Genomic DNA, 55,639 nt, shown 5'->3' with positions numbered 1-55,639 from the left:
GGTGCTGGACCTGCCGGCGATCGCCGGCGTCAAGCCGAAGACCGGCCTGAACATCATGCTGGTGACGGAATTCGCCCGCACCACCCAGGCCTTCGCGGTCGAGAGCGTCGAGGAAATCGTGCGCCTGGACTGGAACCAGGTGATGTCGGCCGAGCGCGCCGCCGGCAGCGGCATGGTCACCAGCATCGCCCGCCTGCCGGAAGAGAGCGGCCAGCCAGGGCGCCTGGCCCAGGTACTCGACGTCGAGACCATCCTGCGCAACATGAATCCCGATGCGGACCCGGAGATCAGCCGGCAGACGGTCGGCGCGCAGATCCGGATCAAGCCGGGCTCGGTAGTGCTGGCGGCCGACGATTCGGTGGTGGCGCGTGCGCTCATCGAACAGGGCCTGGAAGCAATGGGGCTGCCCTTCATCATGACCAAGAGCGGCAAGGAAGCCTGGGAACAGCTCAACAGCATCGCCGCCGGCGCCGAAACCGAAGGCTTGAGCGTACACGACAAGGTGGCCCTGGTGCTCACCGATCTCGAGATGCCGGAGATGGACGGCTTCACCCTGACCCGCAACATCAAGAGAACCGCGCGCTTTTCCAATCTGCCGGTGGTGATCCATTCCTCGCTGTCGGGCACCACCAATGAGGAGCACGTGAAAAACGTGCAGGCCGATGCCTACGTCGCCAAGTTCTCGGCCGAAGAACTGGCCAGCACGATCCGCCGCTTGCTGCGGCAGTGAGCCGGTTGACGTGGAGCCGGTGGGCAATTGCGCTGTCTCAAGCATGGCGGCGACCCGGTTGCCATGTCATCCGTGTCAACCGCACCCCGATGGCCATCGTTCCAATGTAACAATCGCTAACAAGATCGAGCGTGTGCATCCGGGCAATCGATATACTATTGGCAACAATCCGGTACGACATCGGGGGTACCGGCCAGGCAGGGCGAAAGCTCTGCCGACAGGACAAGCGGGTGGCAGCCTGAGGGCGCTTCCCGCGGAGAGCGAACCATGCCGCAACGACGAAGAGACGAAGATACTGCAGTAACTGCCGAGTACGCCTTCTTTCTGGCCGAGACCCGGGGCCTGCGCTTCGCCCTCGATTACCTGGACAACTGCCGTATCCCGCGCGACATCCTGCTGCGCGCCATCGAGCAGCCCGAACGGCGCCGCCGCACCGAACGGCGCCGCTACCCACGCAACGACTGAAGTTCCTCACCGCGCCTGATCACCAGGCGCGTCCCGCCGGCCGCCCACGGCGCCTGCTGCGCTGCGCCTGGGCTCGTCCGCCACCTATCCGACCACCGACGAGGTCGGTTCCAAGCCAGCGGAAACCGCCGGCTGGCGCTCCCAGGGCAGCGGGCTACAGCGTCTCCGCTTGCGTGGCGGGGCGCCAGCGCAGCTGCAGGCTGGCGGCGTCCTCGGTGTCGACGACGAAGCCCAGGGCCGCGTACAGCCGGCGCGCCCCGGCATTGTCCTTGCGCACCGCCAGCGTGAGCGCGCGTCCTTCTTGCGTGGCCTGGCGCTGCAGGCGCCGCAGTGCCTCGCCCGCCACGCCGCGGCCGCGTGCTTCGGGCAGCACGGCGATGTCGACCACGCGCAGGGCGTCCGCTACCTGCGCCGTCACCAGCCGGCCCACCGACGCGCCGCCCAGTTCCAGCACCTGGTACAGGGCCTCGGGATAGCTGTTGCGATAGCCGGCCACCTGCATCTGTTGCTGCATGGCGATCAAGCCGTCGATGTAGCGCGGATCGGCCAGCAGCCCCAGCAGGTCGGCGCGGGTGGAGCGGTACAGCGCGAACAGGAAAGCCTCGTCGGCCGGGCCGGCGGGACGAAGTTGCAGCGGGAGGGGAATGGCGGCGGTGTGCATGGCGGCAGAATCATGTGATTTCCTACAGGTATTGTCGCACACAGAATGGCGGCGATCGCGCCCACCGCGACGATCGCGCATGACTTCGGGCCTGCATCTGGCTATAATTTCGCCCTTCGCATCCAGGATTCCCGCCATGTCACTGCTCGACCACCAGCTTGAACTGCTGTCGCCCGCCAAAACCGCCGAGATCGGCCGCGAGGCCATCCTCCACGGCGCCGACGCGGTCTACATCGGCGGCCCGGCCTTCGGTGCGCGCCACAATGCCAGCAACCCGCTGGAGGACATCGCGGCCCTGGTCGAATTCGCCCACCGCTACCGCGCGCGCATCTTCGTGACCATGAACACCATCATGCACGACAGCGAACTCGAACTGGCGCGCCAGCAGATCTGGCAGTTGTACCAGGCCGGCGTGGACGCCCTGATCATCCAGGACATGGGGCTGCTCGAGATGGACCTGCCGCCGATCCAGCTGCACGCCTCCACCCAGTGCGACATCCGCACGGTGGAAAAGGCAAAATTCCTGGGCGAGGTCGGCTTCTCGCAGCTGGTGCTGGCGCGCGAACTCACCGTCGAGCAGATCCGTAGAATCAAGAGCGAAGTCGACACCCCGCTCGAATACTTCGTGCATGGCGCGCTGTGCGTGGCTTTCTCGGGCCAATGCTACATCTCGCACGCCGATACCGGCCGCAGCGCCAACCGCGGCGACTGCTCGCAGGCCTGCCGCCTGCCCTACACCCTGAGCGACGGCCAGGGGCGCGTGGTGGCCTACGAAAAGCACCTGCTGTCGATGAAGGACAACGACCAGAGCCGCAACCTGGAAGCGCTGGTCGATGCCGGCATCCGCTCGTTCAAGATCGAGGGCCGCTACAAGGACATGGGCTACGTGAAGAACATCACGGCCCACTACCGCCTGCTGCTCGACGAGCTGCTCGAGCGCCGTCCCGAATTCGCGCGCGCCTCCAGCGGCGCCACCCGGGTGCTGTTCACCCCGGACGTCGACAAGAACTTCCACCGCGGCCACACCGATTACTTCGCGCTCGGCCGCCAGGGCGACATCGGCGCCTTCGACTCCCCCAAGTACATCGGCGTCGAGCTGGGCACGGTCACCCGCATCGGCCCGGACTTCATCGAGCTGGCCACCAATGCGCCGATGGCGAATGGCGACGGCCTGAACTACATGAACAAGCGCGACACGGTCGGCCTCCAGGCCAACACCGCCGAGAAGCTGGGCGAGGATGCCGAGAGCCAGCGCTGGCGCGTGTTCCCCAACGAGGTGGTCAAGAGCCTGGCCGGCCTGAAGGTCGGCACCATCGTGCACCGCAACCGCGACCACCATTGGGAATCGGCGCTGAGCAAGAAGTCCTCGGAGCGCAAGGTGCGCGTCGACCTGACGCTGGCCGAACAGCCGGACGGCCTGGCGCTGGCCATCCGCGACGAGGACGGCATCGAGACCATCACTTCCGCCACGATCGCCCTGCAGCCGGCCCAGCAGGCGGCACAGGCCGAAGCCGCGCTGCGCACCAGCATCGCCAAGCTCGGCAACACCATGTTCGAGGCCGCCTCCAGCGAGCTGCAGCTGTCGCAGCCCTGGTTCGTGCCGGCCGCCGCCATCAATGCGCTGCGCCGCGATGCCGTCGCCGCCCACGAGGCCGCGCGCCTGGCGGCCTGGGATCGTCCGCAGCGCAAGGCGCCGAGCGAGCCGCCGGCGGTCTACCCGGAACAGCAGCTGAGCTACCTGGCCAACGTCTACAACGAGAAGGCGCGCGCCTTCTACCACAAGCACGGGGTGCAGCTGATCGACGCGGCCTACGAGTCCCATGAGGAGCCGGGCGAGGTGTCGCTGATGATCACCAAGCACTGCCTGCGCTTCTCCTTCAACCTGTGCCCGAAGCAGGCCAAGGGCGTGCAAGGGGTGCAGGGCCAGGTCAAGGCCGAGCCGATGACCCTGGTGAGCGGCAACGAGCGCTACACCCTGCGCTTCGACTGCAAGCCCTGCGAGATGCACGTGGTAGGCGCGATGAAAGACAATATCCTGAAACAGCCGCCGCCTTCGGCCGTGCCCTACAGCCCGCTGGTCTTCCACAAGCAGCGCCCGCGTGCCTAGCATTTGACCAGATGGTAAAAAAACGCCGCCCGGTTGCCCGAGGCGGCGTTTTTTCTTGGAAGTAGCAGGCGGATCAGTCGACCGTCGCGCCGCTTTCCTTCACGACCTTGGACCAGCGGGCATGCTCGGCCTGCACGAACTTGGCGAAATTCTCCGGGGTGTCGCCGACGAAGTCGGAGCCGGTATCGGCCAGCACCTTCTGGAAGTCCGGCGCCTTCATGACCTTGATGGCCTCGGCATTGATCTTGGCGACCACGTTCTTCGGTGTCTTGGCTGGCGCGAACATGCCATACCAGGCATAGGATTCGATCTGCGGCAGGCCGGCCTCGGCGAAGGTTGGCACGTCCGGCAGCAGCGGCGAGCGCTGGGCGCTCGAGATCGCGATCGCCTTGACCTTGCCGCTCTTAATGTGCGGCATGATGGCGATGGTGCTGTCGAACATCATCGGGATGTGGCCGCCCAGCAGGTCGGAGATCGCCGGCGCCGAACCCTTGTAGGGCACGTGGGTCATCTGCAGCTTGGTGACGCTGGCGAACAGTTCGCTGGTCAGGTGCTGCGGGGTACCGTTGCCCGAGGAGCCGTACGAGAACTGGCCCTTCTTCGACTGGATGTAGGCCATCAGTTCCTTCAGGTTCTTGGCCGGAACCGAGGGGTGGGCGACCAGCACCAGCGGCACCCGCAGCAGGTTGGTGACGGGCGCCAGGTCCTTGAGCGGATCGAAGCTCATGTTCTTGTACAAGCTCGGGTTGATCACGATCGGCGCGCTCGAGGTGATCAGGAGGGTCTGGCCGTCCGGCTTGGCGCGGGTCACCGCCGCGGTGCCGATGTTGCCGCCGCCGCCAGCGCGGTTGTCGATCACGAAGGACTGGCCCAGGTTCTGCGTCAGGCCCTTGGCCAGCGGACGCGCCGCGATGTCCGACGGACCGCCCGGCGGCCACGGCACCACCACCGTTACCGTCGAGCCTGGCCAGTTCTGCGCCAGCGCGCTCAAGGAAATCACCGATGCCGCGGCAGCGAATGCCACCTGTTTGGCGGTGCCGAAAAATAGTCGCATAGTCCCCATCCTCGTATTGATGAATTGGTATGAACCGACAGTGTAGCGTATCCGGGCCGCCGCAACACAGCGGGCGCGCGACCTACGGCGACGTATGCCTGTTCGATATCGTGGCAGATAGCCCGAACATTGGCGTCGATGCAACAATTCCGGCTTTTTCCACTGAAGAAATGTAGATTTATCATCGGAAATGCACTACCCTGTAGGATCAATCCTACTATCGCCCTTCATGGACCGCAGCTATCCCTCCGTTCGTCGTCTGGCATCACGAGCCAGCCTGCACAAGCGCCTCGTCGCAATGGGCGTCATCGCGCTGGTCGCCGGGGCCGCGCTGTGGTCCGCGCCCTGGGAGCCGGAGCGGCTTGCGGCTGCCCTGCCCGCCGTTGCGCCGCAGCCGGTGTTTGCCGTCGCCGATGGCCAGCCGGGCAAGCTGCGCCGCATCTATCCGTATTCCGTGGTGCCCGGCGGCGTGTCCGGCAAGGCCGAACTGACGCGGGTGATCCGCAGCGACCGCGTGGTCGCCATGCACTACGCCAGCTTCGACGTCGACCAGGCGCATCCGGTCGTGGTCGAGAAGCCGCGCGCGGTGCACGTCTCGTACCGCAAGGGCGGCAAGGTCTACTGGACCGCCCGCAAGGTGATGCTGGCCGAGGGCGAAACCCTGCTGAGCGATGGTCGCAGCGAAATGCGGGCGCGCTGCGCCAACCGCATCTCGGACGTCGCGCAATACCCGATCGAAGCGCACCAGCCGACGATGGAGGAGCTCGACAATCCGGTCGAGGTCGATGAAGGCGAGCGCTACGCACTGGGCCCGGACGGTGTGCCGGTCGCGCTGGTCAGCGCAGACGGAATTCCCCGCCACACCGGACAGGCCGGCGCGACAAACCGCGGCACGATCTTCGCCGTGCCCGGCGGCACCCGCGCGGACACCACCCTCGCGAACGGCAGCTACGCGGCGCCCCTGGAAGCGGCCGGCCTGTCGGCCATCACGGGCTTGTCGGGCGCGGCGGGAAGCGTGGGCAGCGTGGGCAGCCGGCCGCGGCCTGGCGCTACGCCTGTCGGCCCGCCAGGCCCCGCTCCTGCACCGGACGCCCCGCCGGGGACCGGCAGCAGCGCCGGTGCGGCCGGCGCGCCGCCCCCCTCCGGCGATGCGACGACGCCCGGTTCGCCCAGTTCGCCGAGTTTGCCCAGTTTGCCCGGTTCGCCCGGCGTCCCGGGCGGCACGCCCCAGCCCGATGGGTCCGGAACCCCATCCCTGCCGGCAATGCCGCCTGCGCCGCTTCCCGGCGCCGAACCGCCGGCCGGACCGGCCCCGGCCCCGGAGCCGGTCCCGGAGCTCCCCGGGTTCACGCCGAACCCGCTGCCGGGAGGCGAACAATCGGGTGGCGGCGGCGCCGAGCAGCCTGTTCCGGTGCCGCTGCCCGGCCCGGGCCTGCTGCCAGTGCCGGCCCCGGACCCGGCCCCCTTCCTCCCCAAGCCGGACCTGAATCCGACCCCGCCGCCCGGCACGACCGAAGCGCCCGCGCCGGAGACCGCGCAAGTGCCCGAGCCCGGCGGCGCCTGGCTGTTCGGCATCGCGATGGCGGCCCTGGCCGTCCTGCGCCGGCGCGGCGCACGGCCTCGTCGGGCAGCCTGACGGACTGCCAGGGTTTTTTCTGTTAGCCAGGAACCTGACCACTCGCTACCAGTCTTACTCATTATGAGTAAGCTCGTATCCATCACTCCGGCGGCAAAAGCCCTGGGCGTTTCGGCAACCACCCTGCGCCGCTGGGAAGCGTCGGGGAGGCTGGTCGGCAGCCGCAGCCACAGGAACCGCAAGCTGATCGACGGCGTGCGCCAAACCGTGCAGGAGGCGCAGTGCTAGCGGCGCACCGGATCCGGCTCGCCCCGAACAACGCGCAGACGACCCATCTGGCGCGCGCCGCCGGCACTGCCCGCTTCGCCTTCAACTGGGCGCTAACCGAGTGGCAGAAGCAGTACCTGGCGCGCCGGGACAATCCGGCGCTCCCGGCCCCTTCGCAGTTGTCTCTGCGGCGCCAGCTGAACGCCATCAAACGCGACCGGTTCCCCTGGATGCTCGAGGTGACCAAGAACGCGCCGCAAATGGCGATCATCCAGTTAGGCAAGGCCTTCGAGAATTTCTTTGCGAAGCGGGGCCGTTACCCGCAGTTGCGCCGCAAGGGCCGCGACGATCGCTTTACCTTGTCGAACGACCAGTTTGCCGTCGAGGGCCAACGCATCCGCATCTCGAAGCTGGGCTGGATCCGCATGCGCGAAACCTTGCGCTTCAGCGGGCGCATCGTGTCGGCCTGCATCGCGTGCCGCGCAGGTCACTGGTACGCCAGCATCACCGTCGACACCCTTGAAGATCGCGCCTTGCCGCCTGCCGAAAACCAAGGCGCGGTCGGGGTCGACCTGGGGATATCGACGCTGGCGACGCTATCGACCGGCGAGAAGTGGCCCGGGCCGAAGGCGCTGCGCACCCTGCTGGCGCGGCTGCGCCGCCTGTCGCGGGCGCTGTCCCGGAAAGTGAAGGGATCGAGCAACCGGCGCAAGGCCAGGAACAGGCTGGCGAGGCTGCATGTCCGGATCGCCAACGTCCGCGCCGACTCCTTGCACAAGCTCACCACCAGCATCACGCGCCGCTTCCATACCATCGGGATCGAGGACCTGAACGTGAAGGGCATGCTGGCCAACCGCCGCCTGGCGCGGGCGGTGGCCGACATGGGACTTTCCGAACTGCGCCGCCAGCTGGAATACAAGGCCGGCTGGCGCGGCGACCAGGTGCTGGCTGCGGACCGCTGGTACCCGAGCAGCAAGCTGTGCTCGTCCTGTGGACACCTGCTCGAAGCGCTCAGCCTGGGCATGCGCGACTGGACCTGTCCCGGCTGTGGTGCAAGACACGACCGCGACGTGAATGCCGCGGTCAACCTGCAACACATCGCGGCGAGTTCCGCCGCCACTGCCTGTGGAGGGGATGGCGCTGGTCCTGCGCGCAAGCGCGAGACGAAACCGGCCCCGGCGAAGCAGGAATCCAACGGCACGGCAGCTTTGGATAACAACGGCTAGCTTTGCTTAAGTTTGGAAGAACGGTGCTTCCCGCTCCGCCTCAGCCGAACAGCTTGTTCGCCGTCCGCGCGATCAGCTCGCCCTGGTGGCGGGCGCCGTCCAGTTCGTTCTGGCTCGGCTGGCGTTCGCCCTTGCCGCCGGCGATGGTGCTGGCCCCGTAGGGGCTGGCGCCGGTGATCTCGTCCAGGGTCATCTGGCCGGCAAAGCTGTACGGCAGGCCGACCACGATCATCCCGAAGTGCAGCAGGTTGGTGATGATCGAGAACTGGGTGGTTTCCTGGCCGCCGTGCTGGGTCGCGGTGGAGGTGAAGGCGCCGCCGACCTTGCCGTTGAGCGCGCCGCGCGCCCACAGGCCGCCGGTCTGGTCGAGGAAGGCCGCCATCTGGGACGGCATGCGCCCGTAGCGGGTGGGCGCGCCGATGATGATGGCGTCGTAGTCCGGCAGTTCGTCCACGGTGGCGATCGGCGCATCCTGATCCAGCTTGAAGTGGGCGTTGCGCGCGACCTCTTCGGGCACCGTCTCGGGCACCCGCTTCACGTCCACCGTCGCGCCCGCGGCGCGCGCACCTTCGGCCATCGCAGCGGCCATCTGCTCGATATGGCCATAGGTCGAGTAATACAGCACCAGGACTTTCGACATGCCTTCCTCCCTGTAGTAACGGTCAAAACCCTATTCTGCTGCGAAGCGCCAAACTGCGGCACGCGCCAGGATTCAGGCCGGGAGGAAGCGGGTGCGGCGGGTCAGATCCAGTAGATGAAAGCGGCCAAGCCGATCACCAGCGCCACGCGGGTGATGTTGTAGGCGGTCTTGTTCCAGGCCTTGAAGCGGCGCCGGTACTGGCCCATGTAATACGAGATGCGGAACAGCTTGCTCACCAGGCCGACCTGGTCGCCGGTCTCGTTGGGCGAGGCGGCGGCGGTCATCACGGTGCGGCCGAACCAGCGGTTGAAGGCGCCCATCCAGCGGTAGCGCATCGGGCGCTCGACGTCGCAGAACAGGATCACGCGGTCGCTCTCGCTGCCGTTGATCGCCCAGTGGATATAGGTTTCGTCGAAGACCACGCCCTGGCCGTCGCGCCAGCTGTGGCGTTCGCCGTCGACCTCGATGAAGCAGCGGTCGTCGTTCGGCGTGGCCAGCCCCAGGTGGTAGCGCATCGAGCCGGCAAAGGGATCGCGGTGCGGATTGAGCTTGCCGCCCGGCGGCAGCTCGGCGAACATCGCGGCCTTGACCGACGGGATCGACTGCAGCAGCGCATAGGTCTGCGGGCACAGGCGCTCGGCCGAAGGATGGCTGGCGTCGTACCACTTCAGGTAGAAGCGCTTCCAGCCGTTCTTGAAGAAGGAATTGAAGCCGGCGTCGTCGTTCTGCTCGGCCGCCTTGATCTTCTTGAGGGCCAGCAGGTTCTCGGCTTCGGCGCGGATGACCGGCCAGTTTTCCTGCAGGCGCGCCAGCTCCGGAAATTCGCTCACCGGAATGAAGGGCGTGCTCGGTACTCGCGAGAACTTGTGCATGAAGATGTTAATCGGCGCCATGAACGACGAGTGGTCGAACAGCTGGCGACGGAAAGGCAGGCGCACCCGTCCGCGGAAGTGGATATGCAGGATCGACAGAAAATAAAACCCGACCACTAACCACTTCATTGTGTCCTCCGTCCTTGCTGGCTTGCCCGATAAGGGACGCAGGATACCACAACGGCCCCGGGGCCGTCGAAGCCCGGGTCGTGATTCTGGGAAACTATGTTGCGCCGGCATTTCCTTGGCGGAGCGCCGGCGCTGGGCTTGCAGTGGGAGCCCCGGCGCATTGCCGGCCCCAGGCTATCCCGGTGGGAAACGTGTTAACTCAGTGCTGGACCGAGGTGATCGCATACCCCTTTTCGCTGATCTGGCTGGCCACGTTGTCGATGTCGTAGTCTTCCAGCTGGTCGGCGTCGTCCGCCACTTCGATGGCGCGCACTTCGATTTCCCAGTCGGTGTTGGTGGCTTCTTCAGGGATGTTGCGGGCTTCCGGCACTGCCAGGTAGGACAGCTTGCCGTCGCTTTCTGGTCTGCGGTAAATATCCAAGCGCATAGTCGTTTCCTCAAAGTCAAAAGCCCCGCCTTCCCGATGAAGGCGGGCAGCTCCACAGTAGAAGATCGAAACGCTGTCGTCTGTTAATTGACCCACACTCAGCCGGACACAATCAAGGTCCCGGCGAGGCCCCAAGGATGCGCGCCGGCAGCAGCATGATGGCGCGCAGCAGCTCGAACACGGCATCGACGCCGATACCGAGCAGCCGGAACGGCAGCAGGAGCAGCCAGACCAGGGGGTAAAGCACCAGGGCCAGCAGGGCAATGGGCCAGCACAGGAACAGCAGCAGCAACCATAGCAGGAAACCTAACATTGTTCTCGCTCCTTTGCGATTGACGGGCAGGAGAAGGGTAAGGCAAGGTGGTCGAAGCGACAATCCGTCTGCGACGGACGGGGAAAAAGGCGGGGTGGACGGGGAAAAAGCGTGGGTGGATGGGGTCGGATGTGGCTGCCCGAGCACATCCGATTGCACGTGCGGACCGGCGCAGCCGGCCAGCACGCCCAATCGGACTTCAGGCGTAGGCCAGTGCGCGCTCGCTCACGCGCTGGTTCACCAGCTGCGCCCGCAGCGACGCCTGCAGCGAGGGAATCGAGCCGCCGGCACGGTACTGGAAGGCCACGTGCACCAGGTCGCCTGCCTCCACCTTCAGCGGCTGGGCCAGCGGCAGGGTCATGTAGTGATTCAGCCAGTCGATCGTGTTCGACTCTTCCTGCACGATGGCCAGCACGTTCTTGGTGATGAAGCGCAAGGCGTTGAGCGTGCCGCTCTTTTCCATCAGGATCCCGCCCTCCCAGGCGAACACGTGGTCGACCGACTGGCTGAAGTCGATCAGGCTGTACACGGCCGGCTGGCCCAGCTCCACGGTACCCGGGTAGACCACGCCGGTCTCCTGGAACTGCACGATCGGCGCATGAAAGCCTTCGAAATCGTATTCCTGCTCGATCGGCTGGGCCGCCATGATCACCGCCTCCGGCAGGAACACCGGCAGCGGGCCGCCGAACTTGGCCAGGTAGCGGCGCTTGAAGGATTCGATCACCTCGACCTGCTTTTCGCGCAGCATGGCGACGTGGATCATCTCGCAGATGACGACGTCGACCGGCTCGGGCGGCAGGTATTCGAAGGCGTCGGCATGGATCACCTCGACCTTGTGGCCGTTCGGATTGATCGCCAGGAACTTGCGCGCCTCGCGCACCATGTCGGGATTGAACTCGACGCAGTACACCCGCGACGCCGCCTGGGCCGCAAAGAACGACAGGACGCCGGTGCCGCCGCCCAGCTCCAGCACCCTGGCGCCCGGCTTGACTGCGTAATGGATGGCGGACTTGAAGCTGTGCATCCGGTTCTGGTCCATCAGCATATTGTGATGGTAGTGCACTGGAATGAACTGCCCCAGGTAGCAGCTTTCGATTTCGCGTTCGTTCAGCATGGTTGGCCCCGTCTATCTTTCATGGTCGTTGTACCGTGAAAGCATTATGGCCAAGAACGCCTGCCGCCGATGCGCCGAACTGCGGGGTGTTTACCGTCTAGTTCTGGATGGAAATGCAAATTCCCCTGGAAAACTCTCAAGGCGTGAAAGCCGAGATCGCAGCCGCGATGTCGCTGCGCCCCGCCCGTTCGGCGATCTGGGCCGCGGTGAGGCCTTCGGTGTTCTTCAGGGCCGGCTTGGCGCCCTGCTCCAGCAGCAAGCGCACCATGCCGGCCTGGCCCTCGCGCGCCGCCATCATCAAGGGCGTGTAGGCGCCGCTCTGCTTGGGCGAAGCGGCATCCAGCCTGGCCTTGCGGGCGATCAGCAGGCGCGCGATGTCTTCGCTGCCGCCGGCCGCGGCATAGTGCAGCGGCGTCCAGCCGGCGCGATTCACCCGCGCGCCCCTGGCCAGCAGGGCCTCGGCGGCGCGCAGGTTGTTCTTGAAGGCGGCCATCATCAGGGCCGTGTTGCCGTTCATCGCCTGCGCTTCCAGGTCGATGCCGGGCTGGAGCAGCAGCGCGTCGAACACCCGCATCGCTCCTTCGCGCACGGCCAGCACCAGGGCCGGCTCGCCGCCGACCGGGTTGATCGCGTTCGGTCCGATCTGCTTGCCGGCCATCTCCTGGACGGTCGACACGTTATCGACCTGCACCGCCCGGAAGAAGGACGCGAGCTGGGCCGGCGTCGCGCCGGGCGCCTGCGCCGCGGCCATGTTGCCTTGCAGTGCTGCCGCCAGCAGGCAGCAGGCGAGGATGGCGCGGCGCGGGATGCTCATGGGTTCAGGCCTTTGCAGTCTGGAACAGCTTGAAGAAGTTCTCGCTGGTCTGCGCCGCGACCTCGCGCAGCGACACACCCTTGAGATTGGCGATGAACTCGCCCACGTGGGCCACGTAGCCCGGCTCGTTCATCTTGCCGCGGAAGGGCACCGGCGCCAGGTAGGGCGAATCGGTCTCGATCAGCATGCGCTCGAGCGGCACGGCCTTCGCCACTTCCTGCAACTCCTTGGCGCTCTTGAAGGTGACGATGCCGGAGAAGGAAATATAGAAGCCCTGCGCCATGGCGGCTTGCGCCACTTCCAGCGACTCGGTAAAGCAGTGCATCACGCCCGCCACCCCGCCCGCGTCCGTCCCCGCGCCCTCTTCCCGCATGATGCGGATGGTATCGAGGCTGGCGGCGCGGGTATGGATGATCAGGGGTTTACGGGTCTCGCGCGAGGCGCGGATGTGGGTGCGGAAGCGCTCGCGCTGCCACTCCAGGTCGCCCTCGAGGCGGTAGTAGTCGAGGCCGGTCTCGCCGATGGCGACGATCTTCGGGTGATCGGCCAGTTCGACCAGTTGCTGCACCGTGGGCTCGGGCGTGTCTTCGTAGTCGGGATGCACGCCCACCGAGGCAAAGATGTGCGGATGCTGTTCGGCCAGGGCCAGCACCTGCGGAAAGTCCGGCAGGTCGACCGAGACGCACAGCGCATGCGTCACCTTGTTCTCGGCCATCTTGGCCAGGATCTCGGGCATCCGGGCAGCCAGCTCCGGGAAGTTGATATGGCAGTGGGAATCGATAAACATGCCGGTATTGTAACCGGAGGGGCGTGGCGAGGCAGCGAGCCTGCCTTGCGCCACTGGGCGGTGCGGCGCGCAACGCGCCTTATGCCACCCGCTTGCCCAGGATGATCAAATCGCGCTCGATCCCGTCCAGGTTCGCCACCCGCGGGAAATGCGCCCACTTCTCGAAGCCATACTTGCCGAACAGCGCCAGGCTGGGCGCGTTGTGGCCGAAGATGAAGCCCAGCAGCGTGTGCACCTTCACCTGCGGCGCGTGGGCGATCGCCAGTTCCAGGCAATAGCGCCCGATACCCTGGCCGCGCGCGCTTTCCGCGATGTAGATCGACACCTCGGCGGTGCCCGAGTAGGCTGGGCGGCCGTAGAAATTCGAGTAGGACAGCCAGCCCAGCACTTCCGGCTGGGCCGCGGTATCGTCGGCGGCGTGGATCACCCACAGCGGGCGCCGCTCCGGCGTATGGTCGGCGAACCAGCCTTCGCGCGAGGCGACGGTGATGGGTTCGGTGTCGGCGGTGACTTCGCGCGAGGCGATGGTCGAATTGTAGATGTCGACGATGACGGGCAGATCGTCGCGCGTGGCCAGGCGGTGGACGTAGGACGGCATAAAGGTAGAAAGCCGGTCGATGGCCGGCAAGGATAAGAAAGTGAACTAGAGGGTATGCGTGGCGCGCGCCGAGCGCAGCGCGGCGCCGAGGATTTCTTCGATGCGCAGCTTGGCGCGCTGCCCGGCCTCGTCGGCCGGGAAATGCACGCCGATGCCCTGCGCCTTGTTGTTGTTTGCGCCCGCCGGGGTGATCCAGGCCACCTTGCCGGCGATCGGGTATTTGTTGGGATCGTCCATCAGCGACAGGATCAGGTAGATCTCGTCGCCGATCTTGTAGGCTTTGGTGGTCGGCACGAACATGCCGCCGTTCTTCAGGAAGGGCATGTAGGCCGCGTACAGCGCGGCCTTTTCCTTGATCGCCAGCGACAGCACGGACGGCCGCGGCGCCTGCGGGGCCTGCTGCTCTGCGGGGGTGGCGTTCATCGGTTTCCTTTCATGCGCAGCATGAAGTGTACTCAAGCAACATGTCTTCGACAAACAATTTTGCCGACAAGGGATGGTCGGCCACGGCGCGGCGCTCGGTGGCGGCCTTGACTGCCCGGTTCAACCTGGCGGCCGGCACCCGCGCCGCCAGGGCGGCGAGCTCCTTCTGGTAGCGCGGATAATAGCGCACCCGGCCAGACAATTTCATCGAAAACACGTCGTACAGCCAGCGCTGCTGCCAGGCGACCAGGGCCGGCAGCGCCGCCTTGGACAGCTTCTCGGCCGCGCGCAGGGCGCCGTCCACGGCCGGATTGGCCAGGAAGTGCAGCAGCGCTTCCAGGTCCTCGCGGCTGCCGGCTTCCGCCTCGGCCAGGGCCGCCAGCGGCGCGCCGCCCTGCTCGCGCAGCCAGCTGTCGGCGTCAGGCACGCCCTGCTGCTTGAGCCAGGCCAGCGCTTCGTCGTGGCCCGGCATCGGCAGCGCGAACTTGCGGCAGCGCGACAGGATCGTCGGCAGCAGGCGGTCCAGGCTGTTCGAGGCAAGCAGGAACACGGTCCCGGGCGGCGGCTCTTCCAGGGTCTTGAGCAGGGCGTTCGAGGCCGGCATGTTCAAGGCTTCGGCAGGATACAGCACCACCACCCGCAGGCCCTGGCGGTGGGTCGAGATGTTCATGAAGTCGCCGAGCGCCCGCACCTGCTCGATCTTGATCTCTTTCGACGGCGCCTTGCTCGACTTGGCCTTGCCGGCCGCCGCTGTGGACGATTCCGCACCGTCCTCGCCCTCGGCGGAAGGCTCGTCTTCCAGCGCTTCCGGGCGCACCCGGCGGTAGTCGGGGTGGTTGTGCTGGGCGAACCAGCCGCAGGAGGCGCAGGCCCCGCAGGCGTGGCCGTCGGGCCGCGCGTTCTCGCACAGCAGCGCCTGGGCGAAGGTTTCCATGAAGTCGGCCTTGCCGATGCCGGCCGGACCGTGGAACAGGATGGCGTGCGGCAGGCGCGCGCGCATCTGCTGCAGGCGTGTCCAGGCCGTTTGCTGCCAGGGGTACATCGTCACAACAATTTCTCCAACACTTCAGCCAGGCGCACCTGAATCTCGGCAATCGTCCGGGTCGAATCGACCACCACGACGCGCTCGGGGAATTGCGCCGCGCGGCGCAGGTACTCGGCGCGGCATTTCTCGAAAAAGTCCGCCTGCTCGCGCTCGAACTTGTCGAGCGTGCGGGTGGCGTCCAGGCGCTCGCGCGCCACCGCGAGCGGCACGTCGAACAGCAGGGTCAGGTCCGGCTGCAGGTCCGGATGCACCCAGTGCTCCAGCGCTTCGAGCTTGGCCCGGTCCAGGCCGCGCCCGCCGCTCTGGTAGGCGAAGCTGGCGTCGGTAAAGCGGTCGGACAGCACCCAGTCGCCCCTGGCCAGGGCCGGTTCGATCACTTGCGCCAGGTGCTCGCGGCGGCTGGCGAACATCAGTAGCGCCTCGGTTTCCAGGTGCATCTTCTCGTGCAGCAGCAGGTCGCGCAGCTTCTCGCCCAGCGGCGTGCCGCCCGGCTCGCGCGAGCACACCACGGTCTTGCCGCGCGCCGCCAGGAAATCGGCGACGAAGCCGATGTGGGTCGACTTGCCGGCGCCGTCGATGCCTTCGAAGGTAATGAACTTGCTTCTCACTGCAGTACCGCCTTGCGTCATTGGTTGATCCGCCGCTGGTACTGGTTGACCGCCCGGTTGTGGTCGTTCAGGTTGTCCGAGAACTGGCTGGTGCCGTCGCCGCGCGAGACGAAATACAGGGCCTCGGTCTTGGCCGGCGCCAGCGCGGCCGCCAGCGACTGCACGCCCGGCAGCGAGATCGGGGTCGGCGGCAGGCCGGCACGGGTATAGGTATTGTACGGGGTGTCGGTCTGCAGGTCCTTCTTGCGGATGTCGCCGACGAAGCGCTCGCCCATGCCATAGATCACCGCCGGGTCGGTCTGCAGCATCATGCCCACCTTCAGGCGGTTGACGAACACGCCGGCGATCATGTTGCGCTCGCTCTTCTGGCCGGTTTCCTTTTCGATGATCGAGGCCATGATCAGGGCCTCGTACGGGGTCTTGTACGGCAGGCTCGGGTCACGCGTCTCCCAGGCCGCCTTCAGGTGGTTCAGCATGGCCTGGTGCGCCTGCTTGTAGATCGCCAGTTCCGACGAACCCTTGGCGAACAGATAGGTATCCGGGAAGAACAGGCCTTCGGGCTTGGTGTACTCGCTCGAGATCTTCTTCATCAGCTCCTCGTCCGTCAGCTTCACGGTATCGTGGCGCAGGCGCTGGTGGGCGGCCAGGGCCGCGCGCATCTGCCGGAAGGTCCAGCCTTCGACGATGGTCACGGCTTCCTGGGCGAATTCGCCGCGCACCAGCTGGGTCAGCAGGCGGCGCGGCGAGGTATCCGGCTTGAGCTCGTAGCTGCCGGCCTTGATGCGGCCAGCCTCGCCGGTGACGCGCGCCAGGATATTGAACAGTTGCGGATTGACCGGCACCCCGGCCTTGGCCATCTGCTGGGCGGCGGCGCCGACGCCGCTGCCCGGGTTGATGGTGAACTCGATGACCTTGCCCTGCGTGTCGAGCGGGTTCTTGGCCCACCATGAAAAGCCGGCGACCGCGGCCACCGAGGCCATCACGCCGGTCACCAGGAGTTTTTTAATGAATGCCATAGGTTGTTGTGGTTGTCGCCGTGGCCTGGAAAGTGGATTGGACCGCCCTCGGCGCGATTTTGCCGACATCTTTATAATGAGCCCGTAATGATAAAGCTTATTTGCAAGTTCAATTGATAATACTAACTGGATTTATGCTCAACTGGACAGATACCCTTTCCGCGCTCGGCGCCCGCTTCCATATTGACGAAGCTTCGCAAGTGGAAGACTTCGGCCGCCCCCTGAGCGCCGCCGAACTGGCCGAGGGCTTCGTGGCCGCGGTCACCGATCTCGGCATCATCGCCGCCGAAGGCCCGGACGCCGCCAGTTTCCTGCACAATCAGCTGACCAACGACGTCGAGCACCTGGGCCGCCAGGAAGCGCGGCTGGCCGGCTACTGCACCCCGAAAGGCCGCCTGCAGGCGACTTTCCTGGTGTGGCGCAGCAGCCAGGCGGAACCCGACACCGTCTACCTGCAGCTGCCGCGCGCCATCCAGGCGCCGCTGCAGAAGCGCCTGACGATGTTCGTGCTGCGCGCCAAGGCCAAGCTGCGCGACGCCACCGCCGAGGCCCCGTTCGCGGCCGTGCTGGGCGTGGGCGGCGCCCGCGGCGAGGCCGCACTGCGCCGCCATGTCGCGGCGCTGCCGGAGGCGGTCGACGGCAAAGTCGACGGCGACTTCGGCACCGTGATCCGCCTGCACGATGCCTGCGGCGCGCCGCGCTACCTGTGGCTGACCACGGCCGAGACCGCAACCGCCGCCCTGCCCGGGCTGGCCGGCGAACTTGCCCTGGGCGGCAACCAGGCCTGGCAGCTGGCCGCGATCCACGCCGGCGTGCCGCAGATCGGCGCCGCCACCCAGGAACAGTTCGTGCCGCAGATGGTGAACCTGGAACTGCTGGGCGGCGTCAATTTCAAGAAGGGCTGCTACCCCGGCCAGGAAGTCGTGGCGCGCAGCCAGTACCTGGGCAAGCTCAAGCGCCGCACGGCGCTGGCCACGGTCGACAACCCGGCCGCCCGCGCCGGCGACGAGGTGTTTTCGATGGCCGATCCCGGCCAGCCCTGCGGCATGGTGGTGAATGCCGCCGCCAACGGACTGGGCGGCGCCGACCTGCTGGTCGAGATGAAGCTCGGCGCGCTCGGCGAAGACGTGCGCCACGGCGCGCCCGGCGGCCCGGCCCTGCGCTTCCAGCACATGCCCTACCACCTCGACGCACTCGACATCTGAGATGATCGACCTGTACGTCTATTACAAGGTGCGCGACGGCGACGCCGCCCAGCTGCTTCCCCGGGTGCGCGCCATGCAGGCGCAGCTGGGACTGCCCGCGCAGCTGAAGCGCCGCCCGGAAGCCCGCGACGGCCTGCAGACCTGGATGGAAGTCTATCCGTCCGTACCGGGCGGCTTCGCCGCCGTCGTCGAGCAGGCCGCGCTGGATGCCGGCCTGGCCACCCATATCGAGGGACCGCGCCGGTCCGAAGTGTTCACGGACTTGAGCCCATGTGTCTGATCGTTTTTGCCTGGCAGGTGCTGCCCGGCGTCCCCGTCATCGCCGCGGCCAACCGCGACGAATTCTACGACCGCCCGGCCACCCCGGCCGGCCCCTGGCCCGAGCACCCGCACGTGATCGCCGGACGCGATCTGCAGGGCGGCGGCAGCTGGATGGGCGTCACCACCGAGGGCGGCAACGGCCCGAAGTTCGCGGCCCTGACGAATATCCGCGGCCCCGCCGAGCGGCGCGAGAATGCCCCTTCGCGCGGCGAGCTGGTGGCCGGCTACCTCACCGGCAGCCTGTCGGCGGCCGACTATCTTGAACAGGTGGTCGCGCGCGGCGACGTCTACAACGGCTACAACCTGGTGCTGGGCGACCGCGACGCCCTGTACTGGTACTCGAACCGCGGACTCGAGGATCCGCGCAACGGCAAGCCGCTCGAACCGGGCCGCATCTACGGCATCTCGAACGGCCTGCTGGACGCCCCCTGGCCCAAGGTGCTGCGCACCAAGGCCCAGTTCGCGAGCCTGCTGTGCCAGGGCGCGCCGGAAGACGCCTACTTCGAGATGCTGGCCGACACCACCCGCGCACCCGACCTGCGCCTGCCGGAAACCGGCATGCCGATCGAGGTCGAGCGCATGCTGTCGCCGGTCTGCATCGAGATGGAAGGCTACGGCACCCGCACCTCGACGGTCGTCAAGCTGTACCGCGAGGCGCCGCCGGAACTGCACGAACGGGTGGTGCAGCCGCAGGCGTGAAGCGGCGCCATCCCTGCACAAGGGCCGAACAGCAGCGTATTTCGGCCTGACCTCCGGCGACCGATCGGTGTAAAATCCCTGCATAATTAACGTACGGCAATATTCCGCCTGCGCGGGGTGCGTCTTCGCCCGGGCGCAGCCGCAACGGCCACCCAGCGCCCATCATGCAGACCTTAACATCGATCGACATGTCTAGCTCCTACCAAGCCCTCATCGCCGCCCTCGACTCGGAAACATTCGATCCCGACGTGTTCCGCAAGGCCGGCGTCTTCGTGGTGCGCAACGCGATTCCGCAGCACGTCGTGCGGGCGTGGCGGGACGAATGGGAACGGTTCTACGATGCCGAACTGCGCGGCGGGCGCCAGGTGAACCGCGCCAACCCGGTGGCCCTGACCGAGATGCTGCCGCCGCTGTTGGCCCACATGTACCGCGAGCCGGCCTTCGCCGCCGTCCTGAAACAGGTGTTCGGCGAACACGTGGCGCTGTACAACCATCGCTTCGTCATCAAGGACGACTTCAGCACCGCCCCGGTGTTCCTGCACCAGGACAGCTGTTACCACCTCGGCAACCTGAACAAGTGCAGCATTTTCACGCCGCTGAGCGCCGCGAATGCCGCCAACGGCGCGCTGACCTTCCACGTGGGCTCGCACAAGCTCGGCGTGCTGGGCGACGCCGGGGAAATCAATCCGGACAGTTTCGACATCAAATGGCCGACCATCACGCCGGAACTGGCGCCGGGCGACTTCGTGCTGATGAACAGCTCGCTCTGGCACCAGTCGGGGCCGAATACCTCGGGCCTGCACCGCATCGTGGCCGATACCATCTTCCAGCCGGCGGACGACCCGACCGGCAAGGAACTCATCTGCGGCGAGTGGCAGACCGACGTGTTCTACTCCACCCAGAACCACATCCGCTACTTCGTCAACTCGCGCATCCACAAGCTGATCAAGTACGAACAAGAGCGCGCGGCACAGACGGCGGCGCCGGCCGGCGCCCAGCCGAATGCGCAATAAGCCAGGCCAGCACCGAGGAAACAGCATGTCATCGACTACCACGGGCGCCGTCGGCTGCCCGATCTGCGGCGCCGCCATGGCGCGCGCCACCAACCCGTTCTGCGACATGCAGGCGCAACTGCTGCATCCCGGCGCGAGCGTGCAGCAGCACGTCTGCCCGGCCTGCGGCCACGGCTGGCTGCAGCACGACGTGCCGCTGGCGCTGCTGTACAACTCGAACGTCGCACTGCCGACCGAGTACGTGAACGGCGACATGCGCTTCCCCTTCGTCGCCCGGCAACTCGACCTGTCCAGCATCAGCGGACAGGTGGTGGAATTCGGCGGCGGCCCCGGCGAGCTGGCCGAACAGGCGCGCCGGGCCACCGGCAAGGCGCGCGCGACGGTGGTCGATTTCGTCGACCGCGTCGCCGCCGCCTCGCTCGACTTCGTCGCCCTCGACTTCAATGCCGATGCGGCGCGCATCCCGGAACTGTTCGACGCGCGCGCGGACCGGAAGAACCTGTTCCTGCTCTCGCACGTGATCGAGCACCTGCTCGATCCGGCGGTGCTGCTGCGCGAACTCGGCAAGTTCCAGGACAGCGTCATCTTCATCGAGGTGCCCGACTTCGGCAGCAGGCATGCGCCGTCGACGCTGCGCTTCTCGCTGAACCACCTCGAGCACCTCCACTACTTCACCTCGCGCTCGCTCCTGAAGCTGCTGCAGGACGTCGGCTTCGAGATCCTGGCCTTCGAGACCCAGGCCGCGCCGAGCATGCCGGCGCTGCGCGCACTGTGCACCCCGCGGCCCGCGGGCCACAATGCGGTGCTCGACTACCGGGAACATTTTGCCGACGTCGTCGGCCGCCTGAAGCAGAAGATCCTCGACGCCGGACCCGAACGACAGGTCTGGGTCTGGGGCCTGTCGGCCTTCATGGCGCAGGCGCTGGCCGATCTCGGCGACGCGCGCGGCCGGGTGGCCGGCATCTTCGACACGCGCTTCCCGCAGCCCGACTTCATGGGTATACCGGTGCGCCGCGAGCCGGGCGCCGCCCCATCCGCGGACGGGGCTGCGCGCACGCTGGTCGTGTGCGGCTCCACCTATTCCGCAGTGCAGAAGGTGATCAAGGCCAAGGCCGAGCAATTGCTGCCCGGCGCCGAGTTCTTCGCCATCGCCGGCTGAACCGCCCCTTTGGTGGGGTAATGACATTTGCCCGCCATATCGGCGGCCTGGCGCGCCCTTATCGTTTCCTTATGGCCCCCCCCATAACGGAACAAGGCATGACTATCTCACTGAAGGCCCGGCCGTGGCCGCCCTGCTGGCAGCCGCCGCTTGCGCCCACGATCTCGGTGCGCTTCGCCAAGCCCAACACCAGTACGCTGAAGGCAGTGCGCTGGCCGATCCAGCTGCCTGTGCCGGCCAGCCCGAGCGGACTGTGAAACGGCGAGTACACCTTGAACAAGAGCATCATGACCCTGCAGGGGGCGCACAGGAACGGATCCCGGCCAGCGCCGGGACGACGGTTCAGCGCCTGCCCTTGACGCCCGCGCGCAGCATCTCGGTGATCTGCGGGGTCGCCGCATACGGATCGGCCGGCGGCCGCCCCTGTACAATCGCCGCGAAGCGTTCCTCGACCGTTCCCAGCATCTGCGGATGCGAATAGATGTAGAAGCGCCCGTCGCGGATGCCGTCGAAGGCGATGCGGGCCACGTCGGCGGCCGTCAGCTTGCCCGACTCGACCGCCTTCTCGGTCAGCATCTGCGCCGCCATCTGGCTGGGCGTACGGCGCTCGTGGCTGGCCAGTTCGTCCGGACGGTTGCGTTCGGAATGGGCGATCCCGGTCGGCACGAAATAGGGGCACAGCACCGAGGTCGCGATCGGCGCATCGACCAGCCCGAGGTCGTGGTGCAGGGTCTCGGTGAGCGCCACCACCGCGTGTTTCGAGACGTTGTAGACGCCCATCGCCGGCGGCGCCAGCAAGCCCGCCATCGAGGCGGTGTTGACGATGTGGCCCTGGAAGTCGGCGTCGCGCCGGGCGCAGTCGAGCATCACGCGGGTGAACACGCGCACGCCGTGGATCACGCCCCACAGGTTCACGCCCAGCACCCATTCCCAGTCCTGCTCCGAGTTCTCCCACACCAGGCCGCCGCTGCCGACGCCGGCATTGTTGAACACCAGGTGCACGGATCCGAAGCGCGCGATCGCGGCATCGGCCAGTTCCTGCACGTGCGCGCCCTTGCTGACGTCGCATACCATGGCCAGCACTTCGGCGCCCTGCGCCAGCAGTTCCTCGGCGGCGTGCTCGAGCGCCTTGGGCTGGATGTCGGCCAGCACCAGCTTCATGCCCAGGCTTGCCGCCGTGTTGGCGAACTCGCGCCCCAGGCCGCTGGCGGCGCCGGTGATGACGGCGACCTTGCCGCGAAAATCCTTCATGTTCTCCCCTTCCCCTTGCAGCGCGCGGGCCGCCCGGACCGCGCTTAAACTGCCGACACGCCGCCGTCGACCGCCAGCGTCTGCCCCGTGATGTGCTTGCCGGCATCGGAAGCGAACAGCACCACCGCACCCTTCAGGTCCTCGTCGTCGCCCAGGCGGTTCAGCGGCGCATCCTTGGCCAGGTTCTCGGCCCCGAACGCGGCCAGCACGCCCTTGGTCATCCTGGACGGGAAGAAGCCCGGCGCGATCGAGTTCACGGTAATACCATAGCGGCCCCATTCGCCGGCCAGCGCACGGGTGAAGTTCACCACCGCGCCCTTCGAGGTGTTGTAGGCGATGGTCTGCATGGTGCCGGGCGGATTGCCGGCCAGGCCGGCGATCGACGAGATGCTGATGATGCGCCCGTAGCGGCGCGGGATCATGGACAGTTTGGCGACCGCCTGGGTGACCAGGAAAATGCTGCGCACGTTCAGGTCCATCACCTTGTCCCAGGCCTCGAGCGGGTAGTCCTCGGCCGGCGCGCCCCAGCTGGCGCCGGCGTTGTTGACCAGGATGTCAACGTGGCCGAGGCGGGCGATCGCCTCCTGCACGAAGGCCTGCACCGCGCCCTCGTCGGCGAGGTCGGCGGCGATCGCGCTGGCGTCGATGCCGCGCTCCTGCAAATGCGCGACGGCGGCGTCGAGTTCGTCCTGCTTGCGGGCCGAGATCAGGACGCGCGCGCCCTGCTCGCCGAGGGCTTCGGCCATCTGCAGGCCGAGGCCGCGCGAGCCGCCGGTGACGATGGCGGTTTTATCCTTGAGGGAAAAGAGTTCCTGGGTGGTGCGCATGCCGTGCCTCCGTGATCAGATTTCGTAGTCCATGCACTGCCTGCCTTCGCGCACCGCCCCGATGAAGGGCACCACCGCCTTGTGGGTCGGGTGCTCGATGTAGGCCTGCAGCGCGGCGCGGTCCGCGAACTCGGAGTACAGCACCACGTCGTAGGTCGCCTCCAGGCCCGGCTGGGCCAGCATCACCTCGAACTTCAGCTGTCCCGGCACGATGGCCGCGCAGGCGTCCAGGCGGCGCTTCAACTCGCGCGCGTTGGCGAGCTTGTCGGCGCCCTCGGCCTGGTCCTTCAACTTCCACATCACGATATGCTTGATCATTCCTCAATCCTTTCAACGACGTCGAACGACTGCGGCGCCTGTCCCGGCGCGACCGCTGGCCCACCGCGCGCGCAGCCATTTGAGCATAGCACGATAAGTACGGTCGTTCGTAAATATTTAGACAAGTCGAATGGCGCGCCGCAGCATGCCGGCCCGGGAGCGTAAACATGCCCGAACCCGGATTATTGCCGCAATTGCACAGCTCATCTGTAAGTCTCGTGTAAGTTTCGAGTAATTATCGTGTAAGGAAACCGGAACACACTCCGCGACAGCTGACAAACAATCAGCAATTCCGGTCACATAAAACTATACGGAGACACACATGGCAATCACACCCGGCATGGCCGCCGGAGGGAGCGCTGCAGCCCCCTCCTCCGGACTCACCAAGGAAGAACGGAAAGTCATCTTCGCTTCTTCGCTCGGCACGGTATTCGAATGGTACGACTTCTACCTGTACGGATCGCTCGCCACCATCATCGCCAAGCAGTTCTTCATCGGCGACCCCACCACCACCTTCATCTTCGCCCTGATGGCCTTCGCGGCCGGCTTCATCGTGCGTCCCTTCGGCGCGCTGGTGTTCGGCCGCCTGGGCGACATGATCGGCCGCAAGTACACCTTCCTGGTGACCATCCTGATCATGGGCGCCTCGACCTTCCTGGTCGGCCTGCTGCCGAGCCACGCGACGATCGGGATCGCGGCGCCGATCATCCTGGTCAGCCTGCGCATCCTGCAGGGCCTGGCCCTGGGCGGCGAATACGGCGGCGCCGCCACCTACGTGGCCGAGCACGCGCCGCACGGCAAGCGCGGCCTGTTCACTTCCTACATCCAGACCACCGCCACCATCGGCCTGTTCCTGTCGCTGCTGGTCATCCTGGGCACCCGCACCGCCATGGGCGAGGAACAGTTTCAGGCCTGGGGCTGGCGTATTCCCTTCCTGGTCTCGGTGATCCTGCTGGGCGTGTCGGTCTGGATCCGGATGTCGATGGCCGAGTCGCCGGCCTTCGCCAAGATGAAGGCCGAAGGCAAGACCTCGAAGGCGCCGCTGTCGGAAGCCTTCCTGAAGCCGAAGAACGCCAAGGTCGCCTTCCTGGCGCTGGCCGGCCTGACCATGGGCCAGGCGGTGGTCTGGTACACCGGCCAGTTCTACGCCCTGTTCTTCCTGACCAAGACCCTGAAGATCGACGAGCCGACCGCGAACATCCTGATCATGATCGCCCTGGCCCTGGCCACGCCCTTCTTCATCATCTTCGGTTCGCTGTCCGACCGGATCGGCCGCAAGTGGATCATCCTGGGCGGCTGCATCCTGGCCGCGGCGACCTACTTCCCGATCTTCAAGGCGATCACCCACTACGGCAATCCGGCCCTCGAACGCGCCATCCAGAGCTCGCCGGTGGTGGTGGTGGCGGACCCGGCCACCTGCCACTTCCAGGTCGACCCGACCGGCACCAAGAAATTCCCGTCCTCCTGCGACATCGCCACCCGCATGCTGACCGCAGCCTCGGTGAGCTACACCATCCAGGAAGCCCCGGCCGGCACGGTGGCCGCGGTCAAGGTCGGCGACGCCACCTACCAGTCGTTCAACGCCACCATGACGCCGGATAACCTGAACTTCGACCCGGCGTCCAAGGCCCAGGAAGACGCGCTCAAGAAGCAGGTAACCGGCGCCCTGGCCAGCGCCGGCTATCCGGCCAAGGCCGACCCGGCCGCCATTAACAAGCCGATGCTGGTGCTGCTGCTGTTCGTCCTGGTGCTCTACGTGACCATGGTGTACGGCCCGATCGCGGCCATGCTGGTCGAGATGTTCCCGACCCGCATCCGCTACACCTCGATGTCCCTGCCCTACCACATCGGCAATGGCTGGTTCGGCGGCATGCTGCCGACCGTCACCTTCGCCCTGGTGGCCCTGAAAGGCGACATCTACTACGGCCTGTGGTATCCGATCGTCATCGCGCTGGCAACCGTCATCATCGGCGGCCTGTTCATCCGCGAGACCAAGGACACCAACATCTACGCGCACGACTGAGCACGGCTTGCGCCAATAAAAAATGCCGCTGGCGACAGCGGCATTTTTTTATGCGGTGAGAACGCTCAGGATGCGCGGCGCGGCGGCCGGGCGCCCGGCTTGTCCAGCAGGGGGTTGGTCGGCGCCATCAGGAGCAGCGCGCCCCAGGCCAGGAAGGACAGGCAGCGCCAGAAGCCGAGCAGGCAGAAGAAAAACAGCGTCCATTGCGCCCAGCCGGACGGAGAAGGAATACCGGCCATCTCGAGCACGAATCGCGCAGCGAATGCGCTGACGCCACTGACCGTGGCAACGAACCACCATTTGCTTTCCAGATTCGACATGCTCTCTCCCGTGCGCAAAAAAACGCCATCTTAGCAGCGCGCGAAGCCGGAAAACACGCGGAAACTCACCCGGCCGACGGGGCCCGGCGCGGCAATTCGATGCCGCCCAGCTTCCAGCCCCACAGTCCATGACGGTACAGGATGAAGGCGCCGCCGTCGCCGCCCTCCTTCGCCACCGCCACCCGGTCCCAGCTGCGGTACGACAGCGCGTAGCGCGGCTGTTCATCTGTGTCCGCCTGTTGCGCCGGCGGGGCCGATGGCCCATCCTGCCCGTCGCCGGAACCGCGCCGGACCCGCAGCTCGCCCGCTTCCAGCATGGCGCTGACGCCCGCGGGCGACACCACCGCGTCCACGATCGGATCGATCGCGGCCATCGCCATGGTCTGGCCGAAGGCGGCGAAGGGATTGTCGCGGGCGGCCCCGGCCAGGCCGCCGGCCCCGAGCTGCTCCATCAGCTGCAGCTTGACGCTGGCGCGCAGCGCAGGAAAATCGACCAGGCTGAAAATCTTCCCGGCGTCGCGCTCGGCCACCGCCGACTGCAACTGGTGCAGGCGCCAGTACGGGCTGGCGTAACCCGTCAGGGCGACGATGCCGACCACGGCTGCCCCAGCCAGCAGGATGCGGCGCGATTGCATGGCGCCGCTCACGCGTTGAAGCCCTTGCCCTCGGTGGCCAGGCGCTCCAGCAGCGTCGCCGGGGTCCAGGCCTCGCCGTGGCGGCCTTGCGCGAACTTGCGGATCGCCGCCAGCACGTTTTCCAGGCCGACCGCGTCCGCGTAGAACATCGGGCCGCCGCGGTGCAGCGGGAAGCCGTAGCCGGTCAGGTACACCATGTCGATGTCCGAAGCGCGCAGCGCGATGCCCTCGTCGAGGATCTTCGCACCTTCGTTCACCAGCGCGTACACCAGGCGCTCGACGATCTCGGCGTCGTCGATGGCGCGGCGCGCCAAGCCGATGTCCTGCGAATGGCGGACGATCATGTCCTGGACCAGCTGCGAGGGATGGGCCGTGCGGTCGCCCGGCTGGTAGTCGTACCAGCCGGCCCCGGTCTTCTGGCCGAAGCGGCCCTGTTCGCACAGCAGGTCGGCGGTCTTCGAGTAGGCGATGTGCGGCGACTCGACGGCGCGGCGCTTGCGGATGGCCCAGCCGATGTCGTTGCCGGCCAGGTCGCTCATGCGGAACGGGCCCATCGCGAAACCGAAGCGCTCGATCGCGCCGTCGACCTGCTCCGGCAGCGCGCCTTCGTCGAGCAGGAAGAAGGCCTGGCGCAGGTATTGTTCCAGCATGCGGTTGCCGATGAAACCGTCGCACACGCCCGACACCACGCCGGTCTTCCTGATCTTCTTGGACAGCGCCAGCGCGGTGGCCAGCACGTCCTTGCCGGTGTCCTTGCCGCGCACGATCTCCAGCAGCTTCATCACGTTGGCCGGGCTGAAGAAGTGCAGGCCGATCACGTCCTGCGGGCGCGCGGTGAAGGCGGCGATCCGGTCCAGGTTCAGGGTCGAGGTGTTGGAGGCCAGGATCGCGCCCGGCTTCACCACGCCGTCGAGCTGGCGGAACACCGCCTCCTTCACGCCCATGTCCTCGAACACGGCTTCGATCACGATGTCGGCGTCGGCAATGTCGGCATAGTCGAGCGTGCCCGTGATCAGCTGGATGCGCTGCGCGCACTTCTCGGCAGTCAGTTTGCCCTTCTTGACGCTGTTCTCGTAGTTCTTGCGGATCGTCGCCAGGCCCTTGTCCAGCGCTTCCTGCCTGGTTTCCAGGATCGTCACCGGCATGCCGGCGTTGGCGAAGTTCATGGCGATGCCGCCGCCCATCGTGCCGGCGCCCACCACGGCCGCGCGCTCGATCCGGCGCACCGGGGTGTCGGCGGGCACGTCCGGCACCTTGCCCGCCGCACGCTCGGCCATGAAGGCGTGGCGCAGCGCCTTCGATTCCGGCGTCTGCATCAGTTGCAGGAAGCACTCGCGCTCGAACTTCAGGCCGTCCTCGAAGGGCATGGTGGCCGCGGCGGCCACCGTCTCGACGCAGGCCAGCGGCGCCGGGAAGGGGCCGGCCGCAGCCTTGACCGACGCGCGCGCCGACGCGATGAAGGCTTGCGGGTCCGGATACTCGACCTGGCGGTCGCGCACCTTCGGCAGCGGACGCAGGTCGGCGACCTGATTGGCGAAGGCGATGGCGGCCGCAAGCAGCTCGGTGCCGGCCGGGAACACGGCGTCGAACAGCCCGGTGCCGGCCAGCTTCTCGGACGGCACCGGGGTGCCCGAGACCACCATGTTCAGGGCCATCTCGAGGCCGACCACGCGCGGCATGCGCTGGGTGCCGCCGGCGCCGGGCAGCAGGCCCAGCTTGACTTCCGGCAGCGCGATCTGGGCGCCCGGCAGCGCGACGCGGTAGTGGCAGCCCAGCGCCAGCTCCAGGCCGCCGCCCATGGCGACGCTGTGGATCGCCGCCACCACCGGCTTGCTGCAGTCTTCCACCACGCGGATCAGGCTGTGCAGGGTCGGTTCGGTGAGCGCCTTGGGCGAATTGAATTCGCGGATGTCGGCGCCGCCCGAGAAGGCCTTGCCGGCGCCGGTGAGGACGATGGCCTTGACCGCAGCGTCGCTTTCCGCACGGCGGATCGCGTCCACCGCGGCGCTGCGCGTGGCCAGCCCGAGGCCGTTGACCGGCGGGTTATTGAGGGTCACTACGGCAACGCTGCCCTGGACGGTGTAGTCGGCGCTCATGTCTCTTGCTTCTCCTTTGTTCGTCTCGTGAATGGCCGGGCCGCCGGCGCGGCGGATCCCATTCACTATACCTCAACTAAAAGAACGTTCGTATTATTTGCTGCCGGCGGCGGGTATGCCAGAATAGCGCTCCGTGCACTTACCCATTGCCGTCCATGGACAAACTCTTCGCCCAATTGCTGCGCCTTTACCTGATGCCGGACGCGGCGGCGCCCGCCGCGCTGGACGGGCAGCCGCCCGTCGCGCTGGTCTCGGGCGAAGGCCTGCGCCGCGCCATCGTCATCGATTTCCCCCGGCGCCGCGAAGCGGGGCCGGAACGGCACTGGCTTGACCTGTGCGCGGTCGCCAACACCTTGCAGGAACGCTTCGGCTTCCCGGCGCCGGCGGTCAGCATCACCGGCGACACCGGCTACCGGCTCTGGCTTTCGCTGGCCGAAGCGCTGCCGGAAGGCGACATCCGCCGTTTCCTGGCGATGCTGCGCGACGCCCATTTCCCGGAACTCGAGCTGCAGCCGAACGGGCAGGTGCAGCTGCCGCCCAGCCTGAATGCGCGGTCGGGAAAATGGGCGGCCTTCATCCACCCTGGCATGGGCGCCTCGTTTGCCGAAGAGGCCGGACTGGAGATGGCGCCGCCGGCTGCCGCCCAGCTGGCCTTCCTGGAAGGACTCGACAGCATCGGGAAGCAGCAGTTCATGGACGCGCTGGTGTCGCTGAAGCAGGCCGAGACGCCGGCTGCGCCCCCGCTCCAGCCCGCGCTGCCCGCGGCCGGCGCCACGGCGGCCCAGGAGGGCCTGCTGCTGCAAGACGCGACCCTGGAAGACATCGTGCGCCACCTGCACGCGCTGGGCATCGAGCCGACCTTCCGCCACGTGCTGCCGCGCCCCGCCTGATGCACGCCGGTGGCGTCCGGCAACAGGACGGCCGGCGCTTGCGCCAGCTTGTATGCTATGCCGCCAGGACACCGGAACCGGGGCGGCGCCCGCACCGCACAAGGAGGATGGACCCATGAAGACTGCCGTGTTCAGCGCACGCCGCTACGACAAGAGCATGCTGGCGCACGCCAACGCCGATGCCGGCCACGAACTGCGCTTTTTCGAGGATCGCCTGAGCCTGGCGACGGCCAGCCTGGCCGAAGGCTGCGAAGCCGTCTGCGTGTTCGTCAACGACAGCGTCGACGCCGAAGTGCTGGCCGCGCTGGCGCGCCAGGGTATCCGCCTGGTGGCCACCCGTTCCACCGGATACAACCAGATCGACGTGGCGGCCGCCGCCAGGCACGGGATTGCCGTGGTGCGGGTCACCGACTATTCGCCGTATTCGGTCGCCGAGTTCGCGGTGGGCCTGCTGCTGGCCGTCAACCGCAAGATCGCCCGCGCCAGCGCGCGCACCCGCGACGGCAACTTCGACCTGGAAGGCCTGATGGGCTTCGACCTGCACGGCAAGACCGTCGGCGTGATCGGCACCGGCAAGATCGGCGCCATCTTCGCGCGCATCATGGCCGGCTTCGGCTGCACCATGCTCGGCCACGACCCCTACCGCAACCCGGCCTTCGAAGAGGGCGGCGGCAGGTATGTCGCGGTCGACGAACTGCTGGCGCGCAGCGACGTGGTATCGCTGCACTGCCCGCTGACCGACGCCACCCGCTACATCATCAATGCCGGCAACCTGGCGCGCGCCAAGCGCGGGAGCATCCTGGTGAATACCAGCCGGGGCGGCCTGGTCGACACCGACGCCGCCATCGCGGCCCTCAAGAGCGGGAAATTGGGCGGCCTGGCGATCGACGTCTACGAGCAGGAAGCGAACCTGTTTTTCCAGGACCTGTCCTCGACCATCATCTGCGACGACGTGATCCAGCGCCTGGTCTCGTTCCCGAACGTGATCGTGACCGGCCACCAGGCCTTCTTCACCGTCGAGGCGATCGGGCAGATCATGCAGACCACGATCGACAGCCTGAGCGCCTTCGAGCGCGGCGAGCCGCTGCTCAACCGCGTGCCCGCCCCCTGAGGGCGGGACCACGCCGATTCACGCCGTCGGCAGGCGGTGCTCCTGGTAGAGCTCGCGCAGCCTGTTCTTCTGGACCTTGCCGGTGCCGCCCACCGGCAGCGCCTCGGCGAACACCACGTCGTCCGGGATCCACCACTTCGCGACCTTCCCCTCGAAGAAGTCCAGCAATTCCTCGCGCGTCAGCGCGGCGCCCGTGCGCCTGACCACCACCAGCAAGGGGCGTTCGTCCCACTTCGGGTGCGCCACGCCGATGCAGGCGGCCTGCAGCACGGCCGGGTGCGCCATGGCGATGTTCTCCAGGTCGATCGAGCCGATCCACTCGCCGCCCGACTTGATCACGTCCTTGCTGCGGTCGGTGATCTGCAGATAGCCGTCGGGGTCGATGGTGGCCACGTCGCCGGTCGGGAACCAGCCGTCGGCAAGCACCTCGCCGCCTTCGCCCCGGAAGTAGCCGGATACCACCCACGGCCCCTTCACCAGCAGGTGGCCGGCGCTCGCGCCGTCCCAGGGCAGCTCGGCCCCGTCGTCGTCGACGATCTTCAGGTCCACCCCGTAGATCGCATGCCCCTGCTTGCGCAGCACGGCGCGCTGTTCTTCCTTCGGCAGGGCCAGGTGCTTGGCCTGCAGGGTACAGGCGGTGCCGAGCGGCGACATCTCGGTCATGCCCCAGGCGTGCACCACCTCGACGCCCAGTTCGTCGATCAGGGTGTCCATCATGGCCGGCGGGCAGGCCGAGCCGCCGATGACGGTGCGACGGAAACGCGAGAAGCGCAGCCCGTTCTGCAGCACGTGATTGACCAGGCCCAGCCAGACCGTGGGCACGCCGGCCGAGAAGCTCACGCCCTCGAGCTCGAACAGTTCGTACAAGGACTTGCCGTCCAGCGCAGGCCCCGGAAACACCATCTTCGCGCCTGCCAGCGGCACCGAATACGGCAAGCCCCAGGCGTTCACGTGGAACATCGGCACCACCGGCAGCACGGTGTCGCGGCTGGACACGTTCAGGGCGTTCGGCATGGCCGAAGCATAGGCGTGCAGGACGGTCGAGCGGTGCGAGTACAGCACGCCCTTCGGGTTGCCGGTGGTGCCGGAGGTGTAGCACAGGCTGGCTGCCGAGCGTTCGTCGAACTGCGGCCAGGCGTAGTCGCCGGAAGCCGCGTCGACCAGGTCTTCGTAGCACAGCAGCAGCGGGATCCCGCTGTCCTGCGGCATGTTGGCGCGGTCGCACATCGCCACATAGCCCTTGACCGTCTTGCAGTGGCGCGCCATCTGCGCGATCGCGGGCAGGAAAGTCAGGTCGAAGAACAGGTATTGGCCCTCGGCATGGTTGATGATGTAGGCGATCTGCTCCGGATGCAGGCGCGGATTGATCGTGTGCAGCACCGCGCCCGAGCCGGACACCGCGTAATACAGTTCCATGTGGCGGTAGCCGTTCCAGGCCAGGGTCGCGACCCGGTCGCCCATGCCGACGCCAAGCCCCTGCAGCGCCTGGGCCATGCGGCGCGCGCGCGCCTCGCACTCGCGGTAGGTATAGCGGTGGATGTCGCCTTCGACGCGGCGCGAGACGATCTCGCCGGCGCCGTAGTGGCGCGCGGCGAAGGCGATGATGCTCGAGACCAGCAGCGGCTGGTCCATCATCTGCCCCATCAGGGGGCTGGCGGGAACGGTGTTCAATGCGGTGTTCAAAGCGGCGGTCATCGGTTCTCCTGGTGGCTGCTTGATGTCGAGTGTCGATGCTGCCTTGACCTTGCGTCAACGCAATTCGATTGCGCGGCGCAGCATGGCCACAGCAGCCGTGCCGATGGAATCGGCCCGGTACGGTAGAATCCTGCCAATGTCGGATGCATTACCGGCATCAGCGTGTTCGACCAACCACCGAAGGAGCTGCCATCACTGCCGACGAACTCCCCTTCAGCAACGCGTTCGCCGAGTTGCCGCCGGCTTTTTATACCCGACTCATGCCGACGCCCTTGCCGTCGCCCTATTTCATCGCTGCCAGCGCACCCGCGGCGGCGCTCGTAGGGCTCGACCCGCAGGCGCTGGCGCAGGAGGATTTCGTCGCCGTGTTAACCGGCAACAAGGTAGCGGTGCGTTCCCAGCCGCTGTCCGCCGTGTATTCGGGCCACCAGTTCGGCGTCTGGGCCGGCCAGCTCGGCGACGGGCGCGCCATCGTGCTGGGCGACCTGCCGGGCCCGGACGGCGCGATGGAAGTCCAGCTCAAGGGCGCCGGCCTGACGCCCTACTCGCGCATGGGCGACGGGCGCGCCGTGCTGCGCTCGTCGATCCGCGAGTTCCTGTGCTCCGAAGCCATGGCCGCGCTCGGGATACCGACGACGCGCGCCCTGATGCTCACCGGCTCGCACCAGCGGGTGGTGCGCGAGACCATCGAGACCGCCGCCGTGGTCACCCGCATGGCGCCGTCCTTCGTGCGTTTCGGCTCCTTCGAGCACTGGCACTACCGCAACAAGCAGGACGAACTCCGGACCCTGGCCGACTACGTCATCAAGAACTGGTATCCGGAATTTGCCGGCGCCGCCAATCCCTACAAGGCCTTGCTGGCCGAGGTCACGCGCCGCACGGCGGTCATGATCGCCCACTGGCAGGCGGTCGGCTTCATGCACGGCGTGATGAACACCGACAATATGTCGATCCTCGGCCTGACGCTCGACTACGGCCCCTTCGGCTTCATGGAAGCCTTCGACGCCAACCATATCTGCAACCATACCGACCAGGGCGGGCGCTATTCCTATGCCAACCAGGTGCCGGTGGGGCACTGGAACTGCTACGCGCTCGGCAACGCGCTGCTGCCACTGATCGGCACGCCCGAGGACGCCGAGGAAGCGCTGGACGCCTACCGCCCCGCCTTCGGCGCGAAGCTCGACGAACTGCTGCACGCCAAGCTCGGCCTGTTCGATGCGCGCGAGGAAGACAGCGCCCTGTTCGACGCCATGTTCCAGCTGCTGCAGGCCAACCACGCCGACTTCACGCTGTTTTTCCGCCGCCTGGGCGAACTGCGCCTGGACGGCGGCGCGCACGACGACGCGCCGCTGCGCGACCTGTTCCTCGACCGCGCGGCCTTCGACGCCTGGGCCGGCCAGTACCGGGCCCGCCTGCGCCTCGAGCACAGCCAGGACGCGCTGCGGCGCGCCGCCATGCACCGCGTTAACCCGAAATACGTGCTGCGCAACTACCTGGCCCAGAGCGCGATCGAACAGGCCCAGAACGGCGACTTCGGCGGCGTGCACAAGCTGCTCGCCGTCCTCGAACACCCCTTCGACGAGCAGCCCGAGAACGAGGCCTACGCGGCGCTGCCGCCCGACTGGGCAGCCCACCTCGAGGTAAGCTGCTCCTCCTGAAGCAGGCAAGACCAGTACCAACCCAGCGACAAGCAACAAGCGAGAACGACATGAACGACGAATCTTCCAAACGCGTGACCAAGAGCGACGCCGACTGGCGCGCCCAGCTCGACCCGATGCAGTACCAGGTGACCCGCCATGCCGCCACCGAGCGCGCCTTCACCGGCAAGTACTGGGACCACCACGAGCACGGCATCTACCGCTGCGTGTGCTGCGACACGCCGCTATTCGAATCCGACGCCAAGTTCGAGTCCGGCTGCGGCTGGCCGAGCTATTTCAAGGCGCTCGACCCCGCCAATGTCATCGAGAAGCAAGACCGCAGCCACGGCATGCTGCGCACCGAGATCATCTGCGCGGTATGCGACGCCCACCTCGGCCACGTGTTCCCGGACGGCCCGCCGCCGACCGGCCTGCGCTACTGCATCAACTCGGCCGCGCTGCGCTTCGAACCCGCCTGAGGACGCCGAGATGATCAAGTTTTTGTTCGACATGCTGCCGGTGATCCTGTTCTTCGGCATCTATAAATATGGCGAAAGCAACCAGGACTGGGCCCACGGCGTGGTCACCGACTACCTGGGCTTCCTGATCTCGGGCGGCGCGGTGCCGGCCTCGCAGTCGCCGATCCTGCTGGCGACCGCGGTCACGATCCTGGCCACGGTGCTGCAGATCGTCTACCTGCTGGCGCGCCGCAAGAAAGTCGACGGCATGCTGTGGCTGTCGCTGGGCGTGGTGGTGGTGGCCGGCGGCGCCACGATCTACTTCCACGACGACACCTTCATCAAGTGGAAGCCGACCATCCTGTACTGGGCCTTCGGCGCCGCCTTGCTGCTGGCGCAGCTGATCTACCGCAAGAACCTGATGCGCTCGGCGCTCGGCGGCGCGATGAGCCTGCCGGACGCGGTCTGGAACCGCGTCCTGTATGCCTGGATCGCCTTCTTCGCCGGCCTCGGCCTGCTGAACCTGTTGATGGCCTTCGTGGTCTTCCGCAACGATACCGGCGCCTGGGTCAGCTTCAAGCTGTTCGGCATCACCGGCATCCTGTTCGCCTTCATCATCGCCCAGTCGCTGTTCCTATCCAAACATATCCAGGAGGATGCAAAAAATGGAAGCTAACCGTACCGAACGCCTGCGCGCCCGCCTGCAGGCCGAATTGTCCCCCACCGTCCTGGAGATCAGCGACGATTCGCACCTGCACGCCGGCCATGCCGGCGCCGCGTCCGGCGGCAGCCACTACAGCGTCAAAATCGTGTCCGACAAGTTCCAGGGCCTCACGCTGGTCATGCGCCATCGTCTTGTGTATGATGCCGTTCACGAAATGATTAACAAGGCGGAAATCCATGCGCTGGCCATCACGGCGCTCGCACCCTCGGAACCGGCTTGAGCTCATCGTTTCAGCTTGATTTAAGAATCGTGGCAGACAATATGTAACGCGAAGTACCAGAACTTGAAGTACAAGAACTAATCAAATCAAATCTCGTCCAAGCACATCCCTTCCCACAGGAATTCCAGAAATGACTTTTAAGCCAGCACGCCTGCTGTTAGCGCTGATCGCCGTCGCCGCGGCACCTGCCTTCGCCCAGAACCTCGCCGTCGTGAACGGCAAAGCCATCCCGACGTCGCGCGTCGAGGAAGCCGTCAAGCAGCTGGTCGCGGCCGGCCAGGGCCAGGATTCGCCGCAGCTGCGCCTCGCGATCAAGGAAGAGATGATTGCCCGCGAAGTGCTGATGCAGGAAGCGATCAAGCAGGGCTACGACAAGAAGCCGGAAGTCAAGCAGGCGCTCGACAACGCCCGCCAGGCCATCGTCGTCAACCAGCTCGCGCGCGACTACATCGCCAAGAACCCGGTGACCGATGCCGAAGTCAAGGCCGAGTACGACAAGTTCAAGGCCCAGACCGGCGACAAGGAATACCACGTGCGCCACATCCTGCTGGACACCGAAGCCGACGCCAACGCCGTGATCGCCAAGATCAAGGGCGGCGCCAAGTTCGAAGAACTGGCCAAGCAGTCGAAGGACACCGGCACCGCCGGCAACGGCGGCGACCTGGACTGGGCTACCCCGTCCTCGTTCCCGCCTGAATTCGCCGCCGGCTTCACCGGCCTGCAGAAAGGCGCCGTCACCGACAAGCCGGTGAAGACCGCCAACGGCTACCACGTCATCAAGCTCGACGACACCCGCGCGGCCAAGCTGCCGTCGCTGGAAGAAGTCAAGCCGCAGATCCAGGACGCCCTGGCCCAGAAAAAGCTGTCGGACTACCGTGACCAAATGGTCAAAAAGGCAAAGGTGCAGTAAGATGTACACCCGCCGGTGCTGAGCCAGCACCGGTTCTTGCCGCCGCGCGGCGAACTTTTCGTGTTTAGATAGGACCTTAACAATGATTTTGAAGCAAGCCCGCCTGTCCTTGGCTATCGGTTTGGCCGTGACCGCGATGATCGCCGCGCCCGCCTTCGCGCAAAACGTCGCGACCGTCAATGGCAAGCCCATCCCGGCGGCAAAGCTCGACCAGCTGGTCAAGCAAGTGGTCGCACAAGGCCGCGCCACCGATTCGCCGCAGCTGCGCGAAGCGATCAAGAAAGACCTGATCGGCCGTGAAGTGCTGATCCAGGAAGCCGACAAGCAAGGCATCGGCGGCCGCGCCGAGGTCAAGGCAGCCATCGACAACGCCCGCCAGAGCATCATCATCAATGCGATGCTGGCCGACTACGTCAAGAAGAACCCGATCACCGACGCCCAGATCAAGGCCGAGTACGACAAGTACAAGGCGCAAGTGGGCGACAAGGAATACCACGCACGCCACATCCTGGTCCCGACCGAAGACGAAGCCAAGTCCCTGATCACCAAGCTGAAGGGCGGCGCCAAGTTCGAAGACCTGGCCAAGCAGCACTCGAAGGACGGATCGGCGGCCAACGGCGGCGACCTGGACTGGGCAAGCCCGGCCAACTACGTGCCTGAGTTCTCCAAAGCCATGGTCGCCCTGCAAAAAGGCGCCATCACCGACACCCCGGTCAAGAGCCAGTACGGCTACCACGTGATCAAGCTCGAAGACGTCCGCCCGGCCAAAGTCCCGGCCCTGGACGAAGTCAAGCAGCAGGTCGCGGAACAGCTGCAGCAGCGCCAGCTGGCGCAGTACCGCGAAAGCCTGGTCAAGAAGGCCAAGATCCAGTAATCAGCCCCTGGCTTGATGCCAAGAGCGCTCCCGAGGGAGCGCTTTTTTTATTGCCGCGTGTTCGCCCGCCGCTCGGGCTCAGTCTTCGACGCAGTGCTTCGGGGCGCCCGGATAGTCGCCGTTGTTGTACTCGTCGAGCACGCTTGCCCACGCGCGCTGCAGCTGGCAGGCGCCCTTGACGCACACGCCGGGCTTGGGCGTGTTGAACCAGATGTTGGCGGCCACGACCACCGAGCGCAGGCTGTTCGGGGCCGAGGCGCCGGCCGCGAGATTCAGCGCGGCGGCGATGTACTGGTGGGCGAGAATCAAGTAGGCATCGCCCTGCGGCGGACTATCGAGCACCTGCTGCCAGCTCAGGCCGCTGCCATAGAAAACCGCATGCCGGTCATACTTGGGCCAGACGACGTCCGGCTTGCTCCCCCAGTAGCCTTGGGTACGCACGCAGCCTTTCGGCGCGCAGCTGCAATCCGCCAACAGGGCGTCCGGCGTCCCGCCCTCGGCCGCAACCAGGCTGGCGCAGGCGCTCGCGGCCGCCTGGGACGCGTCGGCTTCCTGGGCCGACGCCGGGCCGGCGCCGAAGCCGAGCATGAATCCTGCGGCAAGAATGAATCGAAGAACGAACTGCAGCGAGCCGGTGCGCAAGCTCATGGCTTCCTCCGTGTGAGATGGGCGACGGACCAGTCCGTCGTGCTTCCATGATGCGCGGTCGGCCGAGCTGCGGTCTTGCGTGAACTCAGCCACGTAAGTTATTGATTCATAGCCACATTTTCCCGCGAGCATGCGCCGCTGCGTGATGCTCCTACGCGTCCCTGCTCGCCAGTCCTATTGCAGCGCGGTGTCAACTGACTACCATGACTACGGTGTCATCCATGCATAGGAGAAGACGATGGACAAGGATAAATCGAAGGCAGCGGGCGGCGGGAAGACCGGCGCGGATCAGGGCGGACTGTGGCGTTACGACGTGCCGCAACAGGAGCCGGGCGCCGGCGCGGTGCAGTCGAACGCGGGCCATTACACCGGTGGTGCGCATGGCGGCGACAGCCAGGAAGGCGACTTCCTGACATCGCCGCCGGAAGCGAACGCGATGCCGGCAGGCGCGCCGCAGACCAGCCGCGGCAGCGCCGGCATGCCGGGGGCGGATCCGCAAACCGCACCGGTGCCCGGGGCCGCGGCTGGTGGTGGCGCCGGCGGCGCCGGTGAGATCGCCAGCGGCGGCAGCATCGGCAGTGGTGGCGGGGGTGGCGGTGGCGGCGATGAGGCCGGCGCCGCCAGCGGCGCCGGCGGCGGCCAGCCGGCCCCGGTCGGCAACGGCACCAAGGACCAACCGGTCTGGGCCACCTGAACCGCAGCAGCCATGAAAAAAGCGCCTCCGGGGAGGCGCTTGGCGTCGCATCAAGCGTTCAAGCGACCCACTTGCGCGCGTTGCGGAACATGCGCATCCACGGCGACTCGTCCGGCCAGCCGTCCGGGGCCCACGAGTGCACGGCGGTGCGGAACACGCGCTCGGCGTGCGGCATCATCGCGGTGAAGCGGCCGTCCGCGGTGGTGACGGCGGTCAGGCCGCCCGGCGAACCGTTCGGATTGAACGGATAGGCTTCGGTGGCCTGGCCGCGGTTGTCGACGTAGCGCAGCGACTTGACGACGCTGTCGATGTCGCCGGTCAGCGAGAAGTCGGCGAAGCCTTCGCCGTGGGCGATCGCCAGCGGCGCCTGGGTGCCGGCCATGCCGTCGAAGAAGATCGACGGCGAGTCCAGCACCTCGACCATGCCGAAGCGCGCCTCGAACTGTTCCGACTTGTTGCGGGTGAACTTCGGCCACGCCTGCGCGCCTGGAATGATCGACTTCAGGTTGCTCAGCATCTGGCAGCCGTTGCACACCCCCAGGCCGAAGGTATCCTGGCGCGCAAAGAAAGCCGCGAACTGATCCGAGAGCTGCGGGTTGAACAGGATGGTCTTGGCCCAGCCCTCGCCCGCGCCCAGCACGTCGCCGTAGGAGAAGCCGCCGACGGCGATCACGCCGTGGAAGTCCGCCAGCCTGGCGCGGCCCGCGATCAGGTCGCTCATGTGCACGTCGACCGCGGCAAAGCCGGCCTGGTGCATCACCCAGGCGGTCTCGATGTGGGAGTTGACGCCCTGCTCGCGCAGGATCGCCACGCGCGGCCGCACGCCCGTCGCGATGAAGGGCGCGGCTACGTTGTCGCTCAGGTCGAAGGTGAGCTTGGGCGACAGGCCCGGGTCGGTTTCGTCGAGCAGGCGATCGTATTCCTGGTCGGCGCAGTCCGGGTTGTCGCGCAGGCGCGCGATGCGCCAGCTGGTTTCGCTCCACAGGCGGTGCAGGCTGCTGCGCTTCTCGCTGTAGATCAGCTTGGCGTCGCGGGTGAACTCGATCACGCCGCGGTCGTTCAGCTTGCCGATGATGTGGCTGCAGGCGCCCAGGCCCAGCTCGCGCAGCACCGCCATGACGGCTTGCTTGTCCTCGGCGCGCACCTGCAGCACGGCGCCCAGCTCTTCGCTGAACAACGCGCGCAGGGTCATCTCGTTGCGGCGCTCGCCCACTTGCGTGGCCCAGTTCTTGGCGTCGCCCCAATCGGAAGCGTGCTCGCCTTCCATGGTGAGGATGTCGAGGTTGACCGACACGCCGGCGCGGCCGGCGAAGGCCATTTCGGCCAGGGTCGCATACAGGCCGCCGTCCGAACGGTCGTGGTAGGCCAGCAGCTTGCCTTCCTTGTTCAGGCGCTGGATCGCCTCGAAAAAGGCTTTCAGGTCTTGCGGCGAATCGACGTCCGGCGCGCTGTCGCCGATCTGCTGGAACACCTGCGCCAGGATCGACGCACCGAGGCGGTTCTTGCCGCGGCCGAGGTCGACCAGCACCAGGGCGGTGTCGCCCAGATCCGTGCGCAGCTGCGGGGTCAGCGAACGGCGCACGTCCACCACCGGCGCGAAACTCGACACGATCAGCGAGACCGGCGAGATCACCGACTTGTTCTCGCCCGCGTCGTTCCAGGTGGTGCGCATCGACAGCGAATCCTTGCCGACCGGGATCGAGACGCCCAGCGCCGGGCACAGTTCCATGCCCACCGCCTTGACGGTGTCGAACAGCGCGGCGTCCTGGCCCGGCTGGCCGCAGGCCGCCATCCAGTTGGCCGACAGCTTGATGTCGCCGATGTCGTCGATGGCGGCGGCGGCGATGTTGGTGATCGCCTCGCCCACGGCCATGCGGCCCGAGGCGGCGGCGTCGATCACGGCCAGCGGGGTGCGCTCGCCCATTGCCATCGCTTCGCCGCGGAAGCCTTCATACGACATGGCGGTGACCGCGCAGTCGCTGACGGGCACCTGCCACGGACCGACCATCTGGTCGCGCACGGTCATGCCGCCCACGCTGCGGTCGCCGATGGTGATCAGGAAGGACTTGTCGGCCACGGTCGGATTCAGGAGCACGCGGCGTGCGGCCTCCGCCAGCTCGATGCCGGTCAGGTCGATGGCCGGGAAGTCGTACTGGACGTGCTCGACCTCGCGCAGCATCTTGGGCGGCTTGCCGAGCAGGACGTCCATCGGCATGTCGACCGGGTACTCGTTGGCCGACCCCGCCGCCTGCGGGTCGATCACGCGCAGCTGGCGCTCTTCGGTGGCGGTGCCGACCACGGCGTAGGGGCAGCGCTCGCGCTCGCACAGCGATGCAAATTTATCAAGGTCCATTGGCGCAATCGCCAACACATATCGCTCCTGCGACTCGTTAGACCAAATTTCCTTCGGCGCCATGCCGCTCTCTTCCAGCGGGACCTTGCGCAGGTCGAACAGCGCGCCGCGCTTGGCGTCGTTGACGATCTCCGGGAAGGCGTTCGACAGGCCGCCCGCGCCGACGTCGTGGATCGAGATGATCGGGTTGTCCGCGCCCATCTGCCAGCAGCCGTTGATGACTTCCTGGGCGCGGCGCTCCATTTCCGGGTTGCCGCGCTGGACCGAGTCGAAGTCCAGGTCGGCGGTGTTGGTGCCGGTGGCCATCGACGAAGCCGCCGAGCCGCCCATGCCGATGCGCATGCCCGGGCCGCCCAGCTGGATCAAGAGGCTGCCGACCGGGATCTCGTCCTTGTGGGTATGCCCTGCGGAGATGTTGCCGATGCCGCCGGCGATCATGATCGGCTTGTGGTAGCCGTAGACGTTGCCGGCCGCGCCCACGTTCTGCTCGTAGGTGCGGAAGTAGCCGCCCAGCACCGGGCGCCCGAATTCGTTGCTGAAGGCGGCGCCGCCGATCGGGCCGTCGATCATGATCTGCAGCGGCGTGGCGATGCGTTCCGGCTTGCCGTAGACGGCATCGCTGCGCGCCTCGCCGCCCTTGGTGACGTCGCTCGCGTTCTCCCACGGACGCTGGGCATCCGGCAGCAGCAGGTTCGACACCGTGAAGCCGGTCAGGCCGGCCTTCGGCTTGGCGCCGCGGCCGGTCGCGCCCTCGTCGCGGATCTCGCCGCCGGCGCCGGTCGAGGCGCCCGGGAACGGCGAAATCGCGGTCGGGTGGTTGTGGGTCTCGACCTTCATCAGGATGTGGGTCAGCTCGTCCGACGCAGCGTATTCCTGGCCCTGGCGCGGGAAGAAGCGGGTCACGCTGGCGCCCTCGATGATCGAGGAGTTGTCGCTGTAGGCGACCACGGTGCCGCGCGGGTTCAGCTGGTGGGTGTTCTTGATCATCCCGAACAGCGACTTGTCCTGCTTGACGCCGTCGATGATCCAGTCGGCGTTGAAGATCTTGTGGCGGCAGTGTTCCGAGTTGGCCTGCGCGAACATCATCAGCTCGACGTCGGTCGGATTGCGCTGCGCCTTGGTGAAGGCGTCGTGCAGGTAGTCGATCTCGTCGTCCGACATCGCCAGGCCCAGTTCCGTGTTGGCGCGCACCAGCGCCTCGCGCCCCTGCTTGACCACGTCGACGGTCTCGAGCGAGCGGCCTTCGAGTTCGGCGAACAGGCGCTGGGCCTCGTCGGCGTGGCGCAATACGGTTTCGGTCATGCGGTCGTGCAGCAGCGCGGCCACAAGCGCCACTTCGTTCTCTGCCAGCTTCTTCGGCGCCTTGAAGCCGGTGCCGAGAATGCCGCCCTTGAGGACCACGGTGTAGCCGACGCCGCGCTCGATGCGCTGCACGTGCGCCATGCCGCAGTTGTGTGCGATGTCGGTGGCCTTCGAGGCCCACGGCGAGATCGTGCCCAGGCGCGGGATGACGAAGAACTCCTCGGTCACGCCTTCGTACACCGTTTCAGGCGCAGGCTCGCCATAGGTGAGCATGGCGGACAGGCGCTCGGTGTCGTCGACGCTCAAGGCTGCACTGCTGTCGATGAAATGGTAGAAGCGGGCCTGAACTGCGGCAATCGATGGTGCGACGGCTTGGAGTTGCGACAGGAGGCGTTGGCTACGGAAGGCGGAGAGGGCGTTGGAACCCGGCAGAATCAACATGGCTGAGAAGTTGGTTGATGCAGCGTCGCTGCTTGGGTGGAAGATAGCCCGCCATTATACAGTGTTGCAATGCAGCGTTGCATTCCCGGCAGGGTTGACCTTGCGGAACGGACATTTCTTGATCCGGATGAAACTTATCGGTATTGTGAGGGCTACATAATGACAAGAGGTGCGCCGCGACGCGCACACCACGGGAATGGAAGCGAGATGCAAGAGAATGCGAACCTGACGGTCCTGATCGTCGACCCCAACCAGGGCATGCGCGCCAGCCTGCAGAACATGCTGAACCAGGCCGGCATCACCCGGGTGGAGTCGGCGATGAATGCCAGCACCGCGATCAAGCAGCTGGCCCGGCGCGGCTACGACATCATCCTCTGCGAATACGACCTGGGCGGCGCCGCGGGCGACGGCCAGGACGGCCAGCAGCTGCTGGAAGACCTGCGCCACCATCGCCTGATCACGGCCTCGACCATCTTCATCATGCTCACGTCCGAGGGCGTGTACGACAAGGTGGTCAGCGCCGCCGAACTGACCCCGACCGACTACGTGCTCAAGCCCTTCACGGTCGAGATGCTCAGCACCCGCATCAAGCGCGCGCTGGAGCGCCGCAGCGCCCTGCTCCCGGTCTGGCAACTGGCGGCGGCGGGCAAGCCCCGGGAGGCCATCCGTGCCTGCGCCGGCGCCGCCAGCGCCCACCCGCGCTATGCGCTGGACTTCCTGCGCCTGAAGGCGGAGCTGCACGTGGCGAACGGCGAAGCTGCCGAAGCCGGCGCGATCTACCGCCAGGTACTGGCCGAGCGTCCGCTGGGCTGGGCCGGGCTGGGCCTGGCGCGCACCATGCTCGCGCAAGGGGCCGTCGAGGACGCACGCGACACCCTGGCGGCGCTGGTGCAGGCCAATCCGCGCCTGATGGCGGCCTACGACCTGCTGGCGCGCTGCCACGAGCAGCTGGACGCGAAGGACGAGGCGCAGAAGGTGCTGGAAGAAGCCGTGACGATCTCGCCGCACATGGTGCGGCGCCTGCGCAAGCTGGGCGAGGTCGCCCTGGAGAACGGCGACGCCGAGGCGGCCGAGAAATCGTTCAAGCAGGTCGTCAGCAAGGCCCGCTATTCGGAATTCCGCAATCCCGAAGACCACGTCAACCTGGTCAAGGCCATGGTCTCGCGCGGCGACGTGGCGGGCGCCGGCGGCGTGATCCGCGACCTCGAGCGCTCGCTGCGCGGCAGCGCCAACGTCGATGCCTGCAAGGCCTATTCGAACGCCCTGCTACAGGAAAAGATGGGCAACCTGGGCGCTGCCGTGGCCGAACTCACGAACGCGGTCAGCGCGGCGCGCACCAGCAGCGGGTTGTCGCCGGCCATCAAGATCGGCCTGGCCCAGGCCTGCCTCGAGCACCGGATGGACGAGCAGGCCTCGAACGTCATGTTGAGCGTGATGGGCGACGCCGGCAACCAGGTGACGGTGGACCAGGCGATGAACGTGTTCGTACGCGCCGGCCGCCCCGACCTGGCCGACGGCATGGGCCAGCAGTTGCGTGCCCAGGCCCAGATCCTGCTGGGCGTGGCCGACGAGAAGCGCAACATGGGCGACGTGCGCGGCGCCGTCCAGACCTTGCTCGAAGCCCTGCACATGGCGCCGGGCAACCTGCAGGTGATGGTGGCCGTCGCTGGCGGCATCCTGCGCCAGGTGAACGAGCTCGGCTGGGACCATGCGCTCGGCGAAGTGGCGCACGAGCAGATCGAGCGGCTGCGCGCGATCGACCCGGGCCATCCGCGCCTGGCCGCCCTCGGCGACGAATTCCTGCAGGCCAAGCGCAAGTACGGTATCTCGACCTAGGCCGGGCCGGCCTCGGCGCGGCGGCCACCAGGACCAGGCGGGCGGAAGACGGGCGCGCTTCGCCTTCAAGGCGCCTCGTGAACAAGCGTCAGGGCGCGCCGTATCCGCCGCCGCCCGGCGTCTCGATCACGAACAGGTCGCCCGGCTCCATGCCCACCTTGCCGATGTGGCCCAGGGACTCCACCGTGCCGTCGGCGCGCAGCACGGTATTGCGTCCGCGCTGGCCCGGCGCGCCGCCCGCCATGCCGAAGGGCGCATGGATGCGGTTGTTCGACAGGATGGCCGCCGTCATCGGTTCCAGGAAGCGCAGCATCCGCACCCCGCCGTTGCCGCCGTGCCAGCGCCCCGCCCCGCCGGAGCCGTGGCGGATGGCGTAGCTCTCCAGCCGTACCGGGAAGCGGAACTCGAGGATTTCCGGATCGGTCAGGCGCGAGTTGGTCATGTTGGTCTGCACCACATCGGTACCGTCGAAGCCCTCCCCGGCCCCGGAGCCGCCCGAGATGGTCTCGTAGTACTGGTAGCGGGCATTGCCGAAGGTGAAGTTGTTCATCGTGCCCTGGCTGGCCGCCATCACGCCCAGCGCGCCGTACAAGGCATTGGTGATGCAGGTCGAGGTCTCGACATTGCCCGACACCACCGAGGCCGGATAATGCGGGTTGAGCATCGAGCCCGGCGGGATGATCACCTTCAAGGGCTTCAGGCAGCCGGCATTCAGCGGGATCTCGTCCTCCACCAGGGTGCGGAACACGTACAGCACCGCCGCCATGCACACGCTCGACGGCGCATTGAAGTTGTTCGGCAGCTGGTCCGAGGTGCCGCTGAAGTCGATCTCGGCGCTGCGGCTGGCGCGGTCGACCCGGATCGCCACCTCGATCCGCGCCCCGTTGTCGAGCTCATAGCTGTAGCGGCCGTCCTTCAGGGCCGAGATCACGCGCCGCACCGCTTCCTCGGCATTGTCCTGCACGTGACCCATGTAGGCGCGTACCACATCGAGGCCGAAGTGCGCGACCATCCGGTGCAGTTCCTCGACGCCCTTCTGGTTGGCCGCCACCTGGGCGCGCAGGTCGGCCATGTTCTGGTCCGGATTGCGCGCCGGGTAGCGCGCCCCGGTCAACAGTGCGCGCATCGCCTCCTCGCGCAGCACGCCGTCGCGCCCGTCGATCAGCTTGAAGTTGTCGATCAGGACGCCCTCCTGCTCGATGTGGTTCGAGTCCGGCGGCATCGAGCCCGGCGTGGTGCCGCCGATGTCCGCATGGTGGCCGCGCGAGCCGACGTAGAACAGGATCTCCGCGCCGGCTTCGTCGAACACCGGCGAAATCACGGTGACGTCGGGCAGGTGGGTGCCGCCGTTGTAAGGATCGTTCAGCACGTAGACGTCGCCGGCCTGCATGCGGCCGGCGTTCTTGCGCATCACGGTCTTGATGCTCTCGCCCATCGAGCCAAGGTGCACCGGCATGTGCGGGGCATTCGCCACCAGCTTGCCGTCGGCGTCGAAGATCGCGCAGCTGAAGTCGAGGCGCTCCTTGATGTTCACCGAATAAGCCGTGTTCTGCAGGCGCAGGCCCATCTGCTCGGCGATCGACATGAACAGGTTGTTGAAGATCTCGAGCATCACCGGGTCGGCCGTGGTGCCGATGGCGCGCCGCTCGGGCAGCGCCTCCACGCGCCGCAGGACCAGGTGATTGTGCGGCGTGACCTGGGCCTCCCAGCCCGGCTCCACCACCGTGGTCGCATTCGCCTCGGCGATGATGGCCGGCCCGCGCACGCGGTCGCCCGGCTTCACGCCGTCGCGCAGGAACACGCCGGTGTCGACCCAGGCGCCGCCGCTGAACATGCGCACCGTCTCGCCCGGGGTCGGCGCCGCGCCGCCAGATGCCGCCTGGGCCGCCTGGGCCGCCGCCTCCTCCGGTGCGTCCGAACGGCCGATGGCCTCCACCGACACCGCTTCCACCACCAGGCCGCGCGACGGCATCAGGAACGAATAGCGGCGCTTGTAGGCCTGCTCGAAGGCGGCCTGCATGTCCTCCACCTCGCCGAAGGGCACGACGATGGCCGAATCCGTGCCTTCGTAGCGCAGGTGCACGCGCTCGACCAGGACGATGCGTTCGGCGGCCACGCCCTGCCCCAGCAACTGGGCGCGCGCATCAAGGCCCAGCGCGGCCAGGCGCACGGCCAGCGCATCGCTGCCGGCCTCGTTCAGGCGCAGCTCGACCGCCTGCTCGCGCATCGCCGTCTGGTCCGCCAGGCCCATGCCATAGGCCGACAGCACCCCGGCCAGCGCATGGATGAACACCGTCTTCATGCCCAACGCGTCGGCCACCAGGCAGGCGTGCTGGCCGCCGGCGCCGCCGAAACTGGTGAGCGCATAGTCGGTGACGTCATGGCCGCGCTGCACCGAGATCTGCTTGATGGCGTTGGCCATGTTGCCGACCGCGATCTGGATGAAGCCTTCGGCCACCGCTTCGGGCGCCGGCCTGCTGCCGGTGGCTGCGCCGATCCGGTCCGCCATCGCGGCGAAGCCGGCGCGCACCGCTTCCAGGTCGAGCGGCTGGCCGCCGCTGGGCCCGAACAGCTGCGGAAAATGGCGCGGCTGAATCTTGCCGAGCATGACATTGCAGTCGGTGACCGCCAGCGGCCCGCCGCGCCGGTAACTGGCCGGGCCGGGATTGGCGCCGGCGCTGTCCGGCCCCACGCGGTAGCGGGCGCCGTCGAAGTGCAGGATCGAACCGCCGCCGGCAGCCACCGTGTGGATGCTCATCATCGGCGCGCGCATGCGCACGCCGGCCACCTGGGTCTCGAACACCCGCTCGAACTCTCCGGAAAAGTGCGACACGTCGGTGGAGGTGCCGCCCATGTCGAAGCCGATCACGCGCTCGAAGCCGGCCAGCCGGCTGGCGCGCACCATGCCGACGATGCCGCCGGCCGGCCCGGACAGGATGCTGTCCTTGCCCTGGAAGGCGCGCGCGTCGGTCAGGCCGCCGCTGGACTGCATGAACTGCAGGTTCACGCCTGGCAGCTCGCCCGCCACCTGGTCGACGTAGCGGCGCAGGATCGGCGACAGGTAGGCGTCGACCACGGTGGTGTCGCCGCGCGCCACCAGCTTCATGAGGGGGCTGACCTGGTGCGACACCGAGATGTGCGTGAAGCCGATCTCGCGCGCGATGCGCGCGGTCGCGGCCTCGTGCGCCGTGTAGCGGTAGCCGTGCATGAACACGATGGCCAGCGCGCGCAGGCCGCGCCCGTAGGCCGCCTGCAGGCCGGCCCGGGTGGCCGCTTCGTCCAGGGGCAGCACGATCTCGCCGTGCGCGCCCATGCGCTCGTCGACCTCGACCACCTCGGCATACAGCAGTTCCGGCAGCACGATGTGGCGGTCGAACAGGCGCGGACGGTTCTGGTAGGCGATGCGCAGCGCGTCGCGGAAGCCACGGGTGATCGCCAGCACGGTCGGCTCGCCCTTGCGCTCCAGCAGCGCATTGGTGGCGACCGTGGTGCCCATCTTGACCGCCTCGACCTGCGCCACCGGCAGCGGCGCGCCCGGGGCCACGCCGAGCAGGTGGCGGATGCCGGCCACGGCAGCGTCGCGGTACTGCTCCGGGTTCTCGGACAGCAGCTTGTGCGTCACCAGTTGCCCGTCGGGCCTGCGCGCCACGATGTCGGTGAAGGTGCCGCCTCGGTCGATCCAGAACTGCCAATCCATGTATGTGCTCCTGCCGCGTCGCTCAAAACGCTTATTGTAGTCCGGACGCGCGACCGTTTCGGCAAAATGGATGACAATACGGCCATGGAAAACGACCTCTACACCGTCGCGCAGCTGCGCGACATTGAACGCGCGGCCTATGCCGGACTGGAACCGGGAACACTGATGCGGCGCGCCGGCGAAGCCGCGGCGCAGTTCGCACTGGAACTGCTGGGCAACAGCCGCGACCTGCCGGTGCTGCTGCTCGCCGGCCCCGGCAACAACGGCGGCGATGCGCTGGAGACGGCCGCCATCCTGGCCGACGCCGGCATCGACGCCACCGTGCTCCACCTGCCCGGCCAGCACGAGACTTCCATGGAGGCCGCCAGCGCACACGAACGCGCGCGCGAAGGCACGGTCGGCTTCATCGACATGCTGCCGCCCGATGCCGAATGGGGGCTGGTGGTCGACGGCCTGTTCGGCATCGGGCTGGCGCGCCCGCTCGAGGGCGAATACCGCGCGCTGGTGGCCTCGCTCGGCACCCTGCGCTGCCCGGTGCTGGCGCTGGACGTGCCCAGCGGCCTGGATGCGGACACCGGCGCCGTGATCGGCCCCGACGGCATCGCGGTGCGCGCCACCCACACCATCACCTTCCTGGGCAACAAGCCGGGGCTGCACACCGGCGACGGACGCGACTACGCCGGCCAGGTGCGGGTGGCGACGCTAGACGTGGCGCTGGAATGCCTGCCCGCGCCGGCCGCGCGCCTCGGGTCGGCGGACGTGTTCGGCCGGCACCTGGCGCCACGCCGCCAGAACACCCACAAGGGCAGCTTCGGCGACGTGGCGGTGATCGGCGGCGCCCACGGCATGGCCGGCGCCCCGGTGCTGGCCGCGCGCGGCGCCCTGTATGCCGGCGCCGGCCGCAGCTTCGTGGCCATGCTCGACCCCGGTCCCGGCTACGACAGCGTGCAGCCCGAGATCATGTTCCGGCCTGCGGACGACTTCGCGTTCGAGCGGCGCACCCTGGTGATCGGCCCCGGCATGGGCGGCTCGGCCGGCGCCATGCGCCTGCTGGCCAAGGCGCTGGACAGCGACAGTCCGCTGGTGATCGACGCCGACGCCATCAACCTGATCGGCGCCAGCCCGGAGCTGCTGGGTCGCCTGGCCGGGCGCACTGCCCCGGCGGTGCTGACCCCGCATCCGCTCGAAGCCGCGCGCCTGCTGGGCATGACGGCGGCGGTGATCCAGGCCGACCGCCTGGAAGCGGCGCGCGAGATGGCGCTGCGCACCAGGGCGACCGTGATCCTGAAAGGCTCGGGCTCGGTGATCGCGCGGGCGGACGGCGCCATCCTGGTCAACCCGACCGGCAACGCCGGCCTGGCGACGGCCGGCAGCGGCGACGTGCTCGCGGGAATCTGCGGCGCGCTGCTGGCGCAGGGCTGGCCCGCATGGGAAGCGGCGGCCGGCGCGGTGTGGATCCACGGCGCCGCGGCCGACCTGCTGGTGGCGCACGGCGTCGGCCCGATCGGCCTGACCGCCGGCGAACTGCCGGCTGCGGCGCGCGCGGTGCTGAACCTGCTGGTTGCCGACGCTGGGTGACGGTAGGGTGGACGGCAGAGCCGTACCCCCTACGAACTCAGGCCAGGCGGCCGGCGGCGATGGTGATCGTCCGCCCGCAGCGTGCCGCCATGGCCGGGTCGTGCGTCACCAGCACCAGGGTCGAACCGCGCTCGCGGTTCAGTTCGAACATCAACTGGATGATCTGTTCGCCGGTGGCGGCATCCAGGCTGCCGGTCGGCTCGTCCGCGAACAGCAGCGGCGGCTCGGTGACGAAGGCGCGCGCCAGGGCGACGCGCTGCTGCTCGCCGCCCGACAGGTACTTGGGATAATGGCGCAGCCGGCTCGACAGGCCGACACGGCCCAGCATCGCCTCGGCCTTTGCCCGCGCATCCTTGTCGCCGCGCAGCTCCAGCGGCAGCATCACGTTTTCCAGCGCATTCAGGTGGGCCAGCAACTGGAAGGACTGGAACACGAAGCCCAGCTTGGCCTTGCGGAAGGCGGCGCGGCCGTCTTCGTCGAGCGCGAAGATATCGGTGCCGTCCAGCAGCACCTTCCCGCTGGAGGGGGTGTCGAGGCCGGCGAGCAGGCCGAGCAGTGTCGACTTGCCGGAGCCGGAAGCGCCGACGAGCGCGAGCGTCTCTGCCGGTTGCACGGTAAAATCGATGTCTTGCAGGATGGTGAGTTCGCCGCTGGCGTCCGCCACCCGCTTCGACAGGCCGCTGACGGCGATTGCCGCCGGCCTCAGGGTTTCATTGGCCAGACCGTTCTTGTACGCCTCGGGGTGATCACGCATGCTAGTTTTTCTTAAGAAGTTGTCTGTCGCTGCCTGCCTGACATTGGCAGCAGCGGCGAGCGCCTATTCTGCACCAAAAACCGTGCTGGTGGTGGGAGACAGCCTGTCTGCCGAATACGGCATCGCGCGCGGCGCCGGCTGGGTGTCCCTGCTCGAACAGAAGCTCAAGGCCGAAAAGATCGCCGCGAAGGTGGTCAATGCCAGCATCAGCGGCGAGACCACGATCGGCGGCCGCACCCGCATGCCGGCCCTGCTGGACCAGCACAAGCCCGACGTCGTGGTGCTCGAACTGGGCGCCAACGACGGCCTGCGCGGCCTGCCGGTGGCCTCGGCCGAGGGCAACCTGCGCGCCATGGTGAACATGGCGCAGCAAAAGCAGGCCAAGGTGGTGCTGGTCGGGATGCGCATGCCGCCCAACTACGGCCGCGCCTACACCGAGAGCTTCTTCAACATGTACAAGAAGCTGTCGCAAGAGACCAGGTCGCCATTGGTGCCCTTCATGCTGGAGGGCGTGGCCGACAAGCCGGCCCTGTTCCAGCAGGACCGCCTGCACCCCACCGCCGCCGCCCACCCCATCATCCTGAACAACATCTGGCCGCAATTCGCGCCCCTCGTGAAAAAACAATGAAATACCCTGCCGTCCTGAGCTTTGCCGACATCCTTCCGGAACTCGATTCCTTCGACACCATCATCGACGCGCGCAGCGAGTCCGAATACGCGCTCGACCGCATCCCCGGCGCCATCAACGCGCCGGTGCTGGACGACGCCCAGCGCGTGCGCGTCGGCACCCTGTACAAGCAGGTCGGCGCCTTCGAGGCAAAGAAGGTCGGCGCCCCGCTGGTGGCCGCCAACGTCGCGCGCCACATCGAGGCCCTGTGGGCCGACAAGCCGCGCGACTGGAAACCGCTGGTCTACTGCTGGCGCGGCGGCAACCGCAGCGGCGCGATGGCCCACATCCTGGCCAAGATCGGCTGGCCGGTGATCCAGCTCGACGGCGGCTACAAGGCCTACCGCGCGCATGTGGCGGCGGCGCTGGAGAACCCGCCCGAACTCGACTTCCGCGTCGTGTGCGGCACCACCGGCAGCGGCAAGAGCCGGCTGCTGGAGACCCTCGACCGCATCGGCGCCCAGGTGCTCGACCTGGAAAAGCTGGCCGCCCATCGCGGCTCGGTGCTCGGCCACCTGCCCGACGCGCCGCAGCCGACCCAGAAGATGTTCGAGAGCCAGATCTGGAACACGCTGCGCCATTTCGATCCATCCAGGCCGGTGTTCGTGGAATCCGAAAGCAAGAAGGTCGGCAACCTGCGGGTGCCGGATGCGGTGATGACGCGCATGCGCGCTTCGCCCTGCATCGCGCTCTCGCTGTCGCGCGAGAACCGCGTGCGGCTGCTGATGGAGGATTACGAACACTTCTGCAAGAACCCCGACGCCCTCACCGCCCAGCTCGATCATCTGGTGCAGCTGCACGGCCACGAGAAGATCAAGGCCTGGCACGACATGGCCAACAGCGGCGCGATGCCCGAACTGGTGGCCCAGCTGCTGCAGGAGCACTACGATCCGGCCTACCTGCGCTCGATCGACCGCAACTTCGCGCAGTTTCCAAAGGCGGCGTCGCTGGCGCTGCAGGATATTTCGGAAGCGGATTTCGTGGCGGCCGCGCGGCAGCTGCACGCGGCCTGAACGGCCAGCGCCTTCATCCAGGCTACAGGCAGCAGAGTCGTCGTCCCGGCGCAGGCCGGGATTCAATCTTGTCGCACACTGAACGCCGGCGCTCCTGGCGACCAGGAAACAGCTCAGCAGTTCAACCCTCATCCATCGTTGAAGATGACAGCGCCAAAGCAAAAAGGCCCGGCTACTCAGGTAGCCGGGCCTTTCTTACATCTGGGCGATCGGTCGTCGCTTACTCGCCGTCGTTCTTCACGCCCAGCTGCGAGGGCTGCACGTTGATCTTCGCCTTCGCCTTGGCCTTGAGCGCCTCGACGTAGTTGAACATCTCGGCCTGGCCGACCAGGCCAGAGATCTGCTGGGCTTCCTGCTTGCGGCGGTTGGCGTCCGGGGCGGCCGGTTGCGAGACCTTGCCGATGCGGTACACGCCATAGCCCTGGCCCGGGACTTCCACGCCGACGTAGGCCGGCAGCTTGGTCGCGTCGGCCTTCAGCACGGCGATCGCAGCGGTCGTGTTGATGCTCGGCTCCTTGGTGCGGCTCACCACGGTCGGGGCGCCGAAGCCGGTCGCGTCGCCCGATGCCTTGGCCGCGGCCAGCTTCTGCTCGCCGGCGGCCTTGGCCAGGCGCGCCGCTTCTTCCAGGGTCACGCGCTGGCGGATCTGGGCGTCGACTTCCGCCAGCGGACGCTTGGTGGCCGGCTTGAACTCGAGCACGCGGCCCGAGATCAGCACGCTCGGCGACACTTCGACCGCTTCGGTGTTGCGCTTGTTCTTGACGGCATCCACGCCGAAGATCGCGGCCAGGAACTTCTCGTTGTTGAACGGCGCCTGGCCCAGCTGCGGGTTCGGCTTGCGGGTCAGGCCGTCGACGGTCTCGATCTTCAGGCCCAGCTTGTCGGCCACGGGCTTCAGGCTTTCCGACTGCTCGTACACCATGTTGGTGAAGGTCTCGGCCATTTCCGAGTACTTCTTCGACATCTTCTGCTTCTTCAGGTCGGCGGCGATCTCTTCCTTCGCAGCGTCGACCGGCTTCTGCGCGGCCGGTTTCAGCGCGGTGAGCTTGATGATGTGATAGCCGAACTCCGACTGCACCAGGCCACTGGTCTCGCCTTCCTTGAGCGCGTAGATCGCGTCCTCGACCGGCTTGACGAAGGCGCCCTTCTCCACCACGCCCAGGTCGCCGCCGGCCGGGGCCGAGCCCGGATCCTGCGACTGCGCCTTGGCGATCTCGGCGAAGTTGGCCGGGTTCTTGCGCACCTCGGCCAGCACCGCTTCGGCCTTGGCCTTGGCGGCGGCCTGGTCGGCCGGCTTGGCGTCGCGCGCCACCGTGATCAGGATGTGGCTGGCGGTACGCTGTTCCGGCGTGCTGTAGGCCTTGAGGTTCTTGTTGTAGTACTCGCCGATCTCTGCGTCGCTCACCTGCACCTGGCCGGCGACGGCGTCGGCGTCGAACACGACGTACTCGGCCTTCACCTGTTCCGGGATGGTGAACAGCTGGGCGTTCTTGTCGTAATAGGCCTTGACCATCGCGTCGGTGACTTTCACCTGCGGCAGGTACTGCGCGATCGGGAACAGCATTTCCTGGACTTCGCGCTCCTGGTCGTTGATGTCCGACAGGCGCTGGGTGACGCTGCGCGGCGCGAACGCGGTCGACTGGATCGAGCCCGACAACTGCTGCACGGTCAGGTCGCGGCGCAGGCGCTGGTCGAACATCGCCGGGGTCATGCCCTGGGCAGCCAGGGCGGCCTTGTACTGCTCCATGTCGAAACTGCCGTCCGGCTTGCGGAAGGACTGCACTTCGGCGATCGTCTTGGCCAGCGCGGCGTCGCCCACGGTCATGTGGTTGCGCGCGATCTCGGCATTGATGGCGCGTTCCGCCACCAGGTTGTTCAGGATCGCCTGCTTGGCTTCCGGCGTCTCGAACATCTTCTGGTCGAACTGCGGACCCATCATCTGGCGCGCCTGGTCGATCTGGCGGCGCTGGGCCTCTTCCCATTCCTGCTGGGTCACCTTCTGGCCGGCCACGGTCGCCACGCCGGCGGCGGCGTCGCCGCGGTTCTGGTAGCTCTCGACACCGACTAACACGAACGACGGCACGATCAGCACGAGCAGCAGCCCCTGCATCACGCGCTTGTTGTTACGGACAAAATCAAACATGGTCAGCCATTCAAGGTTGAGAATGCTTTAACAGCACAGGTTAAAAAAAAAGGCGAACTCGCGTTCGCCTCTTCTCGTCTTCCGACACCTTTGCAGGCTTCGGATCTTACTGAATTCTGGCGGAGCGGACGGGGCTCGCCCACGTGCCGCGGGCCGCGGATTGCCTTGCAAGTCAATCCCTTCTCGCCCAAGCCGTGCTCCCCGCAGGGGGAGCACTACTTTCCTACATGTTCTGGCGGAGCGGACGGGGCTCGAACCCGCGACCCCCGGCGTGACAGGCCGGTATTCTAACCAACTGAACTACCGCTCCAGAATAATGTTGTGGATGTTGGCGGAGCGGACGGGGCTCGAACCCGCGACCCCCGGCGTGACAGGCCGGTATTCTAACCAACTGAACTACCGCTCCAACAAGAATTCACTACATTGCATTACCTTTGCAGGTAGTGCCTCTGCGTGTCACCGCAGAGAAGGCATTAGTTTACAGCATCTTTCAGAGCTTTACCAGCCTTAAATTTCGGAACCTTTGCAGCTGCAATCTTGATCGGTTCCTTGGTGCGCGGATCGCGGCCGGTACGGGCAGCGCGCTCACCGACGGTGAAGGTGCCGAAGCCCACCAGCGTGACGCTGTCGTTGTTCTTCAGGGACTCCGTCACGGCATTGATCATCGCGTCGAGCGCGCGCGTGGCCGAGGCCTTGGTAATGTCCGCGGACTTCGCGATTTCTTCGATCAGTTCTGTCTTGTTCACTCTAACCCTCGTATACGTTGGACGCCGCGGCGCCTTCCTGCAAAAGTGCAAGCGCGTATTAAACAAGGGCAACATTGGTCTGTCAAGCAACATCCGTGGAGGGTGCAGTCGGTTGTGTGCGCAAGGCACTTGTTTCAGCGCTGAGGATGGAGGTTCGCGACACTGGCCTCACCGCACACCAGATCCCAAACGCCGTGCGCACCCACCAGCAAAAAAGGCGCTGTCCCCATTCGCTGTTGGACGTCCTGAACTGTCGAGCCAATTCGCTGTCTGACAAGTCCGATCGACAGCGGAGGCGGCGATGCAGGCGGCGAGCTTCAGGAAATGGCTGGAACCTCTGGCGCAGCTCAGCAGGCGCCAGCGTGAACAATTGCTTGAACGTTTGCGGCCGGCCGTCGACCTGGACCGCGTGTGCGCCGCGATCGAAGGCGCGCGGGCCGTCTCGTGTTGCCCATCCTGTCGAGGGCAACGCCTGCACCGGCACGGACACGACCGCGGGGTGCAGCGCT

The 55,639-nt window shown here is 67.0% G+C and carries 53 protein-coding genes, 2 tRNA genes and 1 pseudogene (1 of these 56 cut by a window edge); 27 read left to right on the top strand and 29 right to left on the bottom strand.

Features of this window, described 5'->3' with window-relative positions:
- Positions 1-730: the 3' portion of a chemotaxis protein gene (locus AB3347_RS09615; protein WP_369091566.1), read on the top strand. 230 nt of this gene lie to the left of the window's left edge; only the last 730 of its 960 coding nucleotides appear in the window; its start codon lies off the left edge, out of view; the stop codon is at positions 728-730.
- 267 nt (positions 731-997) lie between these two features.
- Positions 998-1,195, top strand: a complete 198-nt coding sequence (locus AB3347_RS09610) for a hypothetical protein (protein WP_369091565.1) — start codon at positions 998-1,000, stop codon at positions 1,193-1,195.
- 154 nt (positions 1,196-1,349) lie between these two features.
- Here AB3347_RS09610 and AB3347_RS09605 read toward each other — a convergent pair whose 3' ends face one another.
- Positions 1,350-1,856, bottom strand: coding sequence for a GNAT family N-acetyltransferase (locus tag AB3347_RS09605; protein WP_369091564.1), 507 nt, complete (start codon positions 1,854-1,856; stop codon positions 1,350-1,352).
- Positions 1,857-1,992: 136 nt separating this feature from the next.
- On the opposite strand from AB3347_RS09605, the gene AB3347_RS09600 reads away from it, so the two are divergent.
- Positions 1,993-3,963 (top strand): U32 family peptidase, encoded by a 1,971-nt coding sequence (locus AB3347_RS09600; protein WP_369091563.1) that lies wholly within the window; start codon positions 1,993-1,995, stop codon positions 3,961-3,963.
- A gap of 73 nt (positions 3,964-4,036) precedes the next feature.
- On the opposite strand, the gene AB3347_RS09595 is transcribed toward AB3347_RS09600, so the two are convergent.
- Positions 4,037-5,017 (bottom strand): Bug family tripartite tricarboxylate transporter substrate binding protein, encoded by a 981-nt coding sequence (locus AB3347_RS09595; RefSeq protein WP_369091562.1) that lies wholly within the window; start codon positions 5,015-5,017, stop codon positions 4,037-4,039.
- 190 nt (positions 5,018-5,207) lie between these two features.
- Between AB3347_RS09595 and AB3347_RS09590 the strand changes: the two genes are divergently transcribed.
- The 3 genes from AB3347_RS09590 to AB3347_RS09580 all read left to right on the top strand — a co-directional run bounded on the left by AB3347_RS09590 (position 5,208) and on the right by AB3347_RS09580 (position 8,086).
- Entirely contained in the window at positions 5,208-6,653 is a 1,446-nt protein-coding gene (locus AB3347_RS09590; RefSeq protein ID WP_369091561.1) for a PEP-CTERM sorting domain-containing protein, read from the top strand.
- Positions 6,654-6,716: 63 nt separating this feature from the next.
- Complete coding sequence (locus AB3347_RS09585) at positions 6,717-6,881, top strand: MerR family transcriptional regulator (protein WP_369091560.1); 165 nt, start codon at positions 6,717-6,719, stop codon at positions 6,879-6,881.
- Positions 6,875-8,086, top strand: a complete 1,212-nt coding sequence (locus AB3347_RS09580; protein ID WP_369091559.1) for an RNA-guided endonuclease InsQ/TnpB family protein — start codon at positions 6,875-6,877, stop codon at positions 8,084-8,086. Before AB3347_RS09585 ends, AB3347_RS09580 begins: the two co-directional genes overlap by 7 nt.
- Positions 8,087-8,126: 40 nt before the next feature.
- Here AB3347_RS09580 and wrbA read toward each other — a convergent pair whose 3' ends face one another.
- From wrbA to mltG, 12 genes are all read right to left on the bottom strand, one after another.
- Positions 8,127-8,726 carry an NAD(P)H:quinone oxidoreductase gene (gene wrbA / locus AB3347_RS09575; RefSeq protein WP_369091558.1) on the bottom strand — a complete coding sequence of 200 codons (600 nt, stop codon included), beginning with the start codon at positions 8,724-8,726 and terminating at the stop codon, positions 8,127-8,129.
- A 101-nt stretch (positions 8,727-8,827) separates the two neighbouring features.
- A complete protein-coding gene (lpxO, locus tag AB3347_RS09570) occupies positions 8,828-9,727 on the bottom strand; it encodes a lipid A hydroxylase LpxO (protein WP_369091557.1) in 900 nt (299 codons plus the stop codon).
- Positions 9,728-9,926: 199 nt separating this feature from the next.
- A complete protein-coding gene (locus AB3347_RS09565) occupies positions 9,927-10,154 on the bottom strand; it encodes a DUF6139 family protein (protein ID WP_369091556.1) in 228 nt (75 codons plus the stop codon).
- A gap of 112 nt (positions 10,155-10,266) precedes the next feature.
- Positions 10,267-10,467, bottom strand: coding sequence for a hypothetical protein (locus AB3347_RS09560; protein WP_369091555.1), 201 nt, complete (start codon positions 10,465-10,467; stop codon positions 10,267-10,269).
- Between the two features lie 199 nt (positions 10,468-10,666).
- Positions 10,667-11,581, bottom strand: coding sequence for a methyltransferase domain-containing protein (locus AB3347_RS09555; RefSeq protein WP_369091554.1), 915 nt, complete (start codon positions 11,579-11,581; stop codon positions 10,667-10,669).
- A 136-nt stretch (positions 11,582-11,717) separates the two neighbouring features.
- Complete coding sequence (locus AB3347_RS09550; RefSeq protein WP_369091553.1) at positions 11,718-12,395, bottom strand: ankyrin repeat domain-containing protein; 678 nt, start codon at positions 12,393-12,395, stop codon at positions 11,718-11,720.
- Between the two features lie 4 nt (positions 12,396-12,399).
- A complete protein-coding gene (locus AB3347_RS09545; RefSeq protein ID WP_369091552.1) occupies positions 12,400-13,182 on the bottom strand; it encodes a TatD family hydrolase in 783 nt (260 codons plus the stop codon).
- A gap of 79 nt (positions 13,183-13,261) precedes the next feature.
- Positions 13,262-13,780, bottom strand: a complete 519-nt coding sequence (locus AB3347_RS09540) for an N-acetyltransferase family protein (protein WP_369091551.1) — start codon at positions 13,778-13,780, stop codon at positions 13,262-13,264.
- Positions 13,781-13,825: 45 nt separating this feature from the next.
- Entirely contained in the window at positions 13,826-14,203 is a 378-nt protein-coding gene (locus AB3347_RS09535) for a PilZ domain-containing protein (RefSeq protein ID WP_369091550.1), read from the bottom strand.
- Positions 14,204-14,213: 10 nt separating this feature from the next.
- Positions 14,214-15,257, bottom strand: a complete 1,044-nt coding sequence (locus AB3347_RS09530; RefSeq protein ID WP_369091917.1) for a DNA polymerase III subunit delta' — start codon at positions 15,255-15,257, stop codon at positions 14,214-14,216.
- A complete protein-coding gene (tmk, locus tag AB3347_RS09525) occupies positions 15,248-15,877 on the bottom strand; it encodes a dTMP kinase (RefSeq protein WP_369091549.1) in 630 nt (209 codons plus the stop codon). The genes AB3347_RS09530 and tmk overlap by 10 nt, the downstream gene beginning before the upstream one ends.
- Positions 15,874-16,872: an endolytic transglycosylase MltG gene (gene mltG / locus AB3347_RS09520; protein WP_369091548.1), complete on the bottom strand. Its 999-nt coding sequence runs from the start codon at positions 16,870-16,872 to the stop codon at positions 15,874-15,876. The genes tmk and mltG overlap by 4 nt, the downstream gene beginning before the upstream one ends.
- A gap of 134 nt (positions 16,873-17,006) precedes the next feature.
- Here mltG and AB3347_RS09515 point away from each other — a divergent pair, with 134 nt between their 5' ends.
- From AB3347_RS09515 to AB3347_RS09490, 6 genes are all read left to right on the top strand, one after another.
- Positions 17,007-18,077, top strand: coding sequence for a folate-binding protein YgfZ (locus AB3347_RS09515; protein ID WP_369091547.1), 1,071 nt, complete (start codon positions 17,007-17,009; stop codon positions 18,075-18,077).
- Position 18,078: 1 nt separating this feature from the next.
- Positions 18,079-18,357, top strand: coding sequence for a DUF4936 family protein (locus AB3347_RS09510; RefSeq protein WP_369091546.1), 279 nt, complete (start codon positions 18,079-18,081; stop codon positions 18,355-18,357).
- Positions 18,348-19,097: an NRDE family protein gene (locus tag AB3347_RS09505; RefSeq protein WP_369091545.1), complete on the top strand. Its 750-nt coding sequence runs from the start codon at positions 18,348-18,350 to the stop codon at positions 19,095-19,097. The genes AB3347_RS09510 and AB3347_RS09505 overlap by 10 nt, the downstream gene beginning before the upstream one ends.
- A 188-nt stretch (positions 19,098-19,285) precedes the next feature.
- Positions 19,286-20,110 carry a phytanoyl-CoA dioxygenase family protein gene (locus tag AB3347_RS09500; RefSeq protein ID WP_369091544.1) on the top strand — a complete coding sequence of 275 codons (825 nt, stop codon included), beginning with the start codon at positions 19,286-19,288 and terminating at the stop codon, positions 20,108-20,110.
- 25 nt (positions 20,111-20,135) lie between these two features.
- The gene (locus tag AB3347_RS09495) at positions 20,136-21,269 is read left to right on the top strand and encodes a class I SAM-dependent methyltransferase (RefSeq protein ID WP_369091543.1); all 1,134 of its coding nucleotides are present in this window, start codon (positions 20,136-20,138) and stop codon (positions 21,267-21,269) included.
- 98 nt (positions 21,270-21,367) lie between these two features.
- On the top strand, positions 21,368-21,526 hold the full coding sequence (locus AB3347_RS09490) for a hypothetical protein (protein WP_369091542.1): 159 nt from the start codon (positions 21,368-21,370) through the stop codon (positions 21,524-21,526).
- Between the two features lie 85 nt (positions 21,527-21,611).
- Here the strand turns inward: AB3347_RS09490 and AB3347_RS09485 are convergent, their stop codons facing one another.
- From AB3347_RS09485 to AB3347_RS09475, 3 genes are read right to left on the bottom strand one after another with little or no spacing between them, the layout of a single operon-like run.
- Entirely contained in the window at positions 21,612-22,520 is a 909-nt protein-coding gene (locus tag AB3347_RS09485; protein WP_369091541.1) for an SDR family oxidoreductase, read from the bottom strand.
- A gap of 44 nt (positions 22,521-22,564) precedes the next feature.
- A complete protein-coding gene (locus AB3347_RS09480; RefSeq protein WP_369091540.1) occupies positions 22,565-23,347 on the bottom strand; it encodes an SDR family oxidoreductase in 783 nt (260 codons plus the stop codon).
- Positions 23,348-23,362: 15 nt separating this feature from the next.
- Positions 23,363-23,665, bottom strand: a complete 303-nt coding sequence (locus tag AB3347_RS09475; protein WP_369091539.1) for a Dabb family protein — start codon at positions 23,663-23,665, stop codon at positions 23,363-23,365.
- 322 nt (positions 23,666-23,987) lie between these two features.
- Between AB3347_RS09475 and AB3347_RS09470 the strand changes: the two genes are divergently transcribed.
- Positions 23,988-25,688: an MFS transporter gene (locus AB3347_RS09470; RefSeq protein WP_369091538.1), complete on the top strand. Its 1,701-nt coding sequence runs from the start codon at positions 23,988-23,990 to the stop codon at positions 25,686-25,688.
- A gap of 65 nt (positions 25,689-25,753) precedes the next feature.
- On the opposite strand, the gene AB3347_RS09465 is transcribed toward AB3347_RS09470, so the two are convergent.
- The 3 genes from AB3347_RS09465 to AB3347_RS09455 form a co-directional block, all read right to left on the bottom strand.
- On the bottom strand, positions 25,754-26,008 hold the full coding sequence (locus tag AB3347_RS09465) for a hypothetical protein (RefSeq protein ID WP_369091537.1): 255 nt from the start codon (positions 26,006-26,008) through the stop codon (positions 25,754-25,756).
- Between the two features lie 65 nt (positions 26,009-26,073).
- Positions 26,074-26,643, bottom strand: a complete 570-nt coding sequence (locus AB3347_RS09460) for a DUF2939 domain-containing protein (protein WP_369091536.1) — start codon at positions 26,641-26,643, stop codon at positions 26,074-26,076.
- 8 nt (positions 26,644-26,651) lie between these two features.
- Positions 26,652-28,739 carry a 3-hydroxyacyl-CoA dehydrogenase NAD-binding domain-containing protein gene (locus AB3347_RS09455; protein WP_369091535.1) on the bottom strand — a complete coding sequence of 696 codons (2,088 nt, stop codon included), beginning with the start codon at positions 28,737-28,739 and terminating at the stop codon, positions 26,652-26,654.
- A 155-nt stretch (positions 28,740-28,894) separates the two neighbouring features.
- Between AB3347_RS09455 and AB3347_RS09450 the strand changes: the two genes are divergently transcribed.
- Together AB3347_RS09450 and AB3347_RS09445 are read left to right on the top strand one after the other, a co-directional pair.
- Positions 28,895-29,629, top strand: coding sequence for a hypothetical protein (locus AB3347_RS09450; RefSeq protein ID WP_369091534.1), 735 nt, complete (start codon positions 28,895-28,897; stop codon positions 29,627-29,629).
- Positions 29,630-29,744: 115 nt separating this feature from the next.
- The gene (locus AB3347_RS09445) at positions 29,745-30,740 is read left to right on the top strand and encodes a 2-hydroxyacid dehydrogenase (protein WP_369091533.1); all 996 of its coding nucleotides are present in this window, start codon (positions 29,745-29,747) and stop codon (positions 30,738-30,740) included.
- 18 nt (positions 30,741-30,758) lie between these two features.
- Here AB3347_RS09445 and AB3347_RS09440 read toward each other — a convergent pair whose 3' ends face one another.
- The gene (locus tag AB3347_RS09440) at positions 30,759-32,435 is read right to left on the bottom strand and encodes a 3-(methylthio)propionyl-CoA ligase (RefSeq protein ID WP_369091532.1); all 1,677 of its coding nucleotides are present in this window, start codon (positions 32,433-32,435) and stop codon (positions 30,759-30,761) included.
- A 143-nt stretch (positions 32,436-32,578) separates the two neighbouring features.
- Between AB3347_RS09440 and AB3347_RS09435 the strand changes: the two genes are divergently transcribed.
- From AB3347_RS09435 to AB3347_RS09410, 6 genes are all read left to right on the top strand, one after another.
- Positions 32,579-34,093: a YdiU family protein gene (locus AB3347_RS09435; RefSeq protein WP_369091531.1), complete on the top strand. Its 1,515-nt coding sequence runs from the start codon at positions 32,579-32,581 to the stop codon at positions 34,091-34,093.
- A 50-nt stretch (positions 34,094-34,143) separates the two neighbouring features.
- Positions 34,144-34,551 carry a peptide-methionine (R)-S-oxide reductase MsrB gene (gene msrB, locus AB3347_RS09430; protein WP_369091530.1) on the top strand — a complete coding sequence of 136 codons (408 nt, stop codon included), beginning with the start codon at positions 34,144-34,146 and terminating at the stop codon, positions 34,549-34,551.
- Between the two features lie 13 nt (positions 34,552-34,564).
- On the top strand, positions 34,565-35,206 hold the full coding sequence (locus AB3347_RS09425; protein WP_369091916.1) for a septation protein A: 642 nt from the start codon (positions 34,565-34,567) through the stop codon (positions 35,204-35,206).
- On the top strand, positions 35,196-35,474 hold the full coding sequence (locus tag AB3347_RS09420; protein ID WP_369091529.1) for a BolA family protein: 279 nt from the start codon (positions 35,196-35,198) through the stop codon (positions 35,472-35,474). The genes AB3347_RS09425 and AB3347_RS09420 overlap by 11 nt, the downstream gene beginning before the upstream one ends.
- A 130-nt stretch (positions 35,475-35,604) precedes the next feature.
- A complete protein-coding gene (locus AB3347_RS09415) occupies positions 35,605-36,384 on the top strand; it encodes a peptidyl-prolyl cis-trans isomerase (protein WP_369091528.1) in 780 nt (259 codons plus the stop codon).
- Positions 36,385-36,466: 82 nt separating this feature from the next.
- Positions 36,467-37,258, top strand: a complete 792-nt coding sequence (locus tag AB3347_RS09410; RefSeq protein ID WP_369091527.1) for a peptidylprolyl isomerase — start codon at positions 36,467-36,469, stop codon at positions 37,256-37,258.
- 78 nt (positions 37,259-37,336) lie between these two features.
- On the opposite strand, the gene AB3347_RS09405 is transcribed toward AB3347_RS09410, so the two are convergent.
- Positions 37,337-37,906 (bottom strand): hypothetical protein, encoded by a 570-nt coding sequence (locus tag AB3347_RS09405; protein WP_369091526.1) that lies wholly within the window; start codon positions 37,904-37,906, stop codon positions 37,337-37,339.
- A gap of 238 nt (positions 37,907-38,144) precedes the next feature.
- Between AB3347_RS09405 and AB3347_RS09400 the strand changes: the two genes are divergently transcribed.
- Complete coding sequence (locus tag AB3347_RS09400) at positions 38,145-38,600, top strand: hypothetical protein (RefSeq protein WP_369091525.1); 456 nt, start codon at positions 38,145-38,147, stop codon at positions 38,598-38,600.
- A gap of 58 nt (positions 38,601-38,658) precedes the next feature.
- Here the strand turns inward: AB3347_RS09400 and purL are convergent, their stop codons facing one another.
- Positions 38,659-42,696, bottom strand: coding sequence for a phosphoribosylformylglycinamidine synthase (gene purL / locus AB3347_RS09395; protein WP_369091524.1), 4,038 nt, complete (start codon positions 42,694-42,696; stop codon positions 38,659-38,661).
- Between the two features lie 207 nt (positions 42,697-42,903).
- Here purL and AB3347_RS09390 point away from each other — a divergent pair, with 207 nt between their 5' ends.
- Complete coding sequence (locus AB3347_RS09390; protein ID WP_369091523.1) at positions 42,904-44,532, top strand: tetratricopeptide repeat protein; 1,629 nt, start codon at positions 42,904-42,906, stop codon at positions 44,530-44,532.
- 88 nt (positions 44,533-44,620) lie between these two features.
- On the opposite strand, the gene AB3347_RS09385 is transcribed toward AB3347_RS09390, so the two are convergent.
- Complete coding sequence (locus AB3347_RS09385) at positions 44,621-48,229, bottom strand: hydantoinase B/oxoprolinase family protein (protein ID WP_369091522.1); 3,609 nt, start codon at positions 48,227-48,229, stop codon at positions 44,621-44,623.
- Positions 48,230-48,313: 84 nt separating this feature from the next.
- Here AB3347_RS09385 and AB3347_RS09380 point away from each other — a divergent pair, with 84 nt between their 5' ends.
- The gene (locus AB3347_RS09380; RefSeq protein WP_369091521.1) at positions 48,314-49,807 is read left to right on the top strand and encodes an NAD(P)H-hydrate dehydratase; all 1,494 of its coding nucleotides are present in this window, start codon (positions 48,314-48,316) and stop codon (positions 49,805-49,807) included.
- A 37-nt stretch (positions 49,808-49,844) separates the two neighbouring features.
- On the opposite strand, the gene AB3347_RS09375 is transcribed toward AB3347_RS09380, so the two are convergent.
- Positions 49,845-50,561: an ABC transporter ATP-binding protein gene (locus AB3347_RS09375; protein ID WP_369091520.1), complete on the bottom strand. Its 717-nt coding sequence runs from the start codon at positions 50,559-50,561 to the stop codon at positions 49,845-49,847.
- Here AB3347_RS09375 and AB3347_RS09370 point away from each other — a divergent pair.
- Positions 50,560-51,189, top strand: coding sequence for an arylesterase (locus AB3347_RS09370; RefSeq protein ID WP_369091519.1), 630 nt, complete (start codon positions 50,560-50,562; stop codon positions 51,187-51,189). The genes AB3347_RS09375 and AB3347_RS09370 overlap by 2 nt on opposite strands.
- The gene (gene mnmH, locus AB3347_RS09365) at positions 51,186-52,241 is read left to right on the top strand and encodes a tRNA 2-selenouridine(34) synthase MnmH (protein WP_369091518.1); all 1,056 of its coding nucleotides are present in this window, start codon (positions 51,186-51,188) and stop codon (positions 52,239-52,241) included. Before AB3347_RS09370 ends, mnmH begins: the two co-directional genes overlap by 4 nt.
- A gap of 220 nt (positions 52,242-52,461) precedes the next feature.
- On the opposite strand, the gene AB3347_RS09360 is transcribed toward mnmH, so the two are convergent.
- The 4 genes from AB3347_RS09360 to AB3347_RS09345 form a co-directional block, all read right to left on the bottom strand.
- Positions 52,462-54,384 carry a SurA N-terminal domain-containing protein gene (locus AB3347_RS09360; protein ID WP_369091517.1) on the bottom strand — a complete coding sequence of 641 codons (1,923 nt, stop codon included), beginning with the start codon at positions 54,382-54,384 and terminating at the stop codon, positions 52,462-52,464.
- 233 nt (positions 54,385-54,617) lie between these two features.
- A tRNA-Asp gene (locus AB3347_RS09355) sits at positions 54,618-54,694 on the bottom strand.
- A 19-nt stretch (positions 54,695-54,713) separates the two neighbouring features.
- Positions 54,714-54,790: transfer RNA gene (locus AB3347_RS09350), tRNA-Asp, on the bottom strand.
- Positions 54,791-54,857: 67 nt separating this feature from the next.
- Positions 54,858-55,130, bottom strand: a complete 273-nt coding sequence (locus AB3347_RS09345) for an HU family DNA-binding protein (protein ID WP_159696904.1) — start codon at positions 55,128-55,130, stop codon at positions 54,858-54,860.
- Positions 55,131-55,431: 301 nt separating this feature from the next.
- Here AB3347_RS09345 and AB3347_RS09340 point away from each other — a divergent pair.
- Positions 55,432-55,639, top strand: a pseudogene (locus AB3347_RS09340) (IS1595 family transposase); the annotation flags it as partial.

The sequence above is a fragment of the Massilia sp. X63 genome (genome assembly GCF_041023745.1).
Taxonomy (GTDB): Bacteria; Pseudomonadota; Gammaproteobacteria; order Burkholderiales; family Burkholderiaceae_D; genus Telluria.
This window is presented reverse-complemented; position numbering and strand designations above follow the sequence as displayed.

Excerpts from the sequence above, each read along its gene's own strand:
- AB3347_RS09610 (WP_369091565.1), top strand. The coding sequence starts at position 998 with ATGCCGCAACGACGAAGAGACGAAGATACTGCAGTAACTGCCGAGTAC.
- AB3347_RS09605 (WP_369091564.1), bottom strand. The coding sequence starts at position 1,856 with ATGCACACCGCCGCCATTCCCCTCCCGCTGCAACTTCGTCCCGCCGGC.
- AB3347_RS09600 (WP_369091563.1), top strand. The coding sequence starts at position 1,993 with ATGTCACTGCTCGACCACCAGCTTGAACTGCTGTCGCCCGCCAAAACC.
- AB3347_RS09595 (WP_369091562.1), bottom strand. The coding sequence starts at position 5,017 with ATGCGACTATTTTTCGGCACCGCCAAACAGGTGGCATTCGCTGCCGCG.
- AB3347_RS09590 (WP_369091561.1), top strand. The coding sequence starts at position 5,208 with ATGCACTACCCTGTAGGATCAATCCTACTATCGCCCTTCATGGACCGC.
- AB3347_RS09585 (WP_369091560.1), top strand. The coding sequence starts at position 6,717 with ATGAGTAAGCTCGTATCCATCACTCCGGCGGCAAAAGCCCTGGGCGTT.
- wrbA (WP_369091558.1), bottom strand. The coding sequence starts at position 8,726 with ATGTCGAAAGTCCTGGTGCTGTATTACTCGACCTATGGCCATATCGAG.
- lpxO (WP_369091557.1), bottom strand. The coding sequence starts at position 9,727 with ATGAAGTGGTTAGTGGTCGGGTTTTATTTTCTGTCGATCCTGCATATC.
- AB3347_RS09565 (WP_369091556.1), bottom strand. The coding sequence starts at position 10,154 with ATGCGCTTGGATATTTACCGCAGACCAGAAAGCGACGGCAAGCTGTCC.
- AB3347_RS09560 (WP_369091555.1), bottom strand. The coding sequence starts at position 10,467 with ATGTTAGGTTTCCTGCTATGGTTGCTGCTGCTGTTCCTGTGCTGGCCC.
- AB3347_RS09555 (WP_369091554.1), bottom strand. The coding sequence starts at position 11,581 with ATGCTGAACGAACGCGAAATCGAAAGCTGCTACCTGGGGCAGTTCATT.
- AB3347_RS09550 (WP_369091553.1), bottom strand. The coding sequence starts at position 12,395 with ATGAGCATCCCGCGCCGCGCCATCCTCGCCTGCTGCCTGCTGGCGGCA.
- AB3347_RS09545 (WP_369091552.1), bottom strand. The coding sequence starts at position 13,182 with ATGTTTATCGATTCCCACTGCCATATCAACTTCCCGGAGCTGGCTGCC.
- AB3347_RS09540 (WP_369091551.1), bottom strand. The coding sequence starts at position 13,780 with ATGCCGTCCTACGTCCACCGCCTGGCCACGCGCGACGATCTGCCCGTC.
- AB3347_RS09535 (WP_369091550.1), bottom strand. The coding sequence starts at position 14,203 with ATGAACGCCACCCCCGCAGAGCAGCAGGCCCCGCAGGCGCCGCGGCCG.
- tmk (WP_369091549.1), bottom strand. The coding sequence starts at position 15,877 with ATGACGCAAGGCGGTACTGCAGTGAGAAGCAAGTTCATTACCTTCGAA.
- mltG (WP_369091548.1), bottom strand. The coding sequence starts at position 16,872 with ATGGCATTCATTAAAAAACTCCTGGTGACCGGCGTGATGGCCTCGGTG.
- AB3347_RS09515 (WP_369091547.1), top strand. The coding sequence starts at position 17,007 with ATGCTCAACTGGACAGATACCCTTTCCGCGCTCGGCGCCCGCTTCCAT.
- AB3347_RS09510 (WP_369091546.1), top strand. The coding sequence starts at position 18,079 with ATGATCGACCTGTACGTCTATTACAAGGTGCGCGACGGCGACGCCGCC.
- AB3347_RS09505 (WP_369091545.1), top strand. The coding sequence starts at position 18,348 with ATGTGTCTGATCGTTTTTGCCTGGCAGGTGCTGCCCGGCGTCCCCGTC.
- AB3347_RS09500 (WP_369091544.1), top strand. The coding sequence starts at position 19,286 with ATGTCTAGCTCCTACCAAGCCCTCATCGCCGCCCTCGACTCGGAAACA.
- AB3347_RS09495 (WP_369091543.1), top strand. The coding sequence starts at position 20,136 with ATGTCATCGACTACCACGGGCGCCGTCGGCTGCCCGATCTGCGGCGCC.
- AB3347_RS09490 (WP_369091542.1), top strand. The coding sequence starts at position 21,368 with ATGACTATCTCACTGAAGGCCCGGCCGTGGCCGCCCTGCTGGCAGCCG.
- AB3347_RS09485 (WP_369091541.1), bottom strand. The coding sequence starts at position 22,520 with ATGAAGGATTTTCGCGGCAAGGTCGCCGTCATCACCGGCGCCGCCAGC.
- AB3347_RS09480 (WP_369091540.1), bottom strand. The coding sequence starts at position 23,347 with ATGCGCACCACCCAGGAACTCTTTTCCCTCAAGGATAAAACCGCCATC.
- AB3347_RS09475 (WP_369091539.1), bottom strand. The coding sequence starts at position 23,665 with ATGATCAAGCATATCGTGATGTGGAAGTTGAAGGACCAGGCCGAGGGC.
- AB3347_RS09470 (WP_369091538.1), top strand. The coding sequence starts at position 23,988 with ATGGCAATCACACCCGGCATGGCCGCCGGAGGGAGCGCTGCAGCCCCC.
- AB3347_RS09465 (WP_369091537.1), bottom strand. The coding sequence starts at position 26,008 with ATGTCGAATCTGGAAAGCAAATGGTGGTTCGTTGCCACGGTCAGTGGC.
- AB3347_RS09460 (WP_369091536.1), bottom strand. The coding sequence starts at position 26,643 with ATGCAATCGCGCCGCATCCTGCTGGCTGGGGCAGCCGTGGTCGGCATC.
- AB3347_RS09455 (WP_369091535.1), bottom strand. The coding sequence starts at position 28,739 with ATGAGCGCCGACTACACCGTCCAGGGCAGCGTTGCCGTAGTGACCCTC.
- AB3347_RS09450 (WP_369091534.1), top strand. The coding sequence starts at position 28,895 with ATGGACAAACTCTTCGCCCAATTGCTGCGCCTTTACCTGATGCCGGAC.
- AB3347_RS09445 (WP_369091533.1), top strand. The coding sequence starts at position 29,745 with ATGAAGACTGCCGTGTTCAGCGCACGCCGCTACGACAAGAGCATGCTG.
- AB3347_RS09440 (WP_369091532.1), bottom strand. The coding sequence starts at position 32,435 with ATGACCGCCGCTTTGAACACCGCATTGAACACCGTTCCCGCCAGCCCC.
- AB3347_RS09435 (WP_369091531.1), top strand. The coding sequence starts at position 32,579 with ATGCATTACCGGCATCAGCGTGTTCGACCAACCACCGAAGGAGCTGCC.
- msrB (WP_369091530.1), top strand. The coding sequence starts at position 34,144 with ATGAACGACGAATCTTCCAAACGCGTGACCAAGAGCGACGCCGACTGG.
- AB3347_RS09420 (WP_369091529.1), top strand. The coding sequence starts at position 35,196 with ATGGAAGCTAACCGTACCGAACGCCTGCGCGCCCGCCTGCAGGCCGAA.
- AB3347_RS09415 (WP_369091528.1), top strand. The coding sequence starts at position 35,605 with ATGACTTTTAAGCCAGCACGCCTGCTGTTAGCGCTGATCGCCGTCGCC.
- AB3347_RS09410 (WP_369091527.1), top strand. The coding sequence starts at position 36,467 with ATGATTTTGAAGCAAGCCCGCCTGTCCTTGGCTATCGGTTTGGCCGTG.
- AB3347_RS09405 (WP_369091526.1), bottom strand. The coding sequence starts at position 37,906 with ATGAGCTTGCGCACCGGCTCGCTGCAGTTCGTTCTTCGATTCATTCTT.
- AB3347_RS09400 (WP_369091525.1), top strand. The coding sequence starts at position 38,145 with ATGGACAAGGATAAATCGAAGGCAGCGGGCGGCGGGAAGACCGGCGCG.
- purL (WP_369091524.1), bottom strand. The coding sequence starts at position 42,696 with ATGTTGATTCTGCCGGGTTCCAACGCCCTCTCCGCCTTCCGTAGCCAA.
- AB3347_RS09390 (WP_369091523.1), top strand. The coding sequence starts at position 42,904 with ATGCAAGAGAATGCGAACCTGACGGTCCTGATCGTCGACCCCAACCAG.
- AB3347_RS09385 (WP_369091522.1), bottom strand. The coding sequence starts at position 48,229 with ATGGATTGGCAGTTCTGGATCGACCGAGGCGGCACCTTCACCGACATC.
- AB3347_RS09380 (WP_369091521.1), top strand. The coding sequence starts at position 48,314 with ATGGAAAACGACCTCTACACCGTCGCGCAGCTGCGCGACATTGAACGC.
- AB3347_RS09370 (WP_369091519.1), top strand. The coding sequence starts at position 50,560 with ATGCTAGTTTTTCTTAAGAAGTTGTCTGTCGCTGCCTGCCTGACATTG.
- AB3347_RS09375 (WP_369091520.1), bottom strand. The coding sequence starts at position 50,561 with ATGCGTGATCACCCCGAGGCGTACAAGAACGGTCTGGCCAATGAAACC.
- mnmH (WP_369091518.1), top strand. The coding sequence starts at position 51,186 with ATGAAATACCCTGCCGTCCTGAGCTTTGCCGACATCCTTCCGGAACTC.
- AB3347_RS09360 (WP_369091517.1), bottom strand. The coding sequence starts at position 54,384 with ATGTTTGATTTTGTCCGTAACAACAAGCGCGTGATGCAGGGGCTGCTG.